The sequence below is a fragment of the Herbaspirillum chlorophenolicum genome, assembly GCF_001189955.1.
Taxonomy (GTDB): Bacteria; Pseudomonadota; Gammaproteobacteria; order Burkholderiales; family Burkholderiaceae_D; genus Herbaspirillum; species Herbaspirillum chlorophenolicum.
Genome location: NZ_LFLT01000029.1, coordinates 1 through 57,475, shown reverse-complemented (window position 1 = coordinate 57,475; position 57,475 = coordinate 1). Strand labels below are relative to the sequence as shown.

Annotated in this window: 48 protein-coding genes, 1 tRNA gene and 1 pseudogene (1 of these 50 cut by a window edge); 30 read left to right on the top strand and 20 right to left on the bottom strand. The window is 62.6% G+C overall.

The window, feature by feature from the left end; translation table 11 throughout:
• Positions 1 to 629: the 5' portion of an SDR family oxidoreductase gene (locus tag AKL28_RS16900; protein ID WP_050469319.1), read on the bottom strand. It extends 151 nt beyond the left edge of the window; 629 of the gene's 780 nt are visible here — the first part of the coding sequence; the start codon lies at positions 627 to 629; the stop codon falls past the left edge of the window.
• 199 nt (positions 630 to 828) lie between these two features.
• On the bottom strand, positions 829 to 1,038 hold the full coding sequence (locus AKL28_RS24865; RefSeq protein WP_169801806.1) for a hypothetical protein: 210 nt from the start codon (positions 1,036 to 1,038) through the stop codon (positions 829 to 831).
• Here AKL28_RS24865 and AKL28_RS16895 point away from each other — a divergent pair.
• The gene (locus AKL28_RS16895; RefSeq protein WP_050469318.1) at positions 1,004 to 1,768 is read left to right on the top strand and encodes a sulfite exporter TauE/SafE family protein; all 765 of its coding nucleotides are present in this window, start codon (positions 1,004 to 1,006) and stop codon (positions 1,766 to 1,768) included. The two genes, AKL28_RS24865 and AKL28_RS16895, sit on opposite strands and share 35 nt — an antisense overlap.
• Positions 1,769 to 1,905: 137 nt before the next feature.
• On the opposite strand, the gene AKL28_RS16890 is transcribed toward AKL28_RS16895, so the two are convergent.
• Entirely contained in the window at positions 1,906 to 2,880 is a 975-nt protein-coding gene (locus AKL28_RS16890; RefSeq protein WP_050469332.1) for a LysR family transcriptional regulator, read from the bottom strand.
• A 293-nt stretch (positions 2,881 to 3,173) separates the two neighbouring features.
• Between AKL28_RS16890 and AKL28_RS16885 the strand changes: the two genes are divergently transcribed.
• Genes AKL28_RS16885 through AKL28_RS16855 form a run of 7 tightly spaced genes read left to right on the top strand, consistent with a single transcriptional unit; the run spans position 3,174 to position 10,959 of the window.
• Positions 3,174 to 4,034 (top strand): HTD2 family dehydratase, encoded by an 861-nt coding sequence (locus tag AKL28_RS16885; RefSeq protein ID WP_050469331.1) that lies wholly within the window; start codon positions 3,174 to 3,176, stop codon positions 4,032 to 4,034.
• A gap of 42 nt (positions 4,035 to 4,076) precedes the next feature.
• Positions 4,077 to 5,243 carry an acyl-CoA dehydrogenase family protein gene (locus AKL28_RS16880; protein WP_050469317.1) on the top strand — a complete coding sequence of 389 codons (1,167 nt, stop codon included), beginning with the start codon at positions 4,077 to 4,079 and terminating at the stop codon, positions 5,241 to 5,243.
• Positions 5,244 to 5,270: 27 nt separating this feature from the next.
• Positions 5,271 to 6,635 carry an MmgE/PrpD family protein gene (locus AKL28_RS16875; RefSeq protein ID WP_050469316.1) on the top strand — a complete coding sequence of 455 codons (1,365 nt, stop codon included), beginning with the start codon at positions 5,271 to 5,273 and terminating at the stop codon, positions 6,633 to 6,635.
• Between the two features lie 45 nt (positions 6,636 to 6,680).
• On the top strand, positions 6,681 to 7,871 hold the full coding sequence (locus AKL28_RS16870; RefSeq protein ID WP_050469315.1) for a CaiB/BaiF CoA transferase family protein: 1,191 nt from the start codon (positions 6,681 to 6,683) through the stop codon (positions 7,869 to 7,871).
• The gene (locus AKL28_RS16865; RefSeq protein ID WP_050469314.1) at positions 7,871 to 8,710 is read left to right on the top strand and encodes an HpcH/HpaI aldolase/citrate lyase family protein; all 840 of its coding nucleotides are present in this window, start codon (positions 7,871 to 7,873) and stop codon (positions 8,708 to 8,710) included. Before AKL28_RS16870 ends, AKL28_RS16865 begins: the two co-directional genes overlap by 1 nt.
• Before the next feature lie 36 nt (positions 8,711 to 8,746).
• Positions 8,747 to 9,871: a zinc-dependent alcohol dehydrogenase family protein gene (locus AKL28_RS16860; protein ID WP_050469313.1), complete on the top strand. Its 1,125-nt coding sequence runs from the start codon at positions 8,747 to 8,749 to the stop codon at positions 9,869 to 9,871.
• Positions 9,872 to 9,897: 26 nt separating this feature from the next.
• Complete coding sequence (locus AKL28_RS16855; RefSeq protein WP_082221549.1) at positions 9,898 to 10,959, top strand: TRAP transporter substrate-binding protein; 1,062 nt, start codon at positions 9,898 to 9,900, stop codon at positions 10,957 to 10,959.
• An 82-nt stretch (positions 10,960 to 11,041) separates the two neighbouring features.
• On the opposite strand, the gene dhaL is transcribed toward AKL28_RS16855, so the two are convergent.
• Together dhaL and AKL28_RS16845 are read right to left on the bottom strand one after the other, a co-directional pair.
• A complete protein-coding gene (gene dhaL, locus AKL28_RS16850) occupies positions 11,042 to 12,754 on the bottom strand; it encodes a dihydroxyacetone kinase subunit DhaL (RefSeq protein WP_050469312.1) in 1,713 nt (570 codons plus the stop codon).
• Positions 12,755 to 12,836: 82 nt separating this feature from the next.
• The gene (locus AKL28_RS16845) at positions 12,837 to 13,676 is read right to left on the bottom strand and encodes a helix-turn-helix domain-containing protein (protein ID WP_174525386.1); all 840 of its coding nucleotides are present in this window, start codon (positions 13,674 to 13,676) and stop codon (positions 12,837 to 12,839) included.
• Between the two features lie 166 nt (positions 13,677 to 13,842).
• On the opposite strand from AKL28_RS16845, the gene AKL28_RS16840 reads away from it, so the two are divergent.
• Positions 13,843 to 14,223 carry a nuclear transport factor 2 family protein gene (locus AKL28_RS16840; protein ID WP_050469310.1) on the top strand — a complete coding sequence of 127 codons (381 nt, stop codon included), beginning with the start codon at positions 13,843 to 13,845 and terminating at the stop codon, positions 14,221 to 14,223.
• Positions 14,224 to 14,302: 79 nt separating this feature from the next.
• On the opposite strand, the gene argC is transcribed toward AKL28_RS16840, so the two are convergent.
• A complete protein-coding gene (gene argC, locus AKL28_RS16835; RefSeq protein WP_050469309.1) occupies positions 14,303 to 15,235 on the bottom strand; it encodes an N-acetyl-gamma-glutamyl-phosphate reductase in 933 nt (310 codons plus the stop codon).
• 157 nt (positions 15,236 to 15,392) lie between these two features.
• On the opposite strand from argC, the gene AKL28_RS16830 reads away from it, so the two are divergent.
• Positions 15,393 to 16,292 carry a LysR family transcriptional regulator gene (locus AKL28_RS16830; protein WP_050469308.1) on the top strand — a complete coding sequence of 300 codons (900 nt, stop codon included), beginning with the start codon at positions 15,393 to 15,395 and terminating at the stop codon, positions 16,290 to 16,292.
• Positions 16,293 to 16,312: 20 nt separating this feature from the next.
• Here the strand turns inward: AKL28_RS16830 and AKL28_RS16825 are convergent.
• Positions 16,313 to 17,099 (bottom strand): annotated as a pseudogene (locus tag AKL28_RS16825) (GNAT family N-acetyltransferase); the annotation flags it as partial.
• 58 nt (positions 17,100 to 17,157) lie between these two features.
• Here AKL28_RS16825 and pdxR point away from each other — a divergent pair.
• Complete coding sequence (gene pdxR / locus AKL28_RS16820; RefSeq protein ID WP_050469306.1) at positions 17,158 to 18,636, top strand: MocR-like pyridoxine biosynthesis transcription factor PdxR; 1,479 nt, start codon at positions 17,158 to 17,160, stop codon at positions 18,634 to 18,636.
• Between the two features lie 78 nt (positions 18,637 to 18,714).
• Here the strand turns inward: pdxR and AKL28_RS16815 are convergent, their stop codons facing one another.
• From AKL28_RS16815 to prfB, 5 genes are all read right to left on the bottom strand, one after another.
• Positions 18,715 to 19,197: a DUF4118 domain-containing protein gene (locus AKL28_RS16815; protein WP_174525385.1), complete on the bottom strand. Its 483-nt coding sequence runs from the start codon at positions 19,195 to 19,197 to the stop codon at positions 18,715 to 18,717.
• Positions 19,198 to 19,342: 145 nt separating this feature from the next.
• Complete coding sequence (locus tag AKL28_RS16810) at positions 19,343 to 20,254, bottom strand: alpha/beta hydrolase (protein WP_050469305.1); 912 nt, start codon at positions 20,252 to 20,254, stop codon at positions 19,343 to 19,345.
• A 415-nt stretch (positions 20,255 to 20,669) separates the two neighbouring features.
• Positions 20,670 to 21,287: a glycine zipper 2TM domain-containing protein gene (locus AKL28_RS16805; RefSeq protein WP_050469304.1), complete on the bottom strand. Its 618-nt coding sequence runs from the start codon at positions 21,285 to 21,287 to the stop codon at positions 20,670 to 20,672.
• A 316-nt stretch (positions 21,288 to 21,603) separates the two neighbouring features.
• Entirely contained in the window at positions 21,604 to 23,145 is a 1,542-nt protein-coding gene (gene lysS / locus AKL28_RS16800) for a lysine--tRNA ligase (RefSeq protein ID WP_050469303.1), read from the bottom strand.
• Between the two features lie 75 nt (positions 23,146 to 23,220).
• A protein-coding gene (gene prfB, locus AKL28_RS16795; RefSeq protein WP_141916427.1) for a peptide chain release factor 2 occupies positions 23,221 to 24,325 on the bottom strand; the annotation gives its coding sequence in 2 pieces (ribosomal slippage) (positions 23,221 to 24,243 and positions 24,245 to 24,325; 1,104 coding nt in all).
• Between the two features lie 222 nt (positions 24,326 to 24,547).
• Between prfB and AKL28_RS16790 the strand changes: the two genes are divergently transcribed.
• Entirely contained in the window at positions 24,548 to 26,494 is a 1,947-nt protein-coding gene (locus AKL28_RS16790) for a PhoX family protein (protein WP_050469301.1), read from the top strand.
• Between the two features lie 273 nt (positions 26,495 to 26,767).
• Positions 26,768 to 27,499: a hypothetical protein gene (locus AKL28_RS16785; RefSeq protein ID WP_050469300.1), complete on the top strand. Its 732-nt coding sequence runs from the start codon at positions 26,768 to 26,770 to the stop codon at positions 27,497 to 27,499.
• Here AKL28_RS16785 and AKL28_RS16780 read toward each other — a convergent pair.
• From AKL28_RS16780 to AKL28_RS16765, 4 genes are all read right to left on the bottom strand, one after another.
• Positions 27,441 to 29,126 carry a sensor domain-containing diguanylate cyclase gene (locus AKL28_RS16780; protein WP_050469299.1) on the bottom strand — a complete coding sequence of 562 codons (1,686 nt, stop codon included), beginning with the start codon at positions 29,124 to 29,126 and terminating at the stop codon, positions 27,441 to 27,443. The two genes, AKL28_RS16785 and AKL28_RS16780, sit on opposite strands and share 59 nt — an antisense overlap.
• Before the next feature lie 236 nt (positions 29,127 to 29,362).
• Positions 29,363 to 31,057 (bottom strand): single-stranded-DNA-specific exonuclease RecJ, encoded by a 1,695-nt coding sequence (gene recJ, locus AKL28_RS16775; protein ID WP_050469298.1) that lies wholly within the window; start codon positions 31,055 to 31,057, stop codon positions 29,363 to 29,365.
• Complete coding sequence (locus tag AKL28_RS16770; RefSeq protein WP_050469297.1) at positions 31,054 to 32,091, bottom strand: hypothetical protein; 1,038 nt, start codon at positions 32,089 to 32,091, stop codon at positions 31,054 to 31,056. Before AKL28_RS16770 ends, recJ begins: the two co-directional genes overlap by 4 nt.
• Before the next feature lie 59 nt (positions 32,092 to 32,150).
• Positions 32,151 to 34,277: an ATP-dependent helicase gene (locus tag AKL28_RS16765; RefSeq protein ID WP_050469296.1), complete on the bottom strand. Its 2,127-nt coding sequence runs from the start codon at positions 34,275 to 34,277 to the stop codon at positions 32,151 to 32,153.
• A 176-nt stretch (positions 34,278 to 34,453) separates the two neighbouring features.
• On the opposite strand from AKL28_RS16765, the gene AKL28_RS16760 reads away from it, so the two are divergent.
• The 12 genes from AKL28_RS16760 to pnuC all read left to right on the top strand — a co-directional run bounded on the left by AKL28_RS16760 (position 34,454) and on the right by pnuC (position 48,322).
• Positions 34,454 to 34,954: a chloramphenicol phosphotransferase CPT family protein gene (locus tag AKL28_RS16760; RefSeq protein WP_050469295.1), complete on the top strand. Its 501-nt coding sequence runs from the start codon at positions 34,454 to 34,456 to the stop codon at positions 34,952 to 34,954.
• 272 nt (positions 34,955 to 35,226) lie between these two features.
• Positions 35,227 to 36,492 (top strand): lipoprotein-releasing ABC transporter permease subunit, encoded by a 1,266-nt coding sequence (locus tag AKL28_RS16755; protein WP_050469294.1) that lies wholly within the window; start codon positions 35,227 to 35,229, stop codon positions 36,490 to 36,492.
• A 4-nt stretch (positions 36,493 to 36,496) separates the two neighbouring features.
• Positions 36,497 to 37,198 carry a lipoprotein-releasing ABC transporter ATP-binding protein LolD gene (lolD, locus tag AKL28_RS16750; protein WP_414735702.1) on the top strand — a complete coding sequence of 234 codons (702 nt, stop codon included), beginning with the start codon at positions 36,497 to 36,499 and terminating at the stop codon, positions 37,196 to 37,198.
• Positions 37,199 to 37,359: 161 nt separating this feature from the next.
• The gene (argE, locus tag AKL28_RS16745; RefSeq protein WP_050469292.1) at positions 37,360 to 38,532 is read left to right on the top strand and encodes an acetylornithine deacetylase; all 1,173 of its coding nucleotides are present in this window, start codon (positions 37,360 to 37,362) and stop codon (positions 38,530 to 38,532) included.
• A 320-nt stretch (positions 38,533 to 38,852) separates the two neighbouring features.
• Entirely contained in the window at positions 38,853 to 39,659 is an 807-nt protein-coding gene (locus AKL28_RS16740) for a TatD family hydrolase (protein ID WP_050469291.1), read from the top strand.
• Positions 39,659 to 42,145, top strand: a complete 2,487-nt coding sequence (locus AKL28_RS16735; protein ID WP_050469290.1) for a DNA internalization-related competence protein ComEC/Rec2 — start codon at positions 39,659 to 39,661, stop codon at positions 42,143 to 42,145. Before AKL28_RS16740 ends, AKL28_RS16735 begins: the two co-directional genes overlap by 1 nt.
• Before the next feature lie 111 nt (positions 42,146 to 42,256).
• Positions 42,257 to 43,072 (top strand): alpha/beta fold hydrolase, encoded by an 816-nt coding sequence (locus AKL28_RS16730; protein WP_156226376.1) that lies wholly within the window; start codon positions 42,257 to 42,259, stop codon positions 43,070 to 43,072.
• Between the two features lie 160 nt (positions 43,073 to 43,232).
• Positions 43,233 to 44,888, top strand: a complete 1,656-nt coding sequence (locus AKL28_RS16725) for a CTP synthase (protein WP_050469288.1) — start codon at positions 43,233 to 43,235, stop codon at positions 44,886 to 44,888.
• Entirely contained in the window at positions 44,885 to 45,739 is an 855-nt protein-coding gene (gene kdsA, locus AKL28_RS16720; protein ID WP_050469287.1) for a 3-deoxy-8-phosphooctulonate synthase, read from the top strand. Before AKL28_RS16725 ends, kdsA begins: the two co-directional genes overlap by 4 nt.
• Before the next feature lie 128 nt (positions 45,740 to 45,867).
• Positions 45,868 to 47,151, top strand: coding sequence for a phosphopyruvate hydratase (eno, locus tag AKL28_RS16715; RefSeq protein WP_050469286.1), 1,284 nt, complete (start codon positions 45,868 to 45,870; stop codon positions 47,149 to 47,151).
• A 58-nt stretch (positions 47,152 to 47,209) separates the two neighbouring features.
• Positions 47,210 to 47,614, top strand: coding sequence for a cell division protein FtsB (gene ftsB / locus AKL28_RS16710; RefSeq protein WP_050469285.1), 405 nt, complete (start codon positions 47,210 to 47,212; stop codon positions 47,612 to 47,614).
• Positions 47,615 to 47,704: 90 nt separating this feature from the next.
• A complete protein-coding gene (gene pnuC, locus AKL28_RS16705; RefSeq protein ID WP_050469284.1) occupies positions 47,705 to 48,322 on the top strand; it encodes a nicotinamide riboside transporter PnuC in 618 nt (205 codons plus the stop codon).
• Between the two features lie 15 nt (positions 48,323 to 48,337).
• On the opposite strand, the gene AKL28_RS16700 is transcribed toward pnuC, so the two are convergent.
• The 3 genes from AKL28_RS16700 to AKL28_RS16690 all read right to left on the bottom strand — a co-directional run bounded on the left by AKL28_RS16700 (position 48,338) and on the right by AKL28_RS16690 (position 51,668).
• Positions 48,338 to 49,936, bottom strand: a complete 1,599-nt coding sequence (locus AKL28_RS16700) for a GGDEF domain-containing protein (RefSeq protein ID WP_050469283.1) — start codon at positions 49,934 to 49,936, stop codon at positions 48,338 to 48,340.
• A gap of 298 nt (positions 49,937 to 50,234) precedes the next feature.
• Positions 50,235 to 50,888, bottom strand: coding sequence for a response regulator (locus tag AKL28_RS16695; RefSeq protein WP_050469282.1), 654 nt, complete (start codon positions 50,886 to 50,888; stop codon positions 50,235 to 50,237).
• Positions 50,889 to 50,993: 105 nt separating this feature from the next.
• Entirely contained in the window at positions 50,994 to 51,668 is a 675-nt protein-coding gene (locus AKL28_RS16690; RefSeq protein ID WP_050469328.1) for a sensor histidine kinase, read from the bottom strand.
• Positions 51,669 to 51,875: 207 nt separating this feature from the next.
• On the opposite strand from AKL28_RS16690, the gene AKL28_RS16685 reads away from it, so the two are divergent.
• Positions 51,876 to 51,952, top strand: a tRNA-Arg gene (locus AKL28_RS16685).
• A 134-nt stretch (positions 51,953 to 52,086) separates the two neighbouring features.
• Here the strand turns inward: AKL28_RS16685 and AKL28_RS16680 are convergent.
• Entirely contained in the window at positions 52,087 to 53,826 is a 1,740-nt protein-coding gene (locus AKL28_RS16680) for a methyl-accepting chemotaxis protein (RefSeq protein WP_050469281.1), read from the bottom strand.
• 754 nt (positions 53,827 to 54,580) lie between these two features.
• Here AKL28_RS16680 and AKL28_RS23995 point away from each other — a divergent pair.
• From AKL28_RS23995 to AKL28_RS16660, 4 genes are all read left to right on the top strand, one after another.
• Positions 54,581 to 55,300, top strand: a complete 720-nt coding sequence (locus AKL28_RS23995; RefSeq protein WP_169801851.1) for an energy transducer TonB family protein — start codon at positions 54,581 to 54,583, stop codon at positions 55,298 to 55,300.
• Entirely contained in the window at positions 55,297 to 55,812 is a 516-nt protein-coding gene (locus AKL28_RS16670) for an RNA polymerase sigma factor (RefSeq protein WP_050469279.1), read from the top strand. Before AKL28_RS23995 ends, AKL28_RS16670 begins: the two co-directional genes overlap by 4 nt.
• A 116-nt stretch (positions 55,813 to 55,928) precedes the next feature.
• Positions 55,929 to 56,924 carry a FecR family protein gene (locus tag AKL28_RS16665; protein WP_169801850.1) on the top strand — a complete coding sequence of 332 codons (996 nt, stop codon included), beginning with the start codon at positions 55,929 to 55,931 and terminating at the stop codon, positions 56,922 to 56,924.
• A 269-nt stretch (positions 56,925 to 57,193) separates the two neighbouring features.
• Positions 57,194 to 57,475, top strand: a 282-nt coding sequence (locus AKL28_RS16660; RefSeq protein ID WP_156226375.1) for a hypothetical protein, incomplete at its 3' end; no start/stop codon positions are given.

The following is a 57,475-nucleotide window of genomic DNA, read 5'->3' as shown; positions in this document are numbered from 1 at the left end:
AGCACGTCGTCCACGCTCTTGCCGCTGTCCTTGGCGGCGCCTTGCGCGGTGGCGCGCAGGCGGTCGGTTTCGAACGGGCCCGGCAGCAGGTTGTTGATGGTGACGTTGTGCGCCACGGTCTTGCGCGACAGGCCGGCGACGAAGCCGGTCAGGCCCGAGCGGGCGCCGTTGGACAGGCCCAGGATGTCGATCGGTGCACGCACTGCGCTGGAGGTGATGTTGACGATGCGCCCGAAGCCGCGCGCGATCATGCCGTCAACGGTGGCCTTGATGAGTTCGATCGGGGTCAGCATGTTGGCGTCGACTGCAGCGATCCAGTCGTCGCGCGACCAGTCGCGGAAGTCGCCCGGCTTTGGGCCGCCGGCATTGGTCACGAGGATGTCCGGGCTGGGGCAGGCGGCCAGTGCCAGGGCGCGGCCTTCGGGCGTAGTGATGTCGCAGGCGACCGTGGTGATGGTGGCGCCAGTCTCGGCGCGGATCTCGGCGGCTGCCGCTTCCAGCGCCTCCTTGCCGCGTGCCAGCATGGTGACGGCCACGCCTTCGCGCGCCAGCGAGAGCGCGCAGGCGCGGCCCAGGCCCTTGCTCGACGCACATACCAGCGCGGTTTTACCTTTAAGTCCTAAATCCATTTGTTTGCTTCCTTTGCATGAGGTGGGGGACGGCTAGTGATGCCGTTGGTTGTGCCGATTGTTGTACATCATGCATGCCATTGCATTCCAGGAGATCTTGTCGGGCGGCGCGCAGGCATTGTCCCGGCTTATGACAGCCGGGGCGTGCTGCGCTACACTGGCGGGCTTTGCAGGCGGATGCAGCGGGGCGCTGCAGGGCCTACTTCTTGACCACCATGTAGACGGCCAGCGCGATGATGGCGACTACGCCCATTTCCAACGCGAATACGATGGCGCCGCTCATGACAGTCTCCTTGTTTGATTTGAACGCCGCACGGCATGGCAGGCAGTGATGCCAATCCAGGCATGCGCGGCAGACTCGTAACTTTACACCGATGATGGATTCTTTGTTTTTGTCGAGCGTACTCAATTTTCTGTTGGGGGGCGTTCTGGGGGCGATGGGCGGGCTGTTCGGGATCGGCGGCGGGCTGATCGCCATTCCGGTGCTGGGTTATTTGTACGGCATGGACCAGCAACTGGCGCAGGGTACCTCGCTGGTGATGATCGTGCCCAACGTGGTGATCGCGTTCTGGCGCTACAAGCAGCGCAACAAGATCGAATGGAGTTCGGCGCTGATGATGTGCGTGCCGGCGGTGGTGACGACCTATTTCTCGGCGCGCGTGGCCACCAGTATCGATGCGCGCAGCCTGCATTTTTGCTTTGCCGCCTTCATGGGGTTGCTGGCGCTGTATTACCTGTGGACGCTGCTGCGCAGGCAGCGCACCGTGCAGTCGCCCATCGTTCTGCCGCGCAAGTACATCTTCGCGGTGGGCATGTCGGCCGGGGCATCGGCAGGCTTTTTCAGTGTGGGCGGCGCGATCGTCGCCGTGCCCATGCTGACCGCTTTCTTCGGCGCTACGCAGACGGCGGCGCAGGGGCTGGGACTGGCGATGGTCACGCCGGGTACGCTGGTGGCGTTATGGACTTATGCCCATGCCGGGCATGTCGATTGGGCGGTGGGGATCCCGATGGCATTGGGCGGCGTGCTCAGCATTTCATGGGGCGTGGCATTGGCGCACCATCTGCCGGAGCGCCGCTTGCGTATCCTGTTCTGCGGCGCGTTGCTGTTGCTGTCGGTCTGGATGATGCTGGAAGGATGATCGGTATCTTGTCGCCTTGGCGATTGCCGTGATGTGCTGAACGACACTGGTTCACAGTTTTCGCTGGGACGACAGCATATTTGGCGGAGTTTGTGCAGGCGAGTCTTTTCGTACTTTCTTGCGTTTTCGCGCGTGGTTCACGCGCTTTTCTTTTCCCGCGTGTTTTTCTTCTTCACCGCCTCGGCGATGGTGCTGACCTTGCCGTCGTCGGCGACCAGCGGTTGCGCCATCTGTTCGCTAATGAAATCGACCAAGTTGCGCGCGTGCGGCGACAACGTATCGATATCCTGGAACACCATGCTGCGCTCGCGCACGCTCCACGGGTCGGAGAGTTCGACAATGGCCAGCTGCATGGTCTGCTGGTGGCGTTGCGCAGCCGACAGCGGCACGATGCCGATACCGACGTTGGTCTCGATCATGCGGCACATGGCTTCGAAGCTGCGGACCTGGATGCGCAGTTTCAGCCGCTGGCCGTTCTCCGAGACGATCTTGTTGAGGAAGTGGTGCAGTGTGCTGCCTTCATGCAAACCTACGTGCTCGTACTCCAGCGTTTCCACGAACGGGATGGCGCCGGCGCCCGCCAGCGGATGTTCCAGAGCGGTGGCGAGCACCAGGCGGTCGGTCGAAAAATTGAGGATCTCCAGGCCATCGCCCTGTACCGGGCCGGCCACGATGCCGATGTCTGCCGTGCCTTCCTGGATGCCGCGCATGATGTCGTGGTTCAGCCGCTCTTCCAGCGCCACGTTGACCTGCGGATACAGCGCCAGGAACTTGCCCAGGATTTCCGGCATGAACTCGGTCACCGCCGTGGTGTTGGCGAAGATGCGGATATACCCCTTGATGCCGTTGTTGTACTGCTGCATGTCGCTCTTGAGGTGCTCGACTTGCTGCATGAAGAGCTGCGCATGGTGCAGCAGCGTCTGTCCGGCCGGGGTCAGTTGCACGCCCTTGCTTTCGCGGTAGAGCAGGCGGGTGCCGAAGCGCGTCTCCAGTTCCTTGATGCGGTTGCTGGTGGCCGCCAGCGAAAGGTTCATGCGCTCGGCGCTGCGCGTCAAGCTATTGAGTTCGGCGATCAGGATGAAAAGGCGCAGGTCGGTCAGGTCGAAGAGCATGATGTTATCCGGCTGATGGTCACTAAGGATGCAAAGGGCACGTTCGCACTGCACAGAAATCTTGCGGTTGGGCGTCGCCTTGATGGTTTGCCATGTTACGCCGATTTGCCGATGTGCATGTCCGCTCTTCTTGTTGCGTCGCCGCACGCACATGTTGTTCCGAGGCGCGGAACGAATGTGCATGGCTTCACTCTTGCCAAAGCCCCCCTTCCAAAAATACAGATTGTCCTGACGCCAACGCCGGAACAGACTTGCCCGCATTCGAACGAATCAACAAGAATGCAGAGGAGCACATGTCGAATCCGGATCTAGATCTGACGATGCTGCGGCAATGGATAGGCAAGACCGAAAGCCGCGAAGACCACATCAACCCGGCTTTCGCTTCGGCGCTGGCAGCCACCATCGACGGTCCGCGCCAGCCGCAGGCGGGCGATGCCTTGCCGCCGCTATGGCACTGGATCTATTTCTGGACCGTATGCAAGCAATCCGAGGTCGGCGCCGACGGTCATCCCCAGCGCGGCGGTTTCCTGCCGCCGATTCCCTTGCCGCGCCGCATGTGGGCCGGCGGCCGCCTGCGCTTCGACGCGCCGCTGCCGATCGGCGCGGCTGCACAAAAGACATCGCGCATCGCCAGCGTCGATGTCAAGCAGGGCCGCAGCGGCGCACTGGCCTTCGTCACCGTGAAACACGAGATCGGCCACGGCGGCCAGGTTTGCATCCATGAAGAGCACGACATCGTCTACCGCGACATGCCGCAGCCCGGCGCGGCACCGGTAACGCCCAAGGCCGCGCCGGCGGACGCGCAGTGGAAGCGCCGCGTCGATCCTGATCCGGTGCTGCTGTTCCGCTATTCGGCGCTGACCTTCAACGGTCATCGCATCCACTACGACCGCAGTTACGTCACCGGCGTCGAAGGCTATCCCGGCCTGATCGTGCACGGCCCGCTGATCGCCACCTTGCTGGCCGACCTGCTGGCGCGCGAGATGCCGGGGGCGGTGCTGCGCGAATTCAATTTCCGCGCGGTGGGCAGCCTGTTCGACATCGAGGGCTTCGATCTGTGCGGCAAGCTGACTGCCGACGGCAAGTCGGCCGAGCTGTGGGCGCAGAACCTGCGCGGCGAGCTGGCCATGCAAGCCGAGGCCATCTTCGGTTGATCCTGTTCTCAGCATCATCAAACTTATTTCTGGAGACTTACCATGTCGTATCAGGCGCCCAACGACGCTTATGGCGATTTGCGCGATGCAGTGCGCGATCTGTGCAATACCTTCCCCCCTGAATATTGGCGCAAGGTGGACGAAGCGCGCGGCTATCCCGAGGAGTTCGTCGACGCGCTGACCAAGGCCGGCTGGCTGGCCGCATTGATTCCGCAAGACTACGGCGGTTCCGGCCTGGGCCTGACCGAGGCGTCGGTGATCATGGAAGAGATCAACCGCACCGGCGGCAACTCCGGCGCCTGCCACGGCCAGATGTACAACATGGGTACGCTGCTGCGCCACGGTTCGGAACAGCAGAAGCAGTTGTACCTGCCCAAGATCGCCAGCGGCGAGTTGCGCCTGCAGTCGATGGGCGTGACCGAACCCACCACCGGCACCGACACCACCAAGATCAAGACCGTGGCGGTCAAGAAGGGCGACCGTTACGTGGTCAACGGCCAGAAGGTGTGGATCTCGCGCATCCAGCATTCCGACCTGATGATCCTGCTGGCACGCACTACGCCGCTGGACCAGGTGAAGAAGAAGTCGGAAGGCATGTCGATCTTTATCGTCGACCTCAAGGACGCCATCGGCAAAGGAATGGAAGTACGCCCCATTCTCAACATGGTCAACCATGAAACTAATGAACTGTTCTTCGATAACCTTGAAATCCCCGCCGAGAACCTGATCGGTGAAGAGGGCAAGGGTTTCAAATACATCCTCGACGGGCTCAACGCCGAACGCACGCTGATCGCCGCCGAGTGCATCGGTGACGGCTACTGGTTCATCGACAAGGCCGCGCAGTACGCCAAGGAGCGCGTGGTATTCGACCGTCCGATCGGCATGAACCAGGGCGTGCAGTTCCCCATCGCCGACAGTTTCATCGAACTGGAAGCGGCCAACCTGATGCGCTACAAGGCCTGCGAGCTGTTCGACGCGCACCAGCCCTGCGGCGCCCAGGCCAACATGGCCAAGTTCCTGGCGGCCAAGGCCTCGTGGGAAGCGGCCAACGTCTGCCTGCAGACGCACGGCGGCTTCGGCTTCGCCTGCGAATACGACGTCGAGCGCAAGTTCCGCGAGACCCGCCTGTACCAGGTGGCGCCGATCTCGACCAACCTGATCTATTCCTATGTCGCCGAACACATCCTCGGCCTGCCGCGCTCGTTCTGACGCGTGCATGAAAAAAAGGAGACGTCCATGAGCCAGACCACCGACAGCCCATCCCGTACCTTGGCCGCCTTCCTGGCCGGCCTGCGCTACCAGGACATCCCGCCGGCAGTGATCGCCCGCACCGAAGACCTGTTCCTCGACTGGTTTGCTTCCGCGCTGGCCGGCAAGGGCGCGCGCCAGATCGAGATCATCGAGCGCTATGCCGCCACGATGGGCCCCAAGGATGGCCCGAGCACCATCCTCACCAGCCGCAAGTCCAGCTCGCCTTACTTCGCGGCGCTGGTCAACGGCGCTTCTTCGCACCTGGTCGAGCAGGACGACGTGCATAACGGTTCGGTGTTCCACCCCGCGGCCGTGGTGTTCCCGGCCGCGCTGGCGGCGGCGCAGGACCTCGGCAAGTCGGGCGCCGACCTGCTGGTGGCGGCGGTGGCCGGCTATGAAGCGGGTATCCGCATCGGTGAATTCCTCGGCCGTTCGCACTACCGCGTGTTCCACACGACCGGCACCGTCGGCACGCTGGCCGCCGCGATTGCGGTGGGCAAACTGATGGGCTTCGATACGAACCAGTTCCTGCATGCGATGGGCTCGGCCGGTACCCAGGCCGCCGGCCTGTGGGAATTCTTGCGCGACGCCGCCGATTCCAAGCAACTGCATACCGGCAAGGCCGCCGCCGATGGCCTGCTGGCCGCCTACCTCACGCGCGACGGCTTCACCGGCGCGCAGCGCATCCTGGAAGGTGCGCAGGGCATGGCCGCCGGCATGTCGTCGGATGCCGATCCGGCCAGGCTGACCGATGGCCTGGGCACGCGCTGGGCCACGGCCGAAACATCGTTCAAGTTCCATGCTTCCTGCCGCCATACGCATCCGGCGGCCGATGCACTGCAAGTGCTGATGCAGCGCGAAGGCTTGCGTCATGACCAGATTGCCGCCGTCAATACGCGCGTGCACCAGGGCGCCATCGACGTGTTGGGGCCGGTGGTCAACCCGCAGACGGTGCACCAGGCCAAGTTCTCGATGGGCACCGTACTGGGGCTGATCGCCGTGCACCAGCAGGCGGGCCTGACCGAGTTCGAGCAGCAGGCGCTGCAAGATCCCCGCGTGGCCGACTTCCGCGGCAAGGTGAAGATGACGCTGGACCGGGAAGTGGACAGCGCCTATCCCGCGCGCTGGCTGGGCCGGGTGGAGGTGGAAACCACCGACGGCCGCAGCTTCTCGGCGGCGGTCGATGTCCCCAAGGGCGATCCGGACAATACGCTGTCGCGCCCTGAGCTGGAGCACAAGGCTGCCAAGCTGATCGCTTTCTCCAAGGCCGCCAGCGACGCCGAGATCGGCAACATCATCGCACGCGCCTGGCGCTTGCACGAAGAAAAACAACTCTCCGAACTGTTCTGAGCGGGGCCGGCCCGACCGTCTCAGGTGAAGGAAAAAGGAAACATCATGCTGCAGTCCAATCGACCCCTTGAGGGCATCACTGTCATCAGCCTCGAACACGCGATCGCGGCGCCGTTCTGCACGCGCCAGCTGGCCGATCTCGGCGCCCGCGTGATCAAGATCGAACGCCCCGGAGTGGGCGATTTCGCGCGCGGCTACGATACCCGCGTCAATGGCCTGTCGTCGCACTTCGTCTGGACCAACCGTTCCAAGGAAAGCCTGACGCTGAACCTGAAGGATGAAGAGGGCAAGAAGATCATCGGCAAGCTGCTGGAAGAGGCCGATGTGCTGGTGCAAAACCTGGCGCCCGGTGCGGCCGCCGGCCTGGGCCTGTCGGCCGACGTGCTGCACCAGAAGCATCCGCGCCTGATCGTGTGCGACATTTCCGGCTATGGCGAGGATGGCCCTTACCGCGACAAGAAAGCCTATGACCTGCTGATCCAGAGCGAGGCCGGTTTCCTGTCCGTGACCGGCACGCGCGACGACATGGCCAAGGCTGGCTGCTCGATCGCCGACATTGCCGCCGGCATGTATGCCTATTCCAATATCCTGGCCGCGCTGATCAAGCGCGGGCGCGACGGCAAAGGCAGCCATATCGACCTCTCCATGCTGGAAGCGCTGACCGAATGGATGAGCTTTCCCATGTACTACGCCTACCAGGGCGCATCGGCGCCGGTGCGCTCGGGCGCCGAGCACGCGACCATTTATCCCTACGGTCCCTTTGCCGCCGGCGACGGCAAGACCGTGATGCTGGGCCTGCAGAACGAGCGCGAGTGGAAGGTGTTTTGCGAGGTGGTGTTGAGGGATCCGGCGCTGGCGTCCGACGAGCGTTTTTCCAACAACTCGCGCCGCCATGAGCACCGCGATGCATTGCGCGCACTGATCCTCAAGATGTTCGCCGACATGACCGCAGAGCAGGTCGTGGCGCGCCTGGACGAGGCGCAGATCGCCAACGCCGGCGTGAGCACCATGCAAGACCTGTGGCAGCACCCGCAACTGGCGGCGCGTCAGCGCTGGACCGAGGTCGGCTCGCCGGCCGGCATGCTGCCCGCGCTGCTGCCGCCGGGGGCCAACGACAGCTACGACTACCGCATGGATGCGGTGCCGGGCCTGGGCCAGCATACCGGGAAGATTCTCGCCGGGCTGGGTTACGACGCAGCGCAGATCGCCGCCATGCGCGAGCGCGGAGCGGTCTGATGGCAGCGCTGCGGGCGATCCCCGCCGCCAGTTATTTGTTCGTGCCGGCCAACCGTACCGATCGTTATGCCAAGGCGCTGGACAGTGGCGCCGATGCGGTGATCGTCGACCTGGAAGATGCAGTCGGCCCGCAATTGAAGGATGAGGCGCGCGCCGCGCTGGCCGGGTGGCTGCGGCAGAACGGAGCGCAACCCAGGTTGTGGGTGCGCGTCAATGCTGCGGACACATCCTGGCATGAAGCGGATATGGCCGCTTTCGCCGGCATGGAAATCGCCGGCATCGTGCTGCCCAAGGCAGAAGATCCGGCGGCCGTTGCCGCCATCGCCGGACGCTTGAACGGAAGCACGCAGGGCGTGATCGCCCTGATCGAAACTGCTGCCGGTATCGCGGCCATGCGCGATATCGCGCGCACTCCCTGTGTGGCGCGGCTGGCCTTCGGCTCCATCGATTTGCAGGTGGACCTGGGCATGCAATGCGATGCCATCGAGAGCGAACTGTCGCACTTGCGGGTGGAGATGGTGCTGGCCTCGCGCCTGGCCGGGATCGCGCCGCCGATCGATGGTGTGACAACCACGTTCGACGACGTGCCGTTCCTGGCTGCAGCCGTGCAGCGATCGCTGCGTCTGGGTTTCGGCGCCAAGCTGTGCATCCATCCCAGGCAAGTCGCGGCGGTCAACGAAGGCTTTCGTCCGACGACAGAAGAACTGGCCTGGGCCCGTGCAGTGATGGCGGCCGTGGACAAGAGCGACGGCGGCGCCATTTCGCTGGACGGCAAGATGATCGACAAGCCGGTGATCCTGCAGGCGCAGCGTTTCCTGCAGCGCGGCGGCGTCGTGTAACCTGAATGTTTCTTTCCAAGACCTGAGGAGCGAGACATGAAAATCAAGGCCGCCGTACTGCGTGAAATGACCGACGTGCAACCCTTCGCCGACAGCCGGCCGCTGCAGGTGGAGGAGCTTGAGCTGGATGCGCCCGGTCCGGGCGAGGTGCTGGTGAAGATGCATGCGGCAGGTTTGTGCCACTCCGACTTGTCGGTCATCACCGGTGTACGCCCGCGTCCGGTGCCGATGGCGCTGGGGCATGAGGCATCGGCCGAAGTGGTGCAGGTGGGCAGCGGCGTTGCCGATTTGCGTCCCGGCGATTTGGTGGTACTGGTGTTCGTGCCCAGCTGCGGCCATTGCATGCCTTGCATGGAAGGCCGCCCGGCTTTGTGCGAGCCCGGCGCGCAGGCCAATACCGTGGGCGAGCTGCTGGCAGGCGGGCGCCGCCTGCATACGCTGGGCGGCACGGTTCATCATCATCTGGGCGTCTCGGCCTTTGCCGACCATGCGGTGGTGTCGCGCCGTTCCTGCGTCAAGGTCGAGGCCGATATCGATCCGGTTGAAGCGGCGCTGTTCGGCTGCGCCGTGCTGACCGGTGTCGGCGCCGCGGTCAATACGGCCGAGGTCAAAGCCGGCACCACTGCTGCGGTGCTGGGATTGGGCGGCGTCGGCCTGTGCGCGATGCTGGGGGCGCTGGCCTCCGGCGCGCGCGAAGTCATCGCGGTTGACCTGCATGACAGCAAGCTGGAGCTTGCCAAGGCCCTGGGTGCGACCGCGACGGTGAATGCGCGCGACCCGGATGCGATCGAGAAGGTCAAGGCGCTGACCCGTGGCGGTGTCGACTATGCCTTTGAGATGGCGGGGTCGGTGCAGGCGATGGATGCGGCGTACCGCATGACGCGGCGCGGCGGCATGACCATCACCGCCGGCTTGCCGGCGCCGGACCAGAAATGGAATCTGCAGCAGGTCAGCCTGGTGGCCGAAGAACGCACGGTCAAGGGCAGCTATATCGGGTCCTGCGTGCCGGTGCGCGATATTCCGCGCTACATCGGCCTGTACCAGGCCGGCAAGCTGCCGGTGGACAAGTTGATGGGGCAGCGCATGGCGCTGTCGGATATCAATCGCGGTTTCGACCGTTTGGCGTCAGGGGAGGGACTGCGGGACCTGATTGTCTTTTAACGTTTTACCAGGAGGAGACACATACCATGAATACAACAAGATTCAGCCAAACAAGATTCGGCCGTACCCGAAGAGCCATCCAGGCGGCCATTGCCATTTCAGGACTGGCTGCGCTGGCCTTGCATTCGCCGCTGGCATTCGCCCAGCAGCAGATCGTCATCAAGTTCAGCCACGTGGTCGCCAACGACACGCCCAAGGGCAAGGGCGCCGAGCGTTTCAAGGAATTGGCCGAGAAGGCCACCAAGGGCCGCGTGAAGGTGGAGATTTATCCGAACAGCACGCTGTACAAGGACAAGGAAGAGCTGGAAGCGCTGCAACTGGGCGCGGTGCAGATGCTGGCGCCGTCGCTGGCCAAGTTCGGCCCGCTGGGCGTGAAGGAGTTCGAGGTCTTCGATTTGCCTTACATCTTCCCCAACCGTACGGTGCTGCAGCGCGTGACCGAAGGGCCGATCGGCCAGGGGCTGTTCCAGAAACTGGAAAGCAAGGGCCTCAAGGGGCTGGCCTACTGGGACAACGGCATGAAGGTGATGACGGCCAACAGGCCCTTGCACAAGGTGTCGGACTTCCGTGGACTGAAGATGCGCATCCAGTCCTCCAAGGTGCTGGACGAACAGTTCCGCGCCCTGAAGGCCAACCCGCAGGTGCTGGCTTTCTCCGAGGTATACCAGGCCATGCAGACCGGCGTGGTGGACGGCAGCGAGAACACGCCTTCCAACGTCTTCACGCAAAAGATGCATGAGGTGCAGACCAACCTGACGGTGTCCGACCACGGTTACATCGGTTATGCCGTGATCGTGAACAAGAAGTTCTGGGATTCGCTGCCGGCGGATGTCCGCACGGAGCTGGAAGGGGCGATGAAGGAAGCCACTACCTATGCCAACACCATTGCGCAGAAGGAAAATGACGATGCGCTTGCCGCCATCAAGGCGACCGGCAAGACCAAGGTCTATTACCTGACCGACGAAGAAAAGGCTGAATGGCGCAAGGCGTTGATGACCGTGCACAAGAGCATGGCGCCGCGCGTCGGCAAGGACCTGATCGATGCGATCTACAAGGAAAGCGAAGCGGCCGGCGTGAAGATGAACTGACGCCTGCCGTATCGGTTCAAGCCACGGCCCGCAGCGATGCGGGCCGATTTTTTTGCGGCGTGCTCAGGGCCGGTTGCGGTTCTCAGGCCTTCAGGGTATCCCGCACCGAGGCGAGCCACAATGCGGCGGCATGCGCCCCCGGGTCCGGATGTCCCAGGGCGCGCTGGCCGATATAGCTGGAGCGGCCGCGGCGCGGCACCATTGCAGCGGTGGCGCTTGCTCCTTCGGCCGCTGCTGTTGCCGCGGCTGCAACCGCGGCATTGGCATCGGCCGAGGATGACAGCGAAGCCTGCATCGCTGCGGCGGCCGGCAGCAGTGCGTCGACCATGGTGCGGTCTCCCGCCTTGGCGCCGCCCAGTTCCATCACGCCCGCGACCGCTTCACTGAAAGCGGCGGCCCAGCCCGCGGCATCGGCGCGGCCCTGCTGTTCCAGGCTGGCGGCGGCGCGCATCAGCATGATCGCGTACAGCGGCCCCGAGGTGCCGCCGACCACGCGGCGCACGGTGGATGACATGGCGCGCAGCACCGCTGCCGGGTCTTTTTCCGACGGCCAGTTGCCGATCTCTTCGCGTATGCCTTGCGCGGCGCGCGCCATGCTGATGCCGAGGTCGCCATCGCCGACCTGCTGGTCCATGTCGGTCAGCACGGGTTCGGCTTGTTCCAGGCAGGCGCATACGGCATCGATGACACGGCGCAGTTGGGCGTCGCGCGACAGGCGTTCGGCGTGGGTGGACGGCGGGGGAACCGGCGCCGCTTGTACCGCAGCACCGGCCGTGGCTGCGATGCGTCCACCGGTGGACGGCCAGGCTGGCGCCTGCGTCGCCGCATCCAGCAGCGCCAGGCGTTGGTCGTCTATGCGCAGCAGGGTCAGTGAAATACCCGACATCTCCAGTGCCGACAGGAACGTGCCGGCCCAGGCGCGTTCGACCCGGATGCCACGCTGCGCCAGCAGCTTCAGTGCCGCGCCGGCGACAATGTCCAGTTCGCTGGCCGGTGTGCCGCCCAGGTTGTTGACCAGCAGGGCGACGCGATCGCCGCTCTCCAGTCTGAGATCGCCGGCGATCTGCAGCAGCAGGCGCGCCACGGCCTCGGTTGCCGATACCAGTACGCCGCGCTCGATGCCGGCTTCGCCGTGGATGCCCAGGCCCCATTCGATCTCGCTTTCGCCCAGCGTGAAGCCGGGTTTTCCCGCTGCAGGAACGGTGCAGGGCGTGAGCGCTACGCCCATGGTTCCCATCGCGGCGGCAGCTTCGCGCGCGGCCTGCGCTACGTCGGCCAGGGATGCGCCCCTGGCGGCAGCGGCACCCGCGATTTTATGCACCAGTACGGTACCGGCCAAGCCGCGCCGTCCGGCATGGTCGCCATGGGCGGACAGGGCGACATCGTCGGCGACCACCACCATCTCGACGGCAATCCCCTGGGCGCGCGCGATCTCGGCCGCGAGGCCGAAGTTGAGGCGGTCGCCGGTGTAATTTTTCACGATCAACAGTACGCCTGCCGGGCCGGCGACGGCACGGATAGCGTCCAGCACGGCGTCGGTGGAAGGAGATGTGAATACTTCGCCGGCCACGGCCGCGCTGAGCATGCCGGCTCCAACGTAACCGCCGTGCGCCGGCTCATGGCCTGCGCCGCCGCCCGAGATCAGCGCGACTTCGCCGCGTGCGGCAGCCTCGCGGGCATCGGCGCGCAGTACGATGTTCTTGCCCTGCAAGAGCGACAGGTGAGGGTGCAGTGCGGCCAGGCCGGCCAGCATGTCGGGGACGATATGGGCGACATCGTTGATCAGTTTCTTCATGTCTCGCTTGTCCTTGTTCTTTGTCGATCGGATGGAAATCACGTGCGGTGGATGCAGGAATTCTAGCCGATACGGCCGATCGTCAGGACGACAGCCCGGCGCTGCCGGCCAGCATGTCGCGCAGCGCCTGGGCTGTGCCGCCATCGGCCGGCAGGAAGGTTTCCACGGCGAGTTCCGAGAGCGTGATGTCTTGCGGCGTGCCGAAGACCATGGTGGTGCTGATGAGGGAGAGCTGGTTTCCCGGCGCGCCGGGCGCATGCAGGCGCAGCGGCACGGCGATGGCATCGCTGCCGTCGTGTGCCGAAGTGGGTTGCGTGGCGCTGAAACTGTTTTCATCGGGATAGGCGCTCAGTTCTTCCAGTAACGCCGAAAGGAAGGGATCCGCAGTCTGCGCAGCCTGGTGCGAGAGCCGATGCAGCAGGTGCGCGCGCCATTGCTTGAGGTTGATGATGGCAGGCGCGACGCCGCGTGGATGCAGGGACAGGCGCAGCACGTTGACTTGCCCCTGCAGCAGCTCGCCGTCTACCCCTTGCAGCAGCGGCGCTAGCGCGCGGTTGACCATCAGCATGTGCCAGTGGCCGTCCACTGCCAGTGCCGGATAGGGTTCATGCGCATGCAGGATGGCTTCGATGGCGGTGCGCGTCTGCTGCATGGCTTGATCGTCCAGGGGACGCTCCCGGTAACGCGGCGCATAGCCGGCCGCCAGCAGCATGCTGTTGCGGTTGCGCAGCGGAATGTCGAGTTGTTGGGCCAGGCGCAGCAGCAGTTCCGCGCTGGGTTGCGAGCGCCCCGTTTCGATGAAGCTCAGGTGGCGGGCCGAGATGCCGGCATCGCAAGCCAGATCAAGCTGGCTTAGCCGCCGTTGCTGGCGCCAGTGCCGCAGGTGGTCGCCAAGGGAAGAGGGAGAGGAGGGGGCGCTCATGATGCTGCGCAGGATAGCGCAACGGCGTGCATGCAGTCCATTACCTCCAAGGTAATCGACTGGCCGTGCGAAGACGGCGATAGTTCACTCACCGTGAACAACGGCAGAAGTTCGAAGCAGTGCCGCAGCAATCCATTTATTTCCCATCACATTGAAGGAGAGAAGCATGAGCAACGCCAGCCAAACCACCGCCGCCATCCTGGCCCACAGCTATCTGGACACCTGGAACGCCAGCAACCCGCAGCAACGCAAGCTGCTGCTGGAATCGGCATGGAGCGAAGCGCCCAGCTACGTCGATCCGATGATGAGCGGCACCGGCCGCGAGCAGATCGACGGGCTGATCGGGGCCGTGCAGAGCCGCTTTCCGGGCTGGAAGTTCAGCTTGCTCGGCACGCCGGACTTGCACGGTTCCCACCTGCGCTTTTCGTGGTCGCTCGGCCCCGATGGCGCGGATGGCCCGGTCAAGGGCACCGATTTCGTGGTGCTGGAAGATGGCCGCATCAAGGATGTTACCGGCTTTCTCGACCAGATTCCCGAGCATGCCTGAACGGTCTTTGTAGCGACACTCCTGTGCGTTGCCGGCGGCAGCCATGCCGCCGGCTTTCATGCTTTCCGATGGTGCCGGCTCACATGCCGCGCAGCATCAGGTCCAGGTTCTGCACTGCCGCGCCCGATGCACCCTTGCCCAGGTTGTCGAATACCGCGCACAGCAGGATGTGGCCTTCGCCATCGTTGCCGAATACGCCCAGCGTCATGTCGTTGCTGTTGTTGTGCAAGGTGGGATCGAGGCGTTCGGCGGCGGTGCCTTGCTCGGCCGTCAACACCTTGATGTGGCGTGCGCCTTCATAGTGGCGTTCCAGCGCCGCACGCAGTTTTTCCTTGCTGGCATGGGAAGGCAGCAGGCGCGCATGCAGGGCAATGGTCAGGACGATGCCTTGGCGGAAGGCGCCGTAGGACGGCACGAAGATCGGGCGCTGCGTCAGGCCCGCGTGCAACTGCATTTCCGGCGGGTGCTTGTGCTTCAACGCCAGGCCGTACGTGACGAAGGGCGCCGCGTTGGCGGCGTCTGCGCCTTCGTATTGTTCGACCTGTGCCCGGCCGCCGCCGGAGTAGCCCGATACCGCATGGATCGCCAGCGGATAATCCGCCGGCACCAATCCCGCCTGCACCAGCGGGCGCAGCAGGGCAATGGCGCCGGTCGGGTAGCAGCCGGGGTTGGTTACGCGCAGCGCGCTGGCAATGTATTCCGATTGGTCGGGCGACATTTCCGGAAAACCATAGGTCCATTGGGGATCGGTGCGATGCGCCGAGCTGGCGTCGATGATGCGTACCTTGGGGTTGTCGATCAGCGACACGGCTTCGCGCGCGGCGGCGTCCGGCAGGCACAGCAGGGCGATGTCGGCCGAGTTGATGGCTTCGGCGCGGCGCAGTGCATCCTTGCGTTCAGCGGACGGCAAGGTCAGCAGGCGCAGGTCGGTGCGGCCGCGCAGGCGCTCATTGATTTGCAGGCCGGTGGTGCCCTGGTCGCCGTCGATGAAAATCAGCGGAAGCTTGCTCACGGTGGTTCTCCTGTCGGTGCGCCGGTACGGCGCGTTGAGATGGGTTCAGGCAGTCATCTTGCGATAAACCCTATAATTGGAAAAGTTGAATATTTAAAAGGGATGATTCAGGTTTTCTGAATGATCGGTTAAATCCAATCCATTTCCGTCAGTCACCATGCGTGAACTTAATCTCGATCGCCTGCGTACTCTGGTCGCCATTGTCGACCTTGGCTCTTTCGCCGCCGCCGCCCGGGCGTTGCATTTGGCGCCGCCCACGGTGAGCCTGCACATCAGCGAGCTGGAAAGCCGTATCGGCGCGACCTTGCTGCTGCGCCAGCGCGGCCGGGTCCGGCCCTCGGGCGTGGGCGAGACGCTGGTCGCCCGGGCGCGGCAATTGCTGGCCGATGCCGAGCAGGCATTGGAAGAGGTCAAGCGCCAGGTACAGGGGCTGGAGGGGCGGGTACGCCTGGGGGCATCGACCGGGGCCATTGCCTACCTGTTGCCGCAGGCGCTGGAAATGGTGGGGCAGAGCCATCCCGGCATCGATGTGCAGGTCATGGTGCTGACATCGGAAGAGACCCTGGCGCGGCTGTCCGGCGGCACCCTCGATATCGGCCTGGTGGCGCTGCCGCAGGCGGCGGTCGACGGCTTGTCGGTCAAGCCGTGGCGGCGCGATCCGGTCATGGCGTTCGTCCCGGCCGGATGGGATGCGCCGCGTACGGTCACGCCGCAATGGCTGGCGGCGCAGCCGCTGATCCTGAATGCGCCCAATACGCGGCTGTCGCGCCTGACGGCAGAGTGGTTCGCGGCCGCCGGCGAACATCCGGCGGCGCGCATCCAGCTCAATTTCAATGATGCGGTGAAAAGCCTGGTGGCGGCAGGTTATGGCGCCACATTGCTGCCGCATGAAGTGGGCCAGCGGGAAATGGGCGTGCCGCCCACCGATCCACGTATCGCCATGCGGCCGCTCAAGCCGAAATTGTGGCGCCCTTTGGGGATTGCATATCGGGCCGGCGAGCCTGAACCGGCCACGCAGTACATGCTGGATGCGTTATGGGCGCTCAAGCAGGCGTGAACGAAGAGGCCGCATCACGCGCGCAACGCTGACAGCGGCTGCCGCTGTTTGCCCTGGTCGTCGAAATTGGCCGGAGACAGCCAGCGTTCGAAGGCAGTGCGCAGCGCTGGCCATTCGCCGTCGATGATGGAGAACCAGGCCGTATCGCGGTTGCGGCCGCGATAGACGATGGCCTGCCGGAAAATCCCTTCAAAGCTGAATCCCAGCCGCTGAGCTGCATTGCGGGAAGGTGCGTTGAGGCTATCGCATTTCCATTCATAGCGGCGGTAACCGAGGTGGTCGAATACGTAGCGCATCAGCAGGAATTGCGCCTCGGTTGCCACGCGTGTGCGTTTGAGCTGGCGCGACAGTGCGATATGCCCGACTTCTATCACGCCATGCGCGGGTTCAATGCGCATGAGCGACATGGTGCCGACGACGCGTCCGCTGGCGTTGTCGATGACGGCGTAATGCAGCGGGTCTTCGCTCTTTTCCAGCAGCTGCGCATGGCGGAGGTAGGAGGTCGGATCGGGGAAATGGCCGCCCGTCATGTAGGTCCAGTCGCTGCCGTCTGGCGCTTGGGCATAGGCTTCGTACAGGTCGGCGGCGTGGCGTTCGGCGCTGACCGGTTCCAGCCGGCAGTAGCTGCCTTCATGCACGATGCGCTGCGGGCGCGGACGTGCCTGCCAGTCGGACATGGGAAAGCCGATAGGCTGGTTCCAGGCGTTGGTGGTGGCGCTTTTGCTGCTGTCGTTGCTCATGGCATGGTTGGCGTCGAGATGGACGCTTGCGGTTGGGATGATTCAAACGATAGCGGTTTCGTGGCATCATAAAAAGTACCACTGTTAGCTAATATTATGGAGCCACGATTCTTGTGGTTTGCTCAATGACGGATTCCCTTCTTTTTTCCTCGCTGGCCGATGGCCCCGGCGCGCCTTCGCTTCAGCAGCAGTTGCTGGAGCGCTTCAAGCAAGCCATCCTGGATGGGCGCCTGGCCGCCGGGGGGCGGCTACCTTCGTCGCGCGCCTTGTGCGAGGAGCTGCAGGTTTCCCGCAATACCGTGCTGGCGGTGTACGAACAACTGGTTGCCGAAGGGTATGCCCTGGCCGACCGTCAAGGGACGCGGGTGGCACCGTTGTCACTGCTGCCGCGCGGTTCGGACAAGCTTGCGCGGACGCTGCCCAAAACGTCGGCGATGCGGGCAACGCCGGGGCAGTCGCGGCGTATGCAGACCATGGCACTCACGCGCGATGCGGGCGACCGCTCCCTGCCGTTGACGCCGGGCATGCCAGCCCTGAGCCGGTTTCCCTTGAATGCCTGGTTGCGTGCGCAGGAGCGCGCATTGCGGCGGGCGCCGCCGCTGGTGTTGGGCTATGGCGAACCCTTGGGCGAACCGGCGTTACGTTCCGCCATCGCGCAATATCTGCGGGTGGCGCGTGGCGTGCGTTGCGAGGCCTCGCAGGTGGTGGTGACCGAGGGCGCGCAGGGCGCCTTGTCGCTGTGCGTGCGCCTGTTTTCCAATCCCGGCGATACGGCCTGGATGGAAGATCCCGGCTATGGCGGGGTGCGTACGGCCTTCCATGCCGGTGACCTGAAAACGGTGGGCATGGCGGTGGATGGTGAGGGCATCGTGATCCCCGAGCGCTTGTGGCGCACCCGGCCGGCGCGCCTGGTGCATGTGACGCCGTCGCACCAGTATCCAACCGGCGCCGTGCTGTCGCTGGCGCGCAGGTTGTCGCTGATTGAACAGGCGCATCGGGCCGGAAGCTGGATCATCGAGGACGATTACGACAGCGAATTCCGCCATCGCGGCCATCCGGTACCTGCCATGCAGGGGCTGTTGCCGGAGGCGCCGGTGCTGTATGTGGGTACGTTCAGCAAGACCATGTTCCCGGCCTTGCGCATCGGCTTCCTGGTGCTGCCTGAATCGGCGGGCGAGGGCGCCTATCCGGCGTTGGCCGAGTTGCTGCGCGGCGGACATCGCCTGGAGCAACTGGCATTGGCGGAATTCATCGCCAGCGGGCAGTTCTCGCGGCACCTGGGGCGCATGCGGCGTTTGTACCGGGAGCGCCAGAAGGCGCTGCGGGAGGCGCTGGATGCGCATCTGGAGATGGAGCATGAGGTGCTGGGCGGCGACAGTGGACTGCATCTCACGGTGCGGCTGCCGGAAGCGTATGGGGATATCGCCATCAGCGCCGCGGCGCGCGCGGTGGGGATGAATATCGGGGCCTTGTCGTCGTTTTCCGCATCAGGCGCGCAGGCGTCCAGCAATGGCTTGGTGATCGGTTACGGCAATACGTCGGAAGACCAGTTCTTGCCGTTGATCCAGCGGCTGGGAGGGATATTGCGCAAGGCCGCGCGTTGATTGAAGGTGCGCCGCGCGATAGTTGCCATTGCGGCGCTTGCCAGGGGACGGCAGGTTGGAGGAATTGGCTTGGCCTTGTCAGCCTTCTGCCGCGGCGCTGCTTTCGAACTGTTTCCCATATTCGGCGCGGCGCGCCTGGTCCGATTCGATCAGCAACTGGTAGCGGGTTTCGGAGACGCGCTGCTGCAGTACGGCGGCATAGCGCTCGCGCTGCAGCCATTCGATGATGATGGAGGCGGTCATGACAATCACGGTGTAGACGATGATCATGAAGATGTCTTTGTCATTGATGCCGTCGATCATGTAGAACGGCTTGCGGAAGAAGAACATCGCGGTGGGAATGCTGACGACCAGCAACCCCAGCGAATAGAGGTAGCCGGCCAGGTAGCTGACGACGATGCAGTTGACCGCGAAAAACAGCATCGACAGCGCTTCGTCGACAAAGGGGGCGAGGGCATAGCGCAGGCCGAAGGCCACAACGAACCCGGCGACACTGATGTAGAGCGGACGGAGGCCTTGCGGGCGCCAGCTCCTTGCATTCTTGAGTTTGATCAGGCTCATGACGGCTCTGGAATGAGTACGGATTGGGTCCATCTTCTCTTGCATTGCGTTGCAGCGCAATGACCTCATGTTAAGGAACTTATCTGTCAAAGAACTTACGGGCAGGCTCTTTTTTGTTGCAGATGCCGCATTCAGGGGCGCCGGCTTACTGGCGGCGGTCCTTCAGCGGCGAGGAATGCGCCAGGTACTTGCGCGACAGCTCGTTGCCGTGCAGGTCGATGCCGCGCTTGATGAACATCACTGTTTCGTTGGTCACGATCTCGCGCTCGTTGTCGACGGTGATGATGTGGTAGCAGTCCCCCAGCCAGATCACCTTGCGTACCTCCGAGGAAATGGCCTGCAGGATGATTTCCGCATTCTTCGGGGAGGCGGTTTCGTCGTCGATGGAGTGGATGATGAGCGTGTTGGCGCGCACCATCGGCAGCGACTCGCGCACATAAGCCATCATCCGCTGTGCCGCGCGCAGGTGGCGCGCCGGTATCGACGCCGCGCCGACTGCCGCTACGCCATCCTTTTCCAGGGCGTTGGCCACGCGCCGGCGCATGTCGAAATTCTTGATGCCGTAGGGTTCGCTTTCCTTGTACGACCAGTTGCGGATGCCGGCGTCGTAGACCACCTTCAGCAGATTCTGGTACCACGGCACCGACCAGCCGTCGTATTGCAGCACTGGCGACAGGAGGACCACGCTCAGCAGTTCGTTGCTGCGGGAGGCGACTGCCAGCGCCAGTGTCGCGCCCATGCTGAGGCCGCAGATGGAAACTGTCTTGAACTCTTCCCGCAGGCGCGCCACCTTGCTTTCGACGGCGGCACACCAGTCTTCCCAATTGGGCGAGACGCGCGGATTGGTGAGCGAAGCGGAATAGTTGTCGATGGTCATCGGAATGACGGCGCAACCGACTTTCTTCAACTGCTTGGGGATCGAGCCCAGTTCGAGCTGGGAACCGCACAGGCCGTGCAGCAGGATGACGGCATGCTCTTTGTGCGGGCCGCCGTGGCGTTCTTCAGCCAGTGAGCCGGTAATGGCTGCTGTGATGTCAGTGGATGACGGTGAGTCCATAAATCGTTATTAGCCGGCATTCAAGCCGGCAATCTTTCTGGCGAACCATTCGCCCCCGAGCATGCAGGATGGCGCGGCTGCTTGGCGTGCGCTCTATGTTTCCTGGATGCATTTCCATGGTCACCCGTGGCGCGGGCGTGCTTTTTTGCAAAAGTCTAACCGTCCGGGCTGAATGTTGCCAGCGTTAATCGTTCCGATGCGTCTATTAGGAGTATTCCTGAGTGGGGGAGTTTCAATCGACGGGAATCGGGCGGCATTATTTTCTTGTAACGCAACAAGGCCATTCCAGGTTTACAGGGAGGAAGTCGTGTTGTCATGAAGTTGACATCTGGTACACGGAAATCCCGGCCCAATGAAAAAAGCCCTTCGATTTGCATCGAAGGGCTGCACAGCGGTTTGTCTTGTCGTGGCAGGTTTAGCCGCGGCCTTCCAGGTGGCCGTTGACTACGCGGACCTGATCGCCGGCGCGCCAGTTGTCGGCCGTTTGCGGGAAGCTGCGGGTCTTGCCGTTTTGCATCCGTACGTCGACCACATAGCTGGTGGTGGTACGGGTACGTTTTTCCACTTCGTTGCCGGCGTAACCGCCGCCGACTGCGCCGGCGACCGTGGCCAGCGTACGGCCGGTACCGCCGCCGATCTGGTTGCCCAGCAGGCCACCGACGATGGCGCCGCCGGCAATGCCTACGCCGCTGGTGCTGGGTGTGTGCTGTATTGCGCGCACAGCGACCACTTCACCGCAGCTATTGCAAATGGCCGGAGCCGGGGCTGCCTGGGCGGGGGCATTGGCTGCTACGGCTTGCCTGACTGGTGCCGGCTGGGGCGGCAATTGTTGCTGGATATTGGACTGCGGCTGGTTTGACTGCTGTTCCATTGCTGCCACTTGCTGCGGCGAGTTGGTGCTGTTCGAGCTGGGCAGCAAGCCGGTGATGGCGGCGACGCCGACCAGGCTGGCCAGGATGACGGCAACCGCTGCACCGGCGACCAGCGGGTGCAGACGATTCGAAGATGATTGTTTGGTAACGGTAGTGTCCATGATGGCCTCTCCATTTGTTCTGTTGATGTGGAGCTGATTATGGCGAGGTACGGCACTAAAAAAAATCCAGATAGTGTGTCAGTTGTAAAAACTTGTAATGACTGGAAAGGCGGATGTTAGCCACGTTCAAGCTGATCAGGAGGGAAGGCGCATGCGGCGGGATTGGCAGCGGTTCGCCGGTGCGTGTTGTTGCAACGGCAATGTTGCGCTGGCGGGACAGAAGAAGGAGGTCCGCATCCCGGAGCCGGGATGCGGAAAAGTGCACAGGAGAGCCGGATGTTGCCTGGAACCTGCGGCAACAGGCTCCAGCAGCCACTTAGTCTTCGCGGCGCAGGTGCGGGAACAGGATCACGTCGCGGATGTTGGGCGAGTCGGTGATCAGCATCATCAGGCGGTCGATGCCGATGCCGCAGCCGCCGGCAGGCGGCATGCCGTATTCCAGTGCGCGGATGTAGTCGGCGTCGTAGTACATCGCTTCCTCGTCGCCGGCATCCTTGGCGGCCACTTGCGCCTGGAAGCGCGCGGCCTGGTCTTCGGCATCGTTCAGCTCGGAGAAACCGTTGGCGATTTCGCGGCCGGTGATGAACAGCTCGAAGCGCTCGGTAATGCCCGGCACGGTGTCGGAGGCGCGCGCCAGCGGCGACACTTCAACCGGGTAGTCGATAATGTAGGTCGGGTTCCACAACTGCGATTCGGCGGTTTCTTCGAACAGCGCCAGCTGCAGTGCGCCGATACCGGCGCCGGCCAGCGGGGCCTGATCAGTCTTGACGCCGAACTTCTTCAGCTCGGTGCGCAGGAACTCGATATCGGCCAGTTGCGCCTCGGTGTACTGCGGCGCGTACTTCACGATCGCGCCGGTGATGGTCAGGCGGTCGAACGGCTTGGACAGGTCCAGTTCGCGGCCCTGGTAGGTCAGGGTAGCGGTGCCGTGGGCATCGATCGCGGCCTGGCGGATCACCTGTTCGGTGAAGCCCATGAGCCACTGGTAATCCACGTAGGCGGCGTAGAACTCCATCATCGTGAATTCCGGGTTGTGGCGCGGCGAGACGCCTTCATTGCGGAAGTTGCGGTTGATTTCGAACACGCGTTCGAAGCCGCCCACCACCAGGCGCTTCAGGTACAGCTCGGGGGCGATGCGCATGAACATCTGCATGTCCAGCGCGTTATGGTGGGTGATGAACGGCTTGGCCGCGGCGCCGCCCGGGATCGGGTGCAGCATCGGCGTTTCCACTTCCATGAAACCGTTGGTTTCCATGAAGCGGCGGATCGACGACATGGCGGCGGTGCGCGCCTTGAAGGTGCGGCGGGTTTCCTCGCTCATGATCAGGTCGACGTAGCGCTGGCGGTACTTCATTTCCTGGTCGGCCAGGCCGTGGAACTTGTCCGGCAGCGGGCGCAGCGACTTGGTGATCAGCTTGAGGCGGGTCACCTTGATCGACAATTCGCCGGTCTTGGTCTTGAACAGCGTGCCTTCGGCGCCCAGGATATCGCCCAGGTCGTAGTGCTTGAAGGCGGCCATGGCTTCATCGCCGGTCACGTCCTTGGTCACGTAGAGCTGGATGCGGCCATCGGCGCGCTCGCCCGAAGCATCTTGCAGGGTAGCGAAGGCTGCCTTGCCCATGACCCGCTTCAACATCATGCGACCGGCCACCGAGACGTTCACCGGATTGGCTTCCAGCGCTTCGTTCTCAAGCCCGTCGTATTTGGCATGCAGCTCGGATGCCTTCTCGGACGGACGGAAATCGTTGGGGAAGGCAATGCCTTGTTCGCGGATGGCGGCCAGCTTGGCGCGGCGCTCGGCGATGATGCTGTTCTCGTCGGCTGCCGGCTGGGCGGCGTTGTTGTTTTGCGTGGTCATGGTTGGAATTCTTGAATGTTGAACGGTCGGTCGGAGGTTGCGGCACCGCGGAGCAGGGCCCCGCGGCACGCGTCGTCAGACGCCCTGTTTCAGCGAAGCGGCGATGAAGTCGTCGAGATCGCCGTCGAGCACCGCTTTGGTATTGCCGGTTTCATGGTTGGTGCGCAGGTCCTTGATGCGGGACTGGTCCAGCACATAGGAACGGATCTGGTGGCCCCAGCCAACGTCGGTCTTGGAGTCTTCCAGCTTTTGCTGTTCGCTCATGCGTTTTCGCAGTTCCAGCTCGAACAGCTTGGACTTGAGCATTTCCCACGCTTCGGCACGGTTGCGGTGCTGGCTGCGGTCGTTCTGGCATTGCACGACGATGCCGCTGGGCGCGTGCGTCAGGCGCACAGCGGAGTCGGTCTTGTTGATGTGCTGGCCGCCGGCGCCGGAGGCGCGGTAGGTATCCACGCGCACGTCGGCCGGGTTGATCTCGATGTCGAAGGATTCGTCCACTTCCGGGTAGACGAACAGGCTCGAAAACGAGGTATGGCGGCCGTTGCTCGAATCGAACGGCGACTTGCGCACCAGGCGGTGCACGCCGGTCTCGGTGCGCAGGAAGCCGTAGGCGTAATCGCCTTCGACCTTGATGGTGGCGGTCTTGATGCCGGCCACTTCGCCGTCGGACTGTTCCAGGATTTCGGCCTTGAAGCCCTTGCGCTCGCAATAGCGCAGGTACTGGCGCAGCAGCATCGAAGCCCAGTCTTGCGCCTCGGTGCCGCCGGCGCCGGCCTGGATGTCGATGAAGCAGTTGTTGGCATCCATCTGGCCGCTGAACATGCGGCGGAATTCCATTTCTTCCACCAGCTTCTTCAGGCCTTCGGCATCGCTTTCGATGGAGGCGATGGTGTCTTCATCCTTTTCCTCGCGCGCCATCTCGAAGAGATCCTTGGCGTCGCCAAGGTCGGCGTCGATCTTGATCAGGGTATGGACAATCGCTTCCAGCGATTTCTTTTCCTTGCCGAGGTCCTGCGCCCGCTTCTGGTCGTTCCAGACGTTCGGGTCTTCCAGTTCGGCGTTGACTTGTTCGAGTTTCTCCGACTTCACATCGAAGTCAAAGATACCTCCGTAGCTCGGTGGCGCGGGTGGCCAGGTCGTCGAGCAAGGATTGGAGGGAATTGAGGCGTTCTGCTTCCATGACGGTTTCTTTTGCGATCAAACCTCACATTATACAAGAGGAGAGAGGTCGCCCGGGATAATCCAGGCATCTTCGAAGCGATTTGAGATGCGGACACATTTATCCCATGAGCGGGTGCGGTCATGGAGTTGTCATTTTCGGCCGATACCATCGCAGCACTTGCATTGCTGACAAAAGACTGACAATGCATCAGTTCCCTCAAGTTAATCCGGAGAAACATCGATGAGACAGCCCGAGCAATACGCCATCCAATCCGACGCCCAAGACTGTATCCCACAGGCCGGCCGCCGCAGCCTCCTCAAGGCGCTGTCCGCCGCGCCGCTGCTGCCGTTGACCGGCGGCGTTGCCGCCGCGCTGTCGGCCTGTGCCACACCAGGCTCGGGCAAGCCCTTCGTCTCGGCCCGTTTCACCGGCATGCCTGCGCCGACATTGGCCAATCCGGCGGCGATGGCCAGCACCACCGTAGGCTCGGCGCTGGAAGTGGCCTTTGCCGACGGCAGCAAGCAAAGCTACAAGCTGGCCTACCAGCCCTTTTTCATGACCGGCGACATGGTGCCGGACGGCCGTGGCGGTACCATCCTGGCCGGTGGTTATGTCGATATCAACAACCAGCCGATCATCGACCGCTCGGTGCCGGGCAAGGAGCGCCAGTTCTTCTCGGACTGCCCGGATGGCTCGTCGCTGCTGACCGTGAAGGGCGCCAGCGTGTCCGGCGTGAAGGGGCGCACGGTGTTTGCCGTGGTGCAGTTCGAATACACCACGCGCGACCAGAAGCAGGCTGCGATGTACGGCCAGTTGCCTTCGCCGATCGCGGTGCTGACGCTGGACCAGGAGCCGTCCTCGGGCAAGCTGTCGCTGGTCAAGTACCACAACGTCGACACTTCGCAGGTCAACGGCCTGTGGATCACCTGCGGCGCCAGCCTGTCGCCGTGGAACACCCACCTTTCCAGCGAAGAGTACGAGCCGGACGCGGCCGCCATCGCTTCCAATCCGCAATTCAAGGCTTTCAGCAAGAACCTGTACGGCGACGAAGCGCGCGCCAATCCCTATCATTACGGCCACTTGCCGGAAGTCACGGTGCATGCGGATGGCACCGGTTCGATCCGCAAGCATTACTGCCTGGGCCGCATCTCGCACGAACTGGTGCAGGTCATGCCCGACCAGCGCACCGTGCTGATGGGCGACGACGCCACCAATGGCGGCCTGTTCATGTTCATCGCCGACCGTGCGGCCGACCTGTCGGCGGGCACCTTGTACGTGGCGCGCTGGGAGCAGGTCTCGGGCGTGGGCCCAGGGGCCGGCAAGCTGTCGTGGGTCAAGCTGGGCAGTGCCACCAGCGATGAAATCAAGGCCATGGCCAACCGCTACAAGGCGTCCGACATCATGGATATCCGCACCAGCGATCCCTCCGACGGCTCGTTTTCCAAGATTCCGTTCAACGGCAAGTCCAACTGGGTGCGCGTCAAGCCGGGCATGCAGAAGGCCGCCGCCTTTCTGGAAACCCACCGCTACGCCGCGCTGGCCGGCGGCAGCCTGGGCTTCACCAAGATGGAAGGCACCACCGTCAACGCGCGCGACAAGATCGCCTATTCGGCCATGTCCTATGTGCAGACCTCGATGCTGGACGGTTCCGGCCACATCAAGGTGCAGGGCCCCAAGGCCGGCGCCGTATATGCCTTGAATCTGCGCGGCGGCCAGAGCGACGCGACGGGCAATGCCATCGCCAGCGAATGGGTAGCGATCGATATGGCGCCACCCGCCGAACTGGTGGGCGTGGACCTGAAGACGCCGGATGCATTGGGCAACCTGGCGGCGCAAGACAGTATCGCCAACCCGGACAACATCAAGTTTTCGGAAAAGCTGCGCACGCTATTCATCGGCGAAGACAGCGGCATGCACGTCAACAACTTCCTGTGGGCCTACAACGTCGATACCAAGGCCCTGACGCGCGTGCTGTCCTGTCCGGCCGGCGCCGAGTCGACCGGCCTGCATGCGGTCGACGAGATCAATGGCTGGACCTACGTGATGAGCAATTTCCAGCACGCCGGCGACTGGGAGAAGGGCTTGCACGACAAGGTCAAGGACACGCTCGATCCGCTGGTGCGCGCCAACTACAGGGATCGTTTCGGCGCCACGGTGGGTTATCTGACCGGAGTTCCCTTGGGCTGATGTCTAGATCGGGTCACGCTTGAGAACCTGTTCAATGTCTCGGCGGGGTTGTCCAAATGTCCTTTCAGGCGGTCTGCGGCGTTGCAAAGCCTCACCGGGCCACCGGCCCGGCTGCGTTTTGCGCCTTGCATCCCATCCTGAAATGACACTTGCCCAACTCCCGCCGAGACATTGAACAGGTTCTGAGAGGGCATCGGCCTGAAATCGCTATTCGGGCAGTGAACGCAATCTGCTAGGATCAAGTCCTATCAGCTTGCGTTCACTTGCCTGCCGATGACGATAACCAGAACAGACCTCCTTCCGATTACGCTGCTATGCACCGCCTTGCTGGCCGGATGCGCCAGCTCCCCGGCGCCGCATGGGCAGGTCAAGGGCGCGGACGCCAGTTCGCGCGAGATGGGACAGTCCGATACCAACCGGATTGCCACGCTGGCCATGCGCGCCAACCTCGATGGACTCTACCTGCTGATGGACAAGCTCTATCGGCGTAATCCGGGGGAGTGGAAAAAGACCGCGGCCAGCCGGGAAGAGGCGCTCGGCAAGGTGCGGGAGGCGGTGGAGAAGCGCCAGCCGTGGCCCGAATTGCAGAGCAAGCGCGATATTGCCGCCATGGCGCTGGCGCTGGGTCCGGACTTCAAGGGCGACCGTGTGGCCGCCTTCATCTATGCCACCGCCGACATGATCATCGTCGCGCACGGCAACAAGATCGAATTCTTCCTCATCGACGGGCTGGACGCCCAGCACCTGTACAACGCCGCGCGCAATGTCGAAATCGGCGCCTGGATACTGGCCAGCCGCCGCAATTCGGCAGGCGGTCCGCTGCTGCTGTCCGACGAGATCAGTGCCGACATGCGCAACCTCAGTTTCGAACGGGAGTTCGGCAAGATCGTCGGGCGCCTCGACCTGCTCGCTACCTTCATCACCGAGAAATATCGCCGCGCAGGGATCAGCTATGTGCAGAACCTGCTGGGCGGTTCGTTTTTCCAGTTCCTGCCGGTGCGTTGACGATGGCGTGGCTACAGCCCATTCCGGCCGGCGCGATCACATAGCAGCCGCGGCCGCTGGCTTTGGCGCTGTACATGGCCTGGTCGGCGGCTTGCAGCAGGCTGTCGGCATCGCAGCGGCCGTCGCAGACGGCAATCCCGATCGAGACGCCCAACTGGTATTCCTTCTGCCCCAGCACTAGCGGCTCGGAGACCGTCGCGATGCATTTCTCGGCCAATGCGCGGGCGCCGTTTTCCAAGGGAGCGCCCAGGTCGGTTGCCAGCAGGACGAATTCATCCCCGCCCACGCGCGCCAGGGTATCGCTGTGGCGCGCCACCTGGCGCAGGCGCCGGGCGACTTCCTGCAGCACGAGGTCGCCCGCCTTATGCCCGAGGGAGTCGTTGATCGGCTTGAACCCGTCCAGGTCGAGAAACAGCAGCGCGATCCCGTTTTGCTCGAACAGGGCCCGGGCCAGTGCTTGCTGCATGCGTTCGGCCAGCATCATGCGGTTGGGCAGGCCGGTCAGGACGTCATGGTGGGCCTGATGCTGCAGTTCGGATTGGTGCAATTTGAGCCGCGCCAGCAAGCCGTTGAACGCCATGGTGAGGTAGCCGACCTCGTCGCGTCGTACCACCGGCAAGGGCGATAACGGGATTTCCCCGCGCGTCATCTTATCGGCCAGGTCGGCTGCGCGGCGCAGCGGGCGGAAGAACCAGAGATACGCCAGCGCGATGATCAAAAAGATCACTGCTCCCTGGATCAGGCCGCCGCGCGTGACCATGTGGCGCATGCGGCTCACGGCCGGCAGTGCGGAGGCCAGCGGCAGGCTGGCGGTGACGAACCAGTCGGTGCCGGGCACCGAGGCGAATCCCTTGATCTCGTCGACGCCGCTGGCGTTGGGGCCGACACCGTTGCCGCGAAAACCTGTCAGCGCGCGGTCCAGCATGGGATCGGCGCCCATTGCCGGCAGCGGGGTGAGAACCAGCAATGGATCGTTTGCGGTAATGACCAGCCGCCGCGACGGAGATATCAGTTGGTAGCCGCCGGACGGTCCCAGGCGTCCCCGCTGCAATTGGGTGAGGAATCCAGGTGCATTGAGTTCATTGATGCCGCCCAGTACGCCCGTCACCTTGCCGCCTGCGTCCTTGACCGGAACCAGGATTGTCAGCGCCGGCGTTCCCGATGCCGGGCTCAGGAGCGGTTCGCCGATCACGGCAGTTCCGGCCAGCGCGTGTTTGTAATCGGGATCGGAGGCTAGCGACAAGGCGCTGCGGTTCTTCACGGCGGGGTAGTCGACCACGATCGAACCGGTGTTGTCGGCGACGAAGAGGTGCTGCGCCAGCAATGGCTGCAATTCGTAACGTTCGCGCAGCCATTCGCGTGCGGCGGCCGGATCGAGCAGCAGCGCTGGCGGCATTTGCGCAGCCAGGCGCTCCAGGAAGCTGCGCCGTTCTTCGATATGGTAGCCAATGTCCTGTGCAAGGTAGCCGGCGATGGTGCCTTGCCGTTCGGCGGCGACGATGTTCTGGTCGGTTTCCAGGAAATTGACCAGGAAATAGTAACGTGCGATCGCAGTGGAAACGATGATCGCGATCCCGACCAGCACCAGGCGGGTGAGAAGACTGTTAGTGAAGCGTTTGATCTTCATCGGCGAAGTTTGGTGTTGTTGTTCTGCCTAAGATCGTCAACACGCTCAAAGGACCAGTTCCGAGATGAAAGAGGTTGCTGATTGGCGGAAGCACCCGTTTTTCATCAGGGCCGTTCCGCCAACGTACTGCCGACATACGCACGAGCCCATTGTGCCATCAGGCAGCGGTCTTGTTGGAGTCTTGTTTGCACTTTGCCACAATATTGATGGCGTCAGGAGGTTGCGTCAGGAATTTGTCAGGCCGGTTCGGCGTGCTCCACCATCAACTGCACGGTGGTCTTGCCGTTGTATTCATTGGCGTCCAGACGGAAAGCGACGGTGGCGTAGTCGGGCAGGGCATCGGCGTGGCCGAACCAGATGGCGTCGTATTTCTGGCCATTCTTTTCCAGCAGCAGCTTCAGGTGCTTTTCTTTCAGGATGCGCTGGTTGAGCACACGGAAGGTATCGCAGAACACCGGCGGCGCGAAGCCCTGGCCCCATACCTGCTCATCCATCACACCGATGAACTGCACCGAATAATAGGCATCCTCCAGCACACCATCGGTTTCGATCACCCGCTCCAACTGGTTTTGCGTCAGCCAGTCCTGGCCTACCGCTTCGAACGCCTGGGCGAAGGCATCGAAAGCCTCTGCATGGATGGTCAGCCCGGCCGCCATCGCATGGCCGCCGAATTTGGTGATCACCGACGGCGCGTGCTTGGAGACCAGGTCGAGTGCGTCGCGCAAGTGGAAACCGGCGATCGAGCGGCCCGAACCCTTGATGAAGCCTTCGTCGCCGGGCGCGAAGGTGATCGTCGGGCGGTAGAACTTGTCCTTCAGGCGCGAAGCCACGATACCGATCACGCCCTGGTGCCAGGACGCGTCGAACACGGCGATGGTGCGGCGGTCGGCCGGGTTGAAATCGTCCAGCAGGTTCAGCGCGGTGTCTTGCATGCCGGCCTCGATATCGCGCCGTTCACGGTTGATGGTGTCGAGCTCCTGCGCAATGGCCCAGGCCCGGCCTTCATCGTCGGTGGTCAGGCATTCGATGCCCAGCGACATGTCGGCCAGGCGTCCGGCCGCATTCAGGCGCGGGCCGACCGCAAAACCCAGGTCGAAAGGCGTGGCGCGCCGCGCCTCGCGTCCGGCGGCACGGAACAGCGCGGCGATGCCGGGATGCATCTTGCCGCTGCGCATGCGCTTCAAGCCCTGCGCCACCAGGATGCGGTTGTTGGCATCCAGCTTGACGACGTCGGCCACCGTACCCAGCGCCACCAGGTCCAGCAGCGTATCCAGCCTTGGCTGGGTTTGCGCGTCGAAGATGCCGCGTTTGCGCATCTCGGCGCGCAGTGCCAGCAGCACATAGAACATCACGCCCACCCCGGCCAGGTTCTTGCTGGGGAAGCCGCATTCGGGCTGGTTCGGGTTGACGATCACCTGTGCGTCCGGCAGCGCGTCGCCTGGCAAGTGGTGGTCGGTGACGACCACGTCGATGCCGCGCCGCTTGGCCTCGGCCACGCCGTCGATGCTGGCGATGCCGTTGTCGACCGTGACGATCACGTCGGGAGATTTTTCGCGCACGGTCAGCTCGACAATCTCCGGCGTGAGGCCATAGCCGTATTCGAAACGGTTAGGGACGATGTAGTCGACCTGCGCACCCAGCAGTCGCAAGCCGCGCAGGCCTACGGCACAGGCGGTGGCGCCGTCGCAATCGTAGTCGGCCACGATCACCAGCTTCTTGCGTGCGGCAATGGCGTCGGCCAGGTAACTCGCGGCGGCGTCGATATGCAACAGCCCGGACGGCGCGATCAGGGCATTGAGCTCGCTCGCCAGCTCGCGTGCGCTGGCCAGGCCGCGCGCTGCGTACACGCGCGCCAGCACCGGGTGCACACCTTCGGCAATCAGTTGCTCGGATTGCTGGATGGAGTAGGGGCGGGTGGCGATGCGGATCATGCGGCTAGTCTTTGTAATGAGGGTTTGCGCCAGAACTTGCGCAGTGTGCCGCGTGTGGTGGAAATCTGTACCGACTTGTCGGCGCCGGTCAGGATCAGGTTGATGGCGTCGAAGGCGCCGCTGCGCAGCGATGCCAGCAGCGGCGCCAGCCATTCGCGGTCCAAGGTTTCCATGCGCTGCAGCCAGAGGCCCCATTCTTCGGCCAGGGCGAGCTCCACCAACTGGTCCAGCAGCAGCAAGCGGTGGCCGCTGCCGGAGGCGATCCCGGCGGCGGTGGGCGGCGTGACAGCTGCGGCGCCGAATGCCAGCGTCCAGCCGTTCAGGCCATAGCTGGCAGCGTAGGCCGGCGTGGCGGAAACCGCGGCATCGGCGCCGCCCCAGATCCACATTGAATTAACCGCCTTCAGCCCGCGCATCTCGCGCTCTTCATTCAGGCTTTCGGAGAACCACTGCATCTGCACTTCGTTTTGCAGCTTGCGCCAGGCCAGTTCTCCCGGGCCTTCGGGCATCCAGATATCGACATTGCGGCCGCTGGCGGCGGACGGGGTCGAGGTGCGCAGGCCGGCCCAGGCGTCGGCGCGGATGAACCAGGTGTGGGCGTCGCCATACACCACTTCATGGCCGATTTCGGTGAACAGCGGGGCAGCGGACGCAAACAGCTTCTGCGATTGCGCTTCATCCAGCTGTAACTGGGCCACATCGGTCAGCACCAGGTGGTCGCGTGCGACGTGGATGTGGGCCGGATGCAGCACGAACCACTGGCCGGCGGCCGGCGGGTGGCCGAGGCCGCGCATCAGCGCCGCGGCGGCGGCCGGGCTGCAGTCCTGCGCCGGCTGTGGCAGGCCGAAGCGCTGCGCCAGCCAGTGCTCATGCGGCAAGGCGCGCGAAAAAGGGTCGTGGGATTGCGTCGGTGCGGCATGTTTGCCGCGGGCCAGCAGCATCGCCAGCGCCGGCGCCTGGCATTGGCGCAGCAGGTCGCGCGCCATTTCAGCCGGGGGCAGGGCGAAGGGGATGAGGATGTCGAGTTGATTCATGGGACGCTATTTTAGCGGTTGGCGGCCTGCGCCGGGACGATGGCGATGTGGAGGCCAGTCTAGCTCTTCTGCCAGGCGCTCTTGGCCCGCTGCCGCACCAGCATCCTGACGCTCTCGGGCATGGGCGTGCGTGCGCCGTTGGTTTCCGCGGACAACCACAGGCTGTCCTCGAAATGCGGCAGCATGCGCGGCGTGATGAAGCGGCTGCGGATGGCGTTGACGTGGCGGTCCCCTTGCGGCGTCTGCTGGGTGACGTAGAAGCGTTGCGGCACCACCAGGTGCAGGTATTCCTTGGCGCGCGTCATGGCGACATACAGCAGGCGGCGTTCCTCGGCGATATCGGCTTCGCTGCCGGTGGCGAGATCGGACGGGATGCAACCGTCCACCACGTTCAGCACATGCACCGAGCGCCATTCCTGGCCTTTGGCGGAGTGGATGGTGGATAGCGTCAGGTAGTCCTCGTCGCGATAGGGCGGGGTTGAGTAGTCGCTGCTGGATTCGGGCGGGTCCAGCGTCAGTTCGGTCAGGAACTTCTCGCGTGAGGCGTAGCCGCCGGCCAGCGCGGCCAGTTGTTCGATATCGGTGCTGCGGGCGCTGGCATCATCGTACTTGCGCTCCAGTTGCGGCAGGTACCAGTCGCGCGCGGCATTGATGTCGCTCGGCCATTGTGCCGATGCGCGGCGCATCAGCGCATAGGTGTCGGCGAAGGCCTGCCACTCCAGCGCCGCATTGGCCGGCGGGGTGAAATTGAGCAGGGCGTCGGCCGGATCGGTGGCGGCGGCCATCATGTCTAGTACCTTCCTGGCGGTAGCTGGGCCGATGCCCGGGATCAGTTGCAGCGCACGGAAGCCCGCCATGCGGCCGTTGGGGTTGTGCGCCAGGCGCAGCAGCGAGAGCAGGTCCTTGATGTGGGTGCTTTCCAGGAACTTCAATCCGCCGAATTTCAGGAAGGGGATGTTGCGGCGGGCCAGTTCCAGCTCCAGTGCTGCGCTGTGCGTGGCAGTGCGAAACAGCACCGCCTGCGATTTCAGCGTCAGGCCTTGTTCGCGGTGCGCCAGCACCCGGTTGGCAATCCAGCGCGCCTGTTCCACTTCGTCCGGTATCAGCACCAGTTGCGGCTTTTGCGAGGATGGCCGGTCGCTCCACAGGTTCTTGTGGTGGCGTTCGGGAGCCTCGGCGATGACGGCGTTGGACGCCGCCAGTATCGGCTGGGTCGAGCGGTAATTGCGTTCCAGCGTGACGATGCGTGCCGGACGCGAGAACAGCGAGGGAAACTCGAGGATGTTGCGTACCGTGGCGCCGCGGAAGGAGTAGATCGATTGCGCGTCGTCGCCCACGGCCGTGACGCCGGCGCCGTCGGGCTTCATGCGCTGCAGGATCTCGGCCTGCAGGCGGTTGGTGTCCTGGTATTCGTCCACCAGCACATGGTCGAAGCGTTCGCCCACGTGGCGTGCCAGCTCGACGTCGGACAGCATGTCGGCCCAGAACAGCAGCAAGTCGTCGTAGTCCAGCACGTGCTGTTCTTCCTTGGCGTCGGCGTAGCCTGAGAACAGTTCAGCCAACTGGGCTTCCCATTCGAGGCACCAGGGGAATTGCGTGTGCAGCACCGTGTGGAGATCTTCGCGGGTGTTGACCGCGCGCGAATAGATGGCCAGGCAGGTGGCCTTCAGCGGAAAGCGCTTGTCGGTGGCCGTCAGCCCCATCTCATGGCGCAGCAGGCCCATCAGGTCTTCCGAATCGCCCCGGTCCTGGATGGTGAAATCTTTTTCCAATCCGATTTGCACCGCGTAGTCCCGCAGCAGGCGTGCCCCGATCGCATGGAATGTGCCCGACCACGGCAGTTCCGGCGGCGACGCCGAGGGCGGCAGTTGCATCACTTTCCTGATCACCTGGCCGACGCGCCGCCCCATGTCGGCGGCGGCACGGCGCGAAAAGGTCAGCAGCAGGATGCGTTGCGGATCGGCGCCGTCCAGGATCAATTTGGCGACCCGGTGCGCCAGCGTGCTGGTTTTGCCGGAACCGGCGCCGGCCACGATCAGCAAGGGATCTTGCTGGGCGGGTGGCAGTTCGCCGCCATGTTCTACCGCGGCACGCTGTTCCTCATTGAGCTTGGCAAAGGGATCCTTGCCTGTATCGTCGGTGACGGCAAGCGCGGGGGCTTCAGGGGCGGCTGGATCTGGCTGCATGGGCGTATTCGGTGCTGGGGGCTGCGGAGAGCTTTGTGCGGTATATATAAAAGAGGTATTCTCTCGGCGACAATAACTTCAGAATACTGGATGGACGTACATATTTTAGCGGTGTTGCCGATGATGTGGCGCGTTGAACATGGAATGACCATTGGGGCTTTGACATTGAGCGGGCAATGAGCGAGATCATCTTTCTCAATGGCACATCGAGTGCCGGTAAGAGCACCATCGCGCACGCGCTGCGTGCCGTGCTGCCTGAAACCTTCTGTTACTACGCGTCCGACCAGCTGGCCGAGGCCGGCTTTCGTCCCCTTGCGCGCAATTCCGAGGAACGCGAGCGCTTCTTCGATGGCTTCCACCGCTCCATCGCGGCCTTCGCCGATGCGGGCAATCAGCTCCTTGTTGAACACATTGTCGAGGCTCAGGCCTGGGCCGATACGCTTCAACAGTTGCTTGCCGGTCATACCGTATTCTGGATCGGCGTGCATGCGCCGCTCGAGGAACTCGAGCGCCGTGAGCTGGCGCGAGGCAACCGATATGTGGGCGAAGCGCAGTTTCATCTGCGTACGCATGGGTTCTGCCGCTACGACATGATTGTCGATTCGACCAAACCGACAGTGCAAATCGCAGCGGATATCGTTGCCCAGTGGAGCCGGTGGCGGGCGCAGAAAGCTTGATGGCAAGTGACGTCCGTGCCTCGATGGCTGTTGAGGCTGCCGGAGCCAAGCGCCTGTTCAAGGCCGCGTCAGGTTCTTAAACTTCGTATTGCCGAGAACCTATGGGGAAAACTGGGTTCTATCCCAGCACGGCAGCGAACGTGCAGCCGGAGTGGGCCGCCCGGCCCATTCTGTGGCAAACTTCGCGCTTCGCCTGTCGAAATGCGCCGGTCTTCGTTGTGATGGGGACATCATTGGCCGCGCTTTTCATTCAGCCTTCTCTCGGAGCAATTTTGAGTCTAATAAAAAACCTGCCGTTCGAATGGTTGGTCGGCATCCGCTATACGCGCGCTGGCAAGCGCAGCGGCCGTAACAGTTTCATCTCCTTCATTTCCCTGATCTCGATGGCCGGTATCGCGCTTGGCGTGGCCGCGCTGATCGTGGTGCTGTCGGTCATGAACGGTTTCCAGAAGGAAGTGCGCGACCGCATGCTGTCGGTGCTGGCGCATATCGAGGTATTCGACGCTTCCGGCGCCATGCGCGACTGGCAAGCGGTGGCCAAGCAGACTTTCCAGAACAAGGAAGTGCTGGGCGCCGCGCCCTACGTGGCGGCGCAGGCGATGATGACGCGCGATGACAATGTGCGCGGCGTCGCGATCCGTGGCGTGCTGCCGGAAGAAGAGCCCAAGGTCTCCGACGTCGCCAGGCAGGTCAAGCAGGGCAGTTTTGCATCGCTCAAGCCCGGTGAATTCAATATTGTGCTGGGCATCGAGCTGGCGCGCGGCCTGCGTGTGGGCATTGGCGACAAGGTGACGCTGATTGCGCCGCAAGGGCAGGTCACGCCGGCGGGTGTATTGCCGCGCTTGAAGCAGTTCACGGTGGGCGGCATCTTCGAGGCCGGGCACTATGAGTTCGACTCTTCGCTGGCCTTCATCCACATCCAGGATGCGGAAACCCTGTTCCGTCTCGACGCCCCGACCGGCGTGCGGCTGCGCATCCGCGACATGCTGCAGGCGCCGCAGGTAACCCAGCAACTGGCCTCGACGCTGACCGGCGACCTCTACCTGCGCGACTGGTCGCAGCAGAACAGCAACTGGTTCGCCGCAGTCAAGACCGAGAAGCGCATGATGTTCATCATCCTGACGCTGATCATCGCGGTGGCGGCCTTCAACCTGGTGTCCACGCTGGTGATGACGGTAACCGACAAGCAGGCCGACATCGCCATCCTGCGCACGCTGGGCGCTTCGCCCGGCTCCATCATGAAGATTTTCGTGATCCAGGGGGCGCTGGTGGGGCTGATCGGCACGGCCATCGGCATCGGCCTTGGCGTGGCGGTGGCACTCAACATCGATGTGGTGGTGCCGGCCATTGAACGCGCGCTCCACGTGCAGTTCCTGCCCAAGAGCGTTTATGTGATCTCCGAGCTGCCTTCGGACCTGATCTGGTCCGATGTCTACACCATCGGCGGCGTGGCGGTGGTGCTGGCCTTCCTGGCGACGCTGTATCCGAGCTGGGCCGCGGCCCGTGTCAAACCGGCGGAGGCCCTGCGCTATGAATAAGGTCATGGACAACAACGAAGTGGTATTGGCCGCGCGCGGCCTGGGCAAGACATTTACGCAAGGGCGTTATTCGGTGAAGGTGCTGCAGGGCATCGATATCGACGTGCACCACGGCGAGCAGGTGGCCATCGTCGGCGCCTCGGGTTCCGGCAAGTCGACCCTGCTGCATCTGCTGGGTGGCCTGGATACGCCGTCCACTGGTTCAGTCATGTTGCAGGGTCGGGATTTTGCCAGCCTGGGCGAATCGGCGCGCGGCGAGCTGCGCAACAAGTCGCTGGGCTTCGTCTACCAGTTCCACCATTTGCTGCCGGAATTCTCGGCGCTGGACAACGTCGCCATGCCGCTGATGATCCGCCGCGTCAAGCGCGACCAGGCGCAGCAGCAGGCGCGCGAGATCCTGGCCAGGGTCGGCCTGGAGCAGCGCGTGTCGCACGTGCCGGGCGAACTCTCGGGGGGTGAGCGCCAGCGCGTGGCGTTGGCGCGCGCCTTGGTAACGCATCCGGCCTGCGTGCTGGCCGATGAGCCCACCGGCAACCTCGACCGCGGCACCGCCGACAAGACGTTTGAGCTGATGATCGAGTTGTCGCAGACGCTGGGCACGGCCTTTGTAATCGTGACCCACGACAGCGACCTGGCAGCACGTTGCGGCCGGGTCCTGAGATTGTCGGAAAATGGCCTGCAGCAGGCCGGGCCGATTCCAGAGTAAGCTTGCAGGCATTGCCGTACCGGTTGCGGCAGCCGATGAATAGCACAGACGTAAAGGTCTACCGCCAGGGAACGCGGCTTATCCAAGCCGGATGATGAATGTGCGGGCAGGCGCCGATCCGGTGCCTGTAGCGGATCTGTTTTGAAAGGGAGTACTACCAAATGAATAAGCGCCAATGGCTGGAAACACTGGTCGGCTTTGATACCACCAGCCGCAATTCCAATCTTGAACTGATCGCCGCATTGCGCGATAACCTTGAGCAGCAGGGCATCAAGCCCTGGTTCGCCCACAACAAGGAAAAAACCAAGGCCAACCTGTTTGCCACGCTGCCGGCCACCGCCGGCGCCAATGCGGGCGCGACCCAGGGCGGCATCGTCTTGTCCGGCCATACCGACGTGGTGCCGGTGGACGGCCAGAAATGGGACACCGATCCGTTCAAGCTGGTCGAGAAGGACGGCGCCCTGTACGCACGCGGCAGTTGCGACATGAAGGGGTTCATCGCCACGGCGATGGCGCTTACGCCAGAGTTCCTGGCCATGCCGCGCACCAAGCCGCTGCACCTGGCATTCTCATATGATGAGGAAATCGGTTGCATCGGCGCGCCCGCGATGCTGGAAGAAATCGTCAAGCGCGGCATCAAGGTCGACGGCTGCGTGGTGGGCGAGCCCACCAGCATGAACGTGGTGGTGGCGCACAAGGGCATCAACGTGTTCGCCTGCAAGGTGCACGGCAAGTCGGCCCACTCGTCGCTGACGCCGCAGGGCTGCAACGCCATCGAATACGCCGCGCGCATGATCTGCGCCATCCGCGACTTCGCCGATGCCTACAAGGCCAATGGCCCGTACGACCAGTTCTTCGACGTGCCCTTTACGACGATGACTACCAACCAGATCCGCGGCGGTATCGCGGTCAACACCATTCCCGAGCTGTGCGAGTTCACCTATGAGTTCCGCAACCTGCCGGGCATGACGGTGGCCGACATCCAGGCGCAGATCGATGTCTACGTGCGCGACGTGCTGCTGCCGAAGATGAAGACGGAGTTCGCCGATGCCCGCATCGAGATCGACAATTTCGCCGGCAGCCCGGCACTGGAAGCAGTCGAGCAGGCGGCAATCACCGAGCTGGTACGCGCGCTGACGGGCGACCGCGAGACGCGCAAGGTGGCCTATGGCACTGAAGCGGGCCTGTTCCAGCAGATCGGCATCCCGACCATCGTCTGCGGCCCCGGCAGCATTGACAATGCGCACAAGCCCAACGAGTTCGTGACGCTGGCGCAGTTGGACCGTTGCGAGCAGTTCCTGCGCAAGCTGGGCAAGTCGTTGGAAACGGCCTGACGGGATTGCAGGGCTCCGGAAAAAAGGACGCAAGAGATTGCGTCCTTTTTGTTTGTTCTTCAGAGATGACGCGGATCGAGGTTTAACCGGGTTAAATTCTGTTTGTCTGTTTCTTTACTCATGTTAAGAGTTGCAAGCGGCGGTTAAACGGTAAACTCCCGCTTCTGGGCCTGGTGTGAATCCGGGTATGCTGCACTAAAAAAATACGCTTCGGGGGAAGCATGCCAGGACGATAACGGCAGTCCAGCCCTCTTTGCGTGCGCCGCCGGCCGGCGGCTTAATGTACTTTCATCGAGTCTTCACGCCATACCAGTACGCTCATGTGGGTCGACACGCATTGCCATCTCGACGCCGGGGAATTCGACGGCCATAGCGCTTCCGTCGCTGACGATGCGGCGCAGGCCGGTGTGCGTGCGATCGTGATCCCGGCCATCGCGCGGGTGAATTTCGGCACTGTGGCGCAGTTGGCGCGCGAGGTGGGCAATGGCGTCTACGCGCTGGGCATCCACCCGCTTTACGTGCCGACCGCCCAGGAATCCGACCTGCAGGCATTGCGCACCGCCATCGAAGGCGCCTTGGCCGACCCGCTGTTTATCGGCATCGGCGAGATCGGGCTGGATTTCTTCGTGCCTGAACTGAAGGAAACGCCGCTGCGCGAGAAGCAGGAATTCTTCTTTTCCGAGCAATTGAAGCTGGCCCGGGATTTCGAGCTGCCGGTGCTGCTGCATGTGCGCCGTTCGCAGGACATCATCTTGAAGCATCTGCGCCGCATCCGCGTGCCGGGCGGCATTGCCCATGCCTTCAATGGCAGCTTCCAGCAGGCGCAGGCGTTTATCGACCTGGGATTGCACCTGGGCTTCGGCGGTGCCATGACGTTTCCGCGTTCGCTGCAGATCCGCCGGCTGGCCGCCGAGCTGCCGTTGCCGGCCATCGTGCTGGAGACCGATGCGCCTGATATTTCCCCCGCCTGGCGGCATCCCGGCATCAATACCCCGGACCAGATTCCACGCATCGGCGAAGTGCTGGCCGAGCTGCGCGGCCTGCCGCTGCAAGAGGTCGCCGCCGCCACTTCCGCCAATGCACGGGCCGCCTTGCCACGGCTTGCCTCCTCCGGATTGAGTCTCTGATGCGCAGTGTGATCATCGGCTTTGCCTTCGGCATCGGATTGCTGCAGATGCAGGCGCGGCTGCCCGGCATGGAGTGGTATGTGGCCGGCCTGGTGCTGGCCGGGCTGCTGGCGCTCACTGCATGGAAATTCTGGCAACCCTTTCTGCGTATCCCATTGCTGCTGACCTGTGGCGCCTGGGTGGGTTTTTTGTGGGCCGGGGCCTTTGCGCACTATTACCTGGAGCAGGAGCTGCCGCCGGCGTGGGAGGGCAGGGAGGTGACCGTGATCGGCACCGTAGCCGACCTGCCGGACCGCAATGAACAGGGCGTGCGCTTTCGTTTCGATGTCGAACAGGTGGTGCAGCAGGGGGCAGTGACGCCGCCGGTGCCGCCCAGGCTGGCATTGGCGTGGTACGGCAACCGGCGCTATCAGGCGCCGGTGGAGGATGGTGAAGCGGCGCCGCCGGGGCCCCAGCCGGTGGCTAATATCCGGCCCGGCGAGCGCTGGCGGCTGACGGTGCGCCTGAAGCGTCCGCACGGCAACGCCAATCCGGGCGGTTTCGATTATGAGGTGTGGCTGTTGCAGGACGACGTGCGCGCCACCGGCTACGTAGTCGGGACGCCGGCTGCATCCGGGGCGCCGGCGAGCGCGACCAACCGGCGCGTCGACGCATTTGTCTGGACGCCGTTCTATGTCATCGAATACGCGCGTGGCTGGCTGCGCGACCGCATCCTGGCGGCGCTGCCGGGCGAGCCTTACGCGCCGGTGATCGCGGCCCTGGTCATGGGTGACCAGCGCGGCATCAGCCAATCCGACTGGAGCATCTTCAACCGCACCGGCATCGGCCACCTGATGGCGATTTCCGGCCTGCACATCACCATGCTGGCGGCATTGTGCGGCGGGCTGGCGAGCTGGCTGTGGCGGCGTTCATTCTTTACCGGCGCGCAATTGCCGTTGCTGCTGCCGGCGCAGAAGGTGGCGGTCATCGCCGGCATGCTGACGGCGGTGCTGTATGTCTTGCTGGCCGGCTTCGGTGTGCCGGCGCAACGCACGCTGTACATGCTGGTCGTGGTTGGCATGGCTTTCTGGAGCGGCCGCATCATGCGCGTGTCGGTGGTGTTGTGCCTGGCACTGGGGCTGGTGCTGTTGCTCGACCCCTGGTCCCTGATGTGGCCGGGCTTCTGGCTGTCCTTTGGCGCCGTGGCCTTACTGCTGTACGGCACGGTCGGGCGCATGCAGCCGCGCCATGCGATGGAGGCGGCGGCGCGTACCCAGTGGTGGCAGAAGCTTTGGCTGGCGATCAAATCCGGCGCCCAGGCTCAGTACATCGTCACGCTCGGCCTGGTGCCGCTGACGGTATTGCTGTTTGGCCAATATTCGCTGGTCAGCCCGATCGCCAACGCGGTCGCTATCCCGCTGGTGGGGCTGGTGATCACGCCGCTGTCGTTGCTGGGCAGCCTGTTGCCGGCATTTGCCGCCGAATGGGTGCTGCAGGTTCCGCACCAGTTGCTGGTGCTGCTGGCTGAATTCCTGCGCTGGCTGGACGCCATGCCGTTCGTGGTATGGGAAACGCCGCTGCCGAGCTGGTGGATGTTCCTGCTGGCGCTGGGCGGTACGCTGCTGATCCTGGCGCCGCGCGGCTGGCCGGCTCGCTGGCTGGGCGTATTCGGCTGGCTGCCGCTGGTGTTGAACGCACCCACCGCGCCGTCCGACGGCAGCATGCGCGTGACGGCCTTCGATATCGGGCAGGGCATGGCGCTGCTGGTGGAGACGCCGGGCCACCGCCTGCTGTACGACACCGGCCCGTACTACACGCCGCAATCCGATGGCGCTACCCGCGTGCTGCTGCCTTACCTGCGCGCGCGCGGCATCGACCGGATCGACCGCATGGTCATCTCGCATAGCGATATCGACCATTCCGGCGGGGCCTTGTCCCTGCTCAAGGGCATGCAGGTCGACAGCGTCTATTCGTCGTTGCCTGACGATAATCCCATCGTCAAGGCCGCGCCGTCGCATCGGCGCTGCATGGCGGGGCAATCGTGGAACTGGGACGGTATCGGCTTCACCATGCTGCATCCGGCACCTGCCATCTATGACAGCACCAAATGGAAGCCCAATGCGTTCAGTTGCGTGCTGAAGGTGCAGATTGGACGCCAATCCATTCTGCTGGCCGGCGATATCGAGGCGGTGCAAGAAGACCAATTGCTCAACGGCGCCATGGCGGAGCAGTTGCCATCGACCGTGCTGCTGGCACCGCACCACGGCAGCGGCACGTCTTCGACCGAGCCGTTCCTGCGCGCCGTGCGGCCGGAGGTGGCGATATTCCAGGTCGGCTACCGTAACCGCTTCAACCATCCCAAGCCGGAAATCTTCGAGCGTTACCGGCAGTTGGGCATACGGCGCGTGCGCACCGACGAGTCGGGGGCGGTGACCATCGCCTTTGGCGATCAGTTGAGTGTGGAGGAGTACCGTAAGGCGCATCCGCGCTACTGGTATGGGCACTAGGGCCTGTTAACAGGCCCTGGTTTGTCAGCATTTCGCGATCCGGGAAAATAGCACGCTCAGGGTGATTGCGGTTTTGCTATGCTGCCGCCAGAACCTTTCTATTCCGTTCCCATGAGCTTGCCGATCTTGCATTTCGCGCATGCCAACAGCTACCCGGCCGGTACCTATGGCATGTTCTTCGAACAACTGCGCCAGCACTACGACGTGCGTGCGCTCGCCATGCATGCGCACAACCCGCGTTATCCGGTCGACGACGGCTGGCGCAAGCTCACGCGCGAGCTGGTGGCGGAGTTGGAGAGCAACTACAGCGAACCGGCGATCCTGGTGGGACACTCGATGGGCGGCATCCTGTCGCTGATGGCGGCGCGCAAGCGTCCCGACCTGGCGCGCTGCGTGGTGTTGCTGGATTCCCCCGTCGTGGCGGGCTGGCGCGCGCAGGCCTTGCGCATTGTCAAATTGCTCAAGCTGGAAAGCAAGCGTTCGCCGGCGGTGGCTTCGGTCAAGCGCCGCAATGTCTGGCCGGACATGGAAAGCGCCTACCAGCATTACGCCGCCAAAGCCATGTTCGCCGCTTGGCCGCAGCGCGTGCTGCGCGACTACGTGGAGCATGGCATCGCGCCGCAGGACGACGGCAGCGTAGGCCTGCGCTTCACACGCGAGGCGGAGACTGCGGTCTATCGCACCATTCCCCATCACCTTGGATGCCTGACGCGCCGGCCTTATCCGGTGCCGATCGGGTTTGTCGGCGGCACCGATTCCGTCGAGTGCCGCCTGGCCGGGCTGGATGCCACCAGGCGCCTGGTGGGTGGCCATTTTTGCCAGATCCCCGGCGGCCACCTGTTTCCGATGGAGTCGCCGGTACCCGCAGCCCAGGCCGCGCACGAGATGATTCAGGTGCTGCTGCAAGCGGGAGGAACGAAGAACTAAGCGGATTCGCGGCTGTCAAGACGGGAGGCCTCGCGGGCCGTGTTTTCTCCATGCAAGTTTCGCCGCGGTGAGACAGATATCGGCGCAAGGGGATTAAAAATACGAGCGCTTTGGGGTATAATTTGAATTTCCCGCATGTGCCGTTCGGCACTCATCTGTAATGACCAAGTTTGTATTTGTCACTGGCGGCGTCGTGTCTTCCCTGGGTAAAGGGATTGCCGCCGCGTCCCTGGCTGCGATCCTCGAATCGCGTGGCCTCAAAGTCACCCTCCTCAAGCTCGATCCCTATATCAACGTCGACCCCGGCACGATGAGCCCGCTGCAGCACGGCGAAGTGTTCGTCACCGACGATGGCGCCGAGACCGATCTCGACCTCGGCCACTATGAGCGCTTCATCTCGGCCAAGATGAAGAAGGTCAACAACTTCACCACCGGGCAGGTGTATGAGTCGGTGATCCGCAAGGAACGCCGCGGCGAGTACCTGGGCAAGACCGTGCAGGTGATCCCGCACATCACCAACGAGATCCAGGAATTCATCCATCGCGGCGCCGAAGGCTATGAAGTTGCGCTGGTGGAAATCGGCGGCACCGTCGGCGACATCGAGTCGCTGCCTTTCCTTGAAGCCGCTCGCCAATTGAGCCTGCGCTCGGGGCGCAATGCCACTGCTTTCGTCCACCTGACGCTGGTGCCGTTCCTGGCATCGGCCGGCGAACTCAAGACCAAGCCGACCCAGCACAGCGTGCAAAAGCTGCGTGAAATCGGCATTTCGCCGGACGCCTTGCTGTGCCGCGCCGACCGCCGCATCCCGGACGACGAACGCGACAAGATCTCGCTGTTCTCCAACGTTGCCGTCGATGCCGTCATTTCGGTGTGGGATGCCGATAGCATCTATAAGATTCCGCAGATGCTGCACGACCAGGGTTTGGATACCATCATCTGCGAAAAACTGGGCCTGTCGCCCAAGCCAGCCGATCTCTCGATGTGGGACAAGCTGATCGACGCGCAAAACAATCCGTCGCACGAAGTGACCATCGGCATGGTCGGCAAGTATGTCGACCTGACCGAGTCGTACAAGTCGCTGACCGAAGCGTTGCGCCATGCCGGCATCCATACCGGCAGCCGCGTGAATATCGAATACCTGGATTCGGAAGAAATCGAAGCCAACGGTACCGGTAGCCTCGCCAAATACGATGCGATCCTGGTGCCGGGCGGTTTCGGCAAGCGCGGCGTGGAAGGCAAGATCGCCGCAGCCCGCTATGCCCGCGAGAACAAGGTGCCGTATCTGGGCATCTGCCTGGGGATGCAAGTTGCGCTTTTGGAGTATGCACGCAACAAGGCCGGCCTGGCCAAGGCCAACTCGACCGAGTTCGATCCGGATACCGAACAGCCGGTAGTAGCGCTGATCGATGAGTGGCAAAACCACGACGGCAAGGTCGAGCGCCGCGACGAGAATTCCGACCTGGGCGGCACCATGCGCCTGGGTGCGCAGACCTGCGAGGTCAAGCCTGGTACGCTGGCTGCTGAAATTTATGGGGAGACGGTGACCGAGCGCCACCGCCACCGTTACGAAGCAAACAATTTTTATCTCGGCCGAGTGGAAGAGGCCGGCATGGTCGTGTCGGCGCGTACGCCGACCGAAGACCTGTGCGAAATCATGGAGTTGCCGCGCACCGGCGAGAACGCCCACCCGTTCTACATCGGCGTGCAATACCACCCGGAGTTCAAGTCGACTCCGCGTGACGGCCATCCATTGTTCATTTCGTACATCCGTGCCGCGCTGGCGCACCACGATGCGGCTGCAAAGGGTAAAGCATGAAACTCTGTGGTTTTGAGGTCGGCCTCGACCAGCCGTTCTTCCTGATTGCCGGTACCTGCGTCATCGAGTCCGAACAGATGGCGCTCGATACCGCCGGTACCTTGAAGCAAATCACCAGCGAACTGGGCATCCCGTTCATCTACAAGTCGTCCTTCGACAAGGCCAACCGCTCGTCGGGCAGCTCGTTCCGCGGGCTGGGCATGGAGAAGGGGCTGGAGATCCTGGCCAAGGTCAGGAAAGAGATCGGCGTGCCGGTGCTGACCGACATCCACGAGATCGACGAGATCAAGCCGGTTGCCGCCGTGGTCGACGTGCTGCAGACGCCGGCCTTCCTGTGCCGTCAGACCGATTTCATCCGCGCCTGCGCGCAGTCGGGCAAGCCGGTGAATATCAAGAAGGGGCAGTTCCTGGCGCCGCACGACATGATCAACGTGATCGACAAGGCGCGTGCCGCCGCCAAGGAAGCCGGCCTGCCGACCGATAATTTCATGGCCTGTGAGCGTGGCGTGTCCTTCGGCTACAACAACCTGGTCTCGGACATGCGCAGCCTGGCAATCATGCGCGAGACCGGCGCCCCGGTGGTATTCGACGCCACCCATTCGGTGCAGCTGCCAGGTGGACAGGGCACGTCCTCGGGCGGTCAGCGCGAATTCGTGCCCGTCCTGGCGCGCGCCGCGATCGCCACCGGCGTCTCGGGCGTGTTCATGGAAACTCACCCGAACCCGGCCGAAGCCAAGTCGGATGGCCCCAATGCCGTGCCGCTGGCGCGCATGAAAGATTTGCTGGGCACGATGATCGAGCTGGACCGCATCGTGAAAAAAGCGGGCTTTTTGGAAAACAACTTTTCCTGATCGTACGTAAAGCGGCTGCCGCCCGGCGGCCGTTTCATTGTGCGGCTGGCGCCAAGCCATAAGCGGCAGCGCCCTCGGCAAAGCCTGCACCCAGCCTACAATTTTTAAAACCTTGATGGAGATTTGGAATGAGTGCAATCGTTGATATCATCGGCCGTGAAGTCATCGACTCCCGCGGTAATCCCACCGTTGAATGCGACGTGCTGCTGGAGTCCGGCGTGCTGGGCCGCGCCGCTGTCCCCTCGGGCGCATCCACCGGTTCGCGCGAGGCGATCGAACTGCGCGACGGCGACAAGAGCCGCTATTTCGGCAAGGGCGTGCTGCAAGCCTGCGAGAACATCAACACCGAGATATCCGAAGCCATCATGGGCCTGGACGCCAATGAACAGGCTTTCCTGGACCGTACCCTGATCGACCTGGACGGCACCGAGAACAAGAGCCGCCTGGGCGCCAACGCCATGCTGGCCGTCTCGATGGCCGTGGCCAAGGCCGCCGCTGAAGAGTCGGGCCTGCCGCTGTACCGTTATTTCGGCGGCAGCGGTTCGATGCAGATGCCGGTGCCGATGATGAACGTCATCAACGGCGGCGCGCACGCCGACAACAACCTGGATATCCAGGAATTCATGATCATCCCGGTGGGCGCACCGAGCTTCCGTGAAGCGCTGCGCTACGGCGCCGAAGTGTTCCACACCCTGAAGAAGATCCTGCACGACCGCGGCCTGGCCACTTCAGTCGGCGACGAAGGCGGTTTCGCACCGAACGTCTCCAGCCATGAAGAAGCCATCAAGCTGATCATCGAAGCCATCGAGAAGGCCGGCTACGAGCCGGGTACCCAGATCGCCCTGGGCCTGGACTGCGCCGCTTCCGAGTACTACAAGGACGGCAACTACCACCTGGCAGGCGAGAACATGGTGCTGACACCGGCGCAGAAGACCGGTTTGCTGGCATCGTGGTGCGACAAGTACCCGATCATCAGCATCGAAGACGGCATGGCCGAGAACGACTGGGCCGGCTGGAAGTTGCTGACCGAAACCCTGGGCAAGAAGGTTCAGCTGGTGGGCGACGACCTGTTCGTCACCAACACCAAGATCCTGAAGGAAGGCATCGACAAGGGCATCGCCAACTCGATCCTGATCAAGATCAACCAGATCGGCACCCTGACCGAGACCTTCGCTGCCATCGAAATGGCCAAGCGCGCCGGCTACACCGCCGTGATCTCGCACCGTTCGGGCGAAACCGAAGATTCGACCATCGCCGACATCGCCGTGGGCATGAACGCGTTGCAGATCAAGACCGGCTCGATGTCGCGTTCGGATCGCATGGCCAAGTACAACCAGCTGCTGCGCATCGAAGAGGATCTGGGCGATATCGCCACCTATCCGGGCCGCACTGCGTTCTACAACCTGAAGTAAAGCGTAGCGGCGCGTGCCTCGCAACCTGAGGCATGCGCTGCGCTGAGAGCTCCCGGCTATGCGCCTGATTATTCTTTGCCTGTCTGTCCTGCTGGTGTTGATCCAGTATCCGCTTTGGCTGGGCAAAGGCGGCTGGTTCAAGGTCTGGGAGCTCGACAAGCAGGTCCAGCAGGCGCGCAAGAAGAACGATGAGCTCAAGGAGCGCAATGCCAAGCTGGCGTCGGAAGTCGACGACCTGACGCAGAGCAAGGGCGCGGTCGAAGAGCGCGCACGTTTCGAACTGGGGATGATCAAACAGAACGAGGTCTTCATCCAGGTGCTGGACGGCGCATCGGGCAAGCCATTTGCGTCAGCCAATCCCAATCCCTATATGCCGGGTTCAGGCCAGCCCAACAGCGTTTCAGTGCCTGCCGCAGCACCGTCGTCGGGCGGGGCAGCCGGAGCGCCCAAGGCCACGCGCTAGCCGCAGCCTGCGCAGGCTGTGACGGGATAAGTCGGGCGCCTGCCTGTCCAGTCATCCTGACCATTTCCCTACCATCCCGGATCCAAGCGAATGTCGATCGATACGCCGCTGTCGTTGTTCGGCCTGTCCACCACGCCGCTGGAGCTGGTGTCATTTCTGCTGGCGGTGCTCACCGTCTGGCTCAACATCCGCCAAAATCATTGGGCCTGGCTGTTTTCCATCCTGTCTTCGCTGCTGTATGCGGCAGTGTTCGTCGATGCCCGCTTGTACGGCGACTCCGGCTTGCAATTCGTTTTTGTCGCGGTGTCGGTGTGGGGCTGGTATCAATGGCTGCGCGGCGGCCAACAGCGCCAGCCGCTGCCGGTGTCGCGCCTGGATCGTGCCGGCTGGATGTGGATGCTGGTGGCGTGGTGCGCGGGCTTTGCTCTCCTGTCCTGGTTCCTGCGCCGCTACACCGATACCGACGTGCCGCACATGGATGCTTTCCTTACCGCCGGCAGCCTGGTGGGGCAACTCCTGCTGTCGCGCAAGAAAATCGAAAACTGGCTGGTATGGATCCTGGTGGATGTGCTGTATGTCGGCCTCTACCTCTACAAGCATCTGACGCTGACGGCAATACTGTACGGCCTGTTCGTCATCATGGCGACGGCGGGCTGGCGCAGTTGGCGGCACGCTGAAAGACAAGGCCGGGACACTGTCCCGGCCTGACCTGGATGCAGGTTCTTATTCCGCCGGCAGGGCGTCGGGCCCCGGCGGATCGGCAAAGACGATACGGTTCTTGCCGGCATGCTTGGCTTTGTAGAGGGCCACATCGGCGCGCTTGATCAGTTGCGCCTGGCTTTCGCCTTTGTGGTGTTCCGCGACGCCGGCGCTGAAGGTAATCAGCAGGCGCTGGCTTTCATGCATGAAGAGGCGCTTGGTCAGCTCGCGCTGTACGCGGGTGATGATCTGGACGGCATCTTGCGGTTCGGTTTCCGGCATCAACACGATGAATTCCTCGCCGCCGAAGCGCGCGATCACGTCCAGCTTGCGCAGCGTTTCCTTGATGACCTTGACCATGTGGATCAGCACTTCGTCGCCGGTGGCGTGGCCGTGGGTGTCGTTGATGCGCTTGAAGTCGTCCAGGTCCAGCAAGGCGATGCACAGCGGCGTGTCGCGTCGTTCGGCATTGGCGATTTCGCGGTCCAGCGATTCATCCATGCCGCGCCGGTTCAGGCTGCCGGTCAATTGGTCTTCGCGCACCAGCTCGCCCATTTGCACCAGTTGGTTCTCCAGCGCATGGATGCGGGCCTCGGCCTTTTCCACTTCCTGCTGCGCGTCTTCCATGGCATCGCGCGAACGGGTGGTTTCTTCCTGCGCGTTCTGGGTTTCGCGCATGATCTCGGTAAGAACTGTATTGAGGTCGCTGATGTTGCCGGCCTGGCTGATTTGATGCGAGAAGCCGCTGATGGTTTTCTGGTAGTTGCTGGTGGTGGAAACCATTGCCGAGAGCCGGTCGACGAAGGTCAGCATCATGTTCTTGACCACCACTTTTTCCTCGGCCAGCGTGTTCTTCAGCAGGCCTTGCTTGTAGATCACTTCCTTGAGGTTCTTGGTCGCATCGGCCAGCGAGGTCTTGCTGATCGGGCCGGCAATCAGGGCTTGCACGGTTTCGATCTGGCTGCTTAACCAGGAGCCCTGTTCCAGCAGCCCGTTGATGTTTTCCAGCAGCAGCTGGAACAGGCGCATCAGCAACTCCTGCTGCTGGGCCATGTCGTCGGTCTTGAGCTCGATCTGGAAGCTCAGTTGCTTGATGCGCGAGATGATCTCGATCATCGCCTGTTCGGAGAACGCCGTCTTCAAGTCCTGGCCGCTGGACTTCGATTCATTGGCCAGTTCCGGCGCGCTTTCCAGCAGCGAGGACAGGTTGAACACCAATATCCGCGCCAATACTTCGCGCAGCATCTTTTCCTTCTTGCTGTCGCGGATGAACTGCCGCTCCAGATCCACCGGCATCAGTTCGCCATGCGGGACGATGGGGCGTCCGAGCCAGTTCTCTTCGGCGTATTCGCTGAGTTGCCGTCCGTATTCGGTCCAGTCGCTGCTTTCCTGGGCACGCATCAGGCGAGTTCCCAGAAGGCCGTTTTCACCCGGCTGTTTGGACAGGCTGGCGGCGAAATTGATCAGCACCGTTTCTGCCCGCACTTCCGGCTGGTCGCCCAGGATTTCCTCATAGGCGATGCGATAGGCTTCAGGCGTGGGGGCAATGCGGCGGGTACCGAGGCGCTGGAAGGCCTCGCGAGCGATTTCGACGGGACTTAATGTGGACGTTTTTTTAGACATGTCGACTGACAATATTGTTGGCTGCTTTATATCACTGCGACAAGGAACAATTCGTCCGCTGGTAACGGCTCATTCGAGCTTTTCCTTTAGGGCCTGTTTGCACATATGGATTGCCTGCGAGCGGTAGTCCCGGCTTGGCGGCATTTGCGCTCATGTCTCCCAGGGGGGGCGCAGCGGGTCGCGATGCTGACGAACGGTTCGAAAAATGTCGATCCATTTTACGTCAAGCGTTTTGGCCGTGAGGGGTTTTTATGACGGGAAAACGGCCGGGCGAAGCCAGGCGGCGGGAATGTCTCTTTTATTCCACCAGGTCGTTTTTCAGGGCGTAGTGGGTGAGTTCGGCGTTGTGGCGCATCTTCATCTTGGCCAGTACCCGGGAGCGGTACATGCTGATGGTTTTTACCGAAAGCGAGAGTTCGGCGGCGATATCGCCGACCGTTTTGCCGGAGGCGATCATGACCATGGTTTGGTATTCGCGGTCCGACAGCGTCTCGTGCAGCGGCGTTTCATGGTCGAAGCCGATCTGGTTGGCCAGTTCCTGCGCCAGGGAGGGGCTGATGTATTTGCGCCCGGCTGCGGCCTGGCGGATGGCGGCCAGCAGTTCGGATGGCGCCACCTGCTTGTTGAGAAAACCGGCCGCCCCGGCTCTTAACGCACGGATCGCATACTGGTCTTCGCGATGGATGGACAGTACCAATACCGGCAACTGAGGGGTCTCTTTGCGGATCTGCTTCAGGATGTCGATGCCATTGCGGTCTGGCAGGACGATGTCCAGCAGCATCACGTCGCCATTGCCCACACGCGCCAGCTTGACCGCTTCCAGTCCGTTGGCGGCATTGCCGGCCACGACGATATCCTTGGTGCCGGCGCAGATCTGGCGCAAGCCTTCCCGCACGATGGCATGGTCGTCGACGATCAGGACTTTAATGGAGGCGGTGGATTTTTTGCTCATGGGCGGGACGCATCAGTCCTCTTTGTGTGGCGAGCCGGTATTCTATACGTTCGTAGAGCGTGTCATGGACTTTTACAGGCGCGGTGCGCGGCGCCGGTAAAAGCGCTAGCGCGCGACTGGGATCTCCACCTGGATCGCAGTGCCTTTGCTTGGCGAGGTATCCAGTTGCAGCGTTCCGCCCAGCGCCTGTGCGCGGCGCCGCATGTTGCCCAACCCGTGGCCGTTGCGCATGGCGGGAGCGGGATCGAAACCGCAGCCGTCGTCTTCAATGCGCAGCGACAGCAGATTGCCTTCGCGCCCGACGGTGACCAAGACATTATCGGCCTGCGCATACTTGGCGACGTTGTTGAGGGCTTCCCGCACAATGCGAAACAGTGTGATCACCTCGAATTCCTCAAGCCCTTCGAGGCCATCGCTGCAGCGCTGGCGGCAGATGATACCGGTCTGGCGGGTGAACATGCGGCTCTGCCATTCGAGCGCTTCGGCCAGTCCGAATTCAACGATGGGCGGGCACAAGTCATCGATGATGCCGTGCATGGCGTCACCGGCCTCATCGATCAGCTTCTCGGCGTAGTGCGCCTGGTCGTGCTGTTGTTCCATTCCGGCCGCCTGGGCCAGCGATTCGCGCAATTGCCCCAGAGCCATCTTGATACCCGTCAGGTGGGCGCCAAGCTCATCATGCAGGTCGCGGGCGATGCGCGCACGCTCTTGTTCGCGGATTTTTTCGGAGAGGGACAGGGCTTCCTGGGAACGGTCGCCGGAAATGATTTCCTGGGGCATATCGGGCGTGGCAAGGAATGGAAAACGCCAATCATATCCGGCATGCGTGGCGCGGTCATCAGGCAGGCGCGCAGAATTTTGATGCAAGGCAAACCGGCCCCCCGGCGCGGTAAAACCTTGTTGGCATGCATCAGAGGCATGCAAAAGAGAAATTTCAGGGGAGGGGCTTCCCAATAATGCAGGGCTGGTGCTATAATTTTGTTTTTCGCGGCTGTAGCTCAGCTGGATAGAGTACTTGGCTACGAACCAAGGGGTCGTGGGTTCGATTCCTGCCAGCCGCACCAGATATAAAGGGTCCATCGCAAGATGGGCCCTTTTTTCTTTCTTGCCGGAAAAGAAAGCAGGCCGTATAAAACGGCCCGCCTTCCTCTGCGCATGTGCTGATCCCGGGCATGCCGGGCATCAGATCACGTCCTGATCAAAACTGTTCCCACGAATCCCCATCGCTAGCGGCCGTCAATTTTGGGCTGGCGACTGGCTTGGCGGGCAATACTGTCTTCTTCGGTGTGACGTCTACAGTGTGCTTGCGCGCCGGTGCGGCCGGCCGTGCGGCAGCGGTTTTCATGAATGACGCTGTCCTGGCCGCTCGGGACGGGGGTGACACGGCATTATGGTCGAGCTTGAAGATGCTCACGGTATCGGTCAGCTTCTCGGCTTGCTCCTGCAATGACTGGGCCGCGGCGGCGGCTTGTTCCACCAGTGCGGCGTTTTGCTGCGTCACTTCATCCATTTGGGAAATAGCGATGTTGACCTGCTCGATGCCATCGCTCTGTTCCTGGCTGGCCGAGCTGATTTCGGCCACGATATCGGTCACGCGGCGCACGCTATTGACCACTTCGTTCATGGTCTGGCCGGCTTCCTCAACCAGTTTGCTGCCCAGGTCGACCTGCGCCACAGAACCTTCGATGAGTCCCTTGATTTCCTTGGCGGCAGCGGCCGAACGCTGCGCCAGGCTGCGCACTTCGGAAGCGACTACCGCAAAGCCGCGACCTTGTTCGCCGGCCCGCGCCGCCTCGACTGCGGCGTTCAAGGCAAGGATATTGGTCTGGAAAGCGATACCGTCAATGACGCCAATGATGTCGGAAATCTTGCGCGAGGATTCGTTGATCGACCCCATGGTGTTGACCACCTTGCCGACCACGTCGCCGCCCGCGACCGCCACTTCCGAAGCAGATGCCGCCAACTGGTTGGCCTGGCGGGCATTGTCGGCGTTCTGCTTGACCGTGGACGTCAGTTCTTCCATGGCCGAGGCGGTTTCTTCCAGCGAGCTGGCCTGCTGTTCGGTGCGGGAAGAGAGGTCAAGGTTGCCGCTGGCGATTTCAGTCGATGCGACGGTGATGGTGGACGTGCCCTGGCGCACTTCGGTCACGATACCGAGCAGGCTGTCGTTCATGCTCTTCAATGCGTCCAGCAGCTGGCCGGCTTCATCCTTGCTGGAAGACTGGATGTCTGCAGTCAGGTCGCCGCCGGCAACGCGCTGGGCTACTGAAACGGCTTGCTCCAGCGGGCGGGCGATCAGGCGCGAAACCCAGATCGCCAGCAGCATGGCCAGCGCGATACAGGCGACGACTGTGCAAAGGATCAGCAGGCGCGCCTCGTTATAGATGCTATCGGCCAACACATTGGAGGCGTCCGAGCCCTTGTCGTTGACGGCGATCAGTTTGCTCAGATTTTGCAGTGCGTCGCGATAAGCGGCTGTGGCTTCGCCGCGCTGCAGGTTGCGAGCCTCTTCACTCTTGCCCTGTCTTGAGATTGCAATGATTTTGTCATGCTCGGACAGGACGGTGGCAATCTGCTTTTCGACCTCAGGATAGAGGGCCTTTTCTTCCGGCTCGGAAATCTGCGTGAGATACAGCGCCTGTTGTTTCTTCAGGGTAGCGATCTGTGCATTGACGCTTTGCTCGATTTCTCCGTATTCCTTTGCATCCTTGGCAAGAAGGTGCTGCATTTCGAAGCTGCGGATGCGCGACAGGGTCAGCTGGATGGTGGACAAGGAGCGGATGCTGGGCAGCCAGTTGGTGGCGATTTCGGTCGAAGCGCTGTTGACTTTATCCAGTTCACGGATCGAGAAGGCGCCGAGGGCAGCCACCATGGTCACGACGACGAGGAAAGTAGTGATCAGCTTTTTGGAAATCTTCAGATCATAGAACCATTTCATTTTTCTTCTCCTTGTTGGATTGCCTGAAACCGGCAACACATCACCACTACGATGAATATTGCAAAAAAATTAATTAAACTCAAGGAAAAACTGACATAAGCAAGGATGTGCAAGCGGGCACGTCGACAGGTTGGATGGCCAATGTGCTTTTTCTGATGTTGTCGTGTTGCCGAAAGTGTAAGGGGAGGGGGCGTACGCGAGAATCAGGATTTTCCCGGTGGTGAGGTAAATGCTTGTAATTCTGCTGAGAATTGCTCATTGGGAATATTGCGATGCACGGCCTTGCACAAAATTGCTTGCCGCATGGCTCGCCAATGACTGCTTGTAGCGGATCCTACACTTTGTAGGGGGTAAAGGTTGTGTAAATCGCACTTAAGCAAAATATCCCGCCATTCAACTCGCTTTCTACTGCCTCCGAACCGAAGGCTGCCACGCGGTCGCACGATCTTTGATATCCCGGTTCTTTCAAATTCGGGGGGGCCTTGTTTCAAGGCTCTTGTTTGCTTGCGAGATTTGACTGCCTCTGGGCTCAGCCAGGCAAAAAGTCCGGGGCATTGCCATTTATCGTTGTTGAGATGGCAATGAGCGTGACGGCGTATGTAGTAACGCTGTCATATTTTCATGTCAGCATGCGCATTTCCCGAAATCACGTGCATACCTTGTCGGATCGATTCGTTCTGTTCCCGCATCTTGCGGAGGATATCCGCAGATGTGGCGACGTTCGCGGCAATGCGAGGCGCGGGGAGCGAGTTGCGTGTATCCGTATTCGAGCCGGCTGAGTCGCTACGCTGCCATATTCGTGGTGCTGTGCACGCTTGCGGCTTCTGCGTTGGGCGCGCCTGCCGACGCTGTGGAAGCTGTACCGGGCACGCAAGAACAGTCATTGGATTTTGATATTCCGGCACAGCCCTTGGCCGCAGCCCTGCAGCGCTATGCCGTTATTTCCAGCCGGCCGGCCTTGTTCAGCAGCGCCATGGTGGCCGGGCGTAATTCGAGCGCCGTGCAAGGCAGCTATACGCCGGAAGCAGCATTGGAACTTCTACTTGAGGGGACCGGATTGATTGCGCAAAAAGGAAAGAGCGGCTCATCTGAAGCCTTCTTTCTAAAAAATATCGGTACCCAAAGTACGGCGCATTTACCTCCAGAAGGTTTGAACAGAGATTACGGCGGCTGGGTTCAGGCGCGCATATGGGAAGCGCTCTGCGCCGATACGCGAACGGCGCCAGGAACTTACCGGGCATTATTGCGTTTTGAGATCGATGCCTCGGGCTCTGTGCATCAGGCGCGTCTGCTCACCTCGACCGGCAATACCGGCCGCGATGCCGCCGTGTTGAAGACCCTGCGGCAAGTGCGCATGGATCGCCCGCCACCGGCGGACATGGCGCAACCGCTGACCATGATTCTGCTGCCGCGCGACCAGGAACATCCGGGCAATGCGCCGCGCTGCAATGACGATGGGGGAGGCGGCTCATGACCGAAGAGGCACGTCCCATCCTGTCGGAATACCTGACGCGTCACTACAGCAACCTCAAGCAGCGCGTCACGCGCCTGCTGGGCAATAGCGACCTTGCCGGCGACGCCTTGCACGACACCTGGCTGCGCGTGCAGAGCAAGGGCGACGACGAGCTGATCCAAAGCCCGGGCAGCTATCTGGTCCGGGTGGCCGTCAATATTGCGCTGGATGTGCAACGCCGGCAAAGCCGCTCGTTGTCTTTCGATGAAATCGAGTCGTTGATGGCGTTTTCCGATCCGGCGCCGGGCCCTGAGCAGCAGGCCGAGAGCCGTTCCGAGATGGATGCGATGCTCAAACTGATCGACCGGATGCCGGAACGGCGTCGCAAAGTCCTGCTCCTGGTGCGCTGGGAGGGCCGGCCGCAGAAAGAAGTGGCCGAGTTGATGGGCATCTCCCTGCGTATCGTCGAAAATGAATTGAAACGTGCCCATGACTTCCTGGATGCGCAAATCAATAATGAAAAAAATAGTTGAGGGTTTTGGGGAATGCCATTCGTCTTAGTGTGTAGAAAATTGAATTTCTCCCGGTCCGGTTTCGGCGGCGTCTCGATAACCGCCGGGGGATGCGGCCTTTATGTTTGTTTGATCTGATGAAACCACGTGCAAGTGACCATGTCTTGTCTCCCGATGAACTGCGCAAGCAGGCGGGGGTCTGGTTGCGTCTGATGGTGTCGGCCAACGTGACGGCAATCGATGCCGAAGCGTTCAAGCGCTGGCTTAACACCAGCGCCGAACATAAGACGGCGTTCAATGAGGTCAGGCAGCGCTGGGACGCAATGAAATCGGCGACCGGCGAATATGTGCGCATGCACCCGGATGCAGCGATGGTTCCGGAGCGGGCCTCCAGGGAGCGGAACGCTTTCGGCCGCCGCGCTTTCCTGGGTGGTGCGGCCAGCGTGGCTGCTGTTGCCGCTGTCACCGTGGTTTATCCCTTGGGCGGCCGCTGGCCGTTGTCCGGCGAATGGGGCGCGGATGATCGTACCGCCGTGGGTGAGCAACGTACGATTGCGCTATCCAGATTGGCCAACGTTACGCTCAATACGCAAACGAGTATCCGCCACCAGATGGAGGGCGGGCAAGCTGTCGGCATCAAGCTGCTCTCGGGCGAAGCTGCCATCGATTTGTCGGCCGGACGCAATCCGTTTAGCGTTATTGCCGGCGCGGGCCGCAGTCATGCCGAGTCGGGACGTTTCGAAGTGCGCTATCTGAACGGCAGGGCCTGCGTAACATGTATCGAAGGTACCGTGCGTGTAGAGCATCCAGCGGGAACGCGCTCTTTGCAGGCGCATCAACAGACGGTCTATGACGCCTCGTCCGTCAGCGGTATCGCCAGCGTCGATCCGGATGCCGTATCTGCATGGCGCCGCGGCGAACTGGTGTTCAATCAGGCGAGGCTGTCCGATGTGCTGGCAGAGATCGATCGCTATCGTTCCGGCCGCGTGGTCCTGATGAACGATGCCGTGCGCGACAACCGGGTGACGGGGCGCTTCCTGATCGCATCGCTGGACGTCGCATTGTCGCAGCTGGAAAGTACTTTCGACCTGAATGCAAGATCGTTGCCGGGTGGTTTGCTGGTGCTGAGCTGAAATACAAAGTCTAAAAAAATAGTTGAGGGTTTTGGGGTAAGCCGTTCGTCTTAGCGGCTTGGAAATTTTGAATGTCGTCGGCAACGCTTGCCACGATATTTGACATTCCCTGAACGTGGCTGGCCGACCTGGGGGCAGGCAGCCGGATCGAAACGGTCTCAACTATTGGGCAGGAATTTTGCATGAGCACACGCGGACACAGAGGCGCAGCAACAACACCAAGACAGCGCTTGCAAGGGGAGGCAATATTTCGCCGAGGGGCCTTCCGCATGGCCCCGCTCACCGGCGCCATCGCACTGATATTGTCGACCGGCGCCTGGCATAGCGCGCATGCCCAGCAAGCCTTCAGCAGCGCGTGGTTCGCTGCCAAGGGTGCGGCACAGAGCAGTGCGGCCAGCACCGGCTACCTGCCCAACGGCATGCCGGCCTCGTCGCTCACCAATCCGGCCTTGCAACAGCAGCAAGCCAACCAGCAACTACAGACTTCCCTCAATAACCTGGCCATCATGGCGCGCGGCATCGCCGCCCAGCAGGCTGCGCAAGCCGCCGCG

Excerpts from the sequence above, each read along its gene's own strand:
- AKL28_RS16870 (WP_050469315.1), top strand. The coding sequence starts at position 6,681 with ATGCTGCAGTCCAATCGACCCCTTGAGGGCATCACTGTCATCAGCCTC.
- AKL28_RS16785 (WP_050469300.1), top strand. The coding sequence starts at position 26,768 with ATGACGATAACCAGAACAGACCTCCTTCCGATTACGCTGCTATGCACC.
- AKL28_RS16780 (WP_050469299.1), bottom strand. The coding sequence starts at position 29,126 with ATGAAGATCAAACGCTTCACTAACAGTCTTCTCACCCGCCTGGTGCTG.
- kdsA (WP_050469287.1), top strand. The coding sequence starts at position 44,885 with ATGAAACTCTGTGGTTTTGAGGTCGGCCTCGACCAGCCGTTCTTCCTG.
- AKL28_RS16895 (WP_050469318.1), top strand. The coding sequence starts at position 1,004 with ATGATGGATTCTTTGTTTTTGTCGAGCGTACTCAATTTTCTGTTGGGG.
- AKL28_RS16805 (WP_050469304.1), bottom strand. The coding sequence starts at position 21,287 with ATGGACACTACCGTTACCAAACAATCATCTTCGAATCGTCTGCACCCG.
- AKL28_RS16790 (WP_050469301.1), top strand. The coding sequence starts at position 24,548 with ATGAGACAGCCCGAGCAATACGCCATCCAATCCGACGCCCAAGACTGT.
- AKL28_RS16680 (WP_050469281.1), bottom strand. The coding sequence starts at position 53,826 with ATGAAATGGTTCTATGATCTGAAGATTTCCAAAAAGCTGATCACTACT.
- AKL28_RS16700 (WP_050469283.1), bottom strand. The coding sequence starts at position 49,936 with ATGTCTAAAAAAACGTCCACATTAAGTCCCGTCGAAATCGCTCGCGAG.
- AKL28_RS16695 (WP_050469282.1), bottom strand. The coding sequence starts at position 50,888 with ATGAGCAAAAAATCCACCGCCTCCATTAAAGTCCTGATCGTCGACGAC.
- pdxR (WP_050469306.1), top strand. The coding sequence starts at position 17,158 with ATGACGGATTCCCTTCTTTTTTCCTCGCTGGCCGATGGCCCCGGCGCG.
- dhaL (WP_050469312.1), bottom strand. The coding sequence starts at position 12,754 with ATGAAGAAACTGATCAACGATGTCGCCCATATCGTCCCCGACATGCTG.
- lolD (WP_414735702.1), top strand. The coding sequence starts at position 36,497 with ATGGACAACAACGAAGTGGTATTGGCCGCGCGCGGCCTGGGCAAGACA.
- AKL28_RS16860 (WP_050469313.1), top strand. The coding sequence starts at position 8,747 with ATGAAAATCAAGGCCGCCGTACTGCGTGAAATGACCGACGTGCAACCC.
- AKL28_RS16890 (WP_050469332.1), bottom strand. The coding sequence starts at position 2,880 with ATGCTCTTCGACCTGACCGACCTGCGCCTTTTCATCCTGATCGCCGAA.
- eno (WP_050469286.1), top strand. The coding sequence starts at position 45,868 with ATGAGTGCAATCGTTGATATCATCGGCCGTGAAGTCATCGACTCCCGC.
- AKL28_RS16885 (WP_050469331.1), top strand. The coding sequence starts at position 3,174 with ATGTCGAATCCGGATCTAGATCTGACGATGCTGCGGCAATGGATAGGC.
- AKL28_RS16725 (WP_050469288.1), top strand. The coding sequence starts at position 43,233 with ATGACCAAGTTTGTATTTGTCACTGGCGGCGTCGTGTCTTCCCTGGGT.
- AKL28_RS16880 (WP_050469317.1), top strand. The coding sequence starts at position 4,077 with ATGTCGTATCAGGCGCCCAACGACGCTTATGGCGATTTGCGCGATGCA.
- AKL28_RS16665 (WP_169801850.1), top strand. The coding sequence starts at position 55,929 with ATGAAACCACGTGCAAGTGACCATGTCTTGTCTCCCGATGAACTGCGC.
- lysS (WP_050469303.1), bottom strand. The coding sequence starts at position 23,145 with ATGACCACGCAAAACAACAACGCCGCCCAGCCGGCAGCCGACGAGAAC.
- AKL28_RS16760 (WP_050469295.1), top strand. The coding sequence starts at position 34,454 with ATGAGCGAGATCATCTTTCTCAATGGCACATCGAGTGCCGGTAAGAGC.
- recJ (WP_050469298.1), bottom strand. The coding sequence starts at position 31,057 with ATGATCCGCATCGCCACCCGCCCCTACTCCATCCAGCAATCCGAGCAA.
- AKL28_RS16840 (WP_050469310.1), top strand. The coding sequence starts at position 13,843 with ATGAGCAACGCCAGCCAAACCACCGCCGCCATCCTGGCCCACAGCTAT.
- AKL28_RS16770 (WP_050469297.1), bottom strand. The coding sequence starts at position 32,091 with ATGAATCAACTCGACATCCTCATCCCCTTCGCCCTGCCCCCGGCTGAA.
- AKL28_RS16690 (WP_050469328.1), bottom strand. The coding sequence starts at position 51,668 with ATGCCCCAGGAAATCATTTCCGGCGACCGTTCCCAGGAAGCCCTGTCC.
- AKL28_RS16815 (WP_174525385.1), bottom strand. The coding sequence starts at position 19,197 with ATGAGCCTGATCAAACTCAAGAATGCAAGGAGCTGGCGCCCGCAAGGC.
- ftsB (WP_050469285.1), top strand. The coding sequence starts at position 47,210 with ATGCGCCTGATTATTCTTTGCCTGTCTGTCCTGCTGGTGTTGATCCAG.
- AKL28_RS16730 (WP_156226376.1), top strand. The coding sequence starts at position 42,257 with ATGAGCTTGCCGATCTTGCATTTCGCGCATGCCAACAGCTACCCGGCC.
- pnuC (WP_050469284.1), top strand. The coding sequence starts at position 47,705 with ATGTCGATCGATACGCCGCTGTCGTTGTTCGGCCTGTCCACCACGCCG.
- AKL28_RS16670 (WP_050469279.1), top strand. The coding sequence starts at position 55,297 with ATGACCGAAGAGGCACGTCCCATCCTGTCGGAATACCTGACGCGTCAC.
- AKL28_RS16735 (WP_050469290.1), top strand. The coding sequence starts at position 39,659 with ATGCGCAGTGTGATCATCGGCTTTGCCTTCGGCATCGGATTGCTGCAG.
- AKL28_RS16865 (WP_050469314.1), top strand. The coding sequence starts at position 7,871 with ATGGCAGCGCTGCGGGCGATCCCCGCCGCCAGTTATTTGTTCGTGCCG.
- AKL28_RS16875 (WP_050469316.1), top strand. The coding sequence starts at position 5,271 with ATGAGCCAGACCACCGACAGCCCATCCCGTACCTTGGCCGCCTTCCTG.
- argE (WP_050469292.1), top strand. The coding sequence starts at position 37,360 with ATGAATAAGCGCCAATGGCTGGAAACACTGGTCGGCTTTGATACCACC.
- AKL28_RS16740 (WP_050469291.1), top strand. The coding sequence starts at position 38,853 with ATGTGGGTCGACACGCATTGCCATCTCGACGCCGGGGAATTCGACGGC.
- AKL28_RS16845 (WP_174525386.1), bottom strand. The coding sequence starts at position 13,676 with ATGAGCGCCCCCTCCTCTCCCTCTTCCCTTGGCGACCACCTGCGGCAC.
- AKL28_RS16810 (WP_050469305.1), bottom strand. The coding sequence starts at position 20,254 with ATGGACTCACCGTCATCCACTGACATCACAGCAGCCATTACCGGCTCA.
- AKL28_RS16765 (WP_050469296.1), bottom strand. The coding sequence starts at position 34,277 with ATGCAGCCAGATCCAGCCGCCCCTGAAGCCCCCGCGCTTGCCGTCACC.
- AKL28_RS16855 (WP_082221549.1), top strand. The coding sequence starts at position 9,898 with ATGAATACAACAAGATTCAGCCAAACAAGATTCGGCCGTACCCGAAGA.
- AKL28_RS16830 (WP_050469308.1), top strand. The coding sequence starts at position 15,393 with ATGCGTGAACTTAATCTCGATCGCCTGCGTACTCTGGTCGCCATTGTC.